Source organism: Salipiger bermudensis, assembly GCF_020171625.1.
Lineage (GTDB): Bacteria > Pseudomonadota > Alphaproteobacteria > Rhodobacterales > Rhodobacteraceae > Salipiger > Salipiger bermudensis_B.
Genome location: NZ_JAIUZY010000011.1, coordinates 57,296 through 113,020, shown reverse-complemented (window position 1 = coordinate 113,020; position 55,725 = coordinate 57,296). Strand labels below are relative to the sequence as shown.

The following is a 55,725-nucleotide window of genomic DNA, read 5'->3' as shown; positions in this document are numbered from 1 at the left end:
GGCAGAAGATCGGCTTCGAGGTGCCCGGCGTGCTGCCGGAATGGCTGCAGCCGGTCGGGGTGAAGGCCAAGAGCGACGGCAGCCGCATCTTCGTGGCGCTTGGGCCGGCGAACCGGGTGGCGGTGATCGACGGCGCATCGCTCGAGGTGGTGGACTACATCATGGTGGGCCAGCGGGTCTGGCAGATGGCCTTCACGCCGGGCGAGGAATACCTCGTGACCACCAACGGCAACTCCAACGACATCACGGTGATCGACGTGGCCGCCGAAAAGGCGATCAAGTCGATCCAGGTGGGGCAGCAGCCTTGGGGCGTGGCGATCACGCCGAACTGACCGGCGGCGTGCTTGGCCCTACGAGGGTCTTTCTCTGACGACAGACTGCAATGGGGGCCGTGGCCCCGAACGGGAGGACGACAATGACCACACTGGGAAAACTCGGCGCCGGGATGCTCGCACTTTGCCTCGCGGGGCCGGCGCTTGCCGACGATCACATGGTCTCTGATGAGGCTAAGGAGAAGATCGCCGAGAAGATGACCGCGATGCGCTGCGAGGTCGATCCCGATGACATCGAGATGACCGACGAGGGCGGCTACGACCTCGACGACGTGATCTGCGAGGGCACCGGCCAGTTTGACGTGGTGCTCGATGCGGAGCTCAACGAGGTCAGCCGGCGCGCGGAATAGCGCCCGGTCGCGGCAGACATCGCCCGGTCCCGTGCGCGGGGCGGGGTTTCAGGGAGGAGCACATGAAGACATTTCTGACCGCGCTGGCGCTGGGATGCGTGACCGCCCTTGGCGCCATGGCGCAGGAGCTGCCGGTGGTGCGGGCGGCGGTGCTCAAGATCGGCACCGTCAACTGGGAGCTGGCGACCATCGCCGAGCAGGGGCTGGACGAAAAGCACGGCTTCCGGCTCGAGGTCGTGCCCTACGCCGACAACGGCGCCACCCGCATCGCCGTCGAGGGCGGCGAGGCCGACATGGCGGTGGCCGACTGGATTTGGGTGGCGCGGCAGCGCGCCGACGGCAAGGATTATGTCGTGGTGCCCTATTCCCGCGCCGTGGGCGGCGTGGTGGTGCCCGAAGGGTCGCAGGCCGAGACGCTGCAGGACCTCGCGGGCGGCAAGATCGGCATCGCGGGCGGGCCGCTCGACAAGAGCTGGCTGATCCTGCGCGCCTATGCCCAGCAGGAATTCGGCATGGACCTGAAGGCCGAGACCGAGCAGGTCTTCGGCGCGCCGCCGCTGATCTTCAAGTCGGGCATCAGTGGCGATTATGCCGGTGCGATCAACTTCTGGCATTTCCTCGCCAAGATGAAGGCCGCCGGGATGCGCGAGCTGATCTCGGTCGAGACCGCGGCCGAGGCGCTGGGGCTCGACCCGGACGTGCCGCTGCTGGGCTACTACTTCAAGGGCGAGTTCCTCGACCAGAACGACGGGCTGGCGCAGGCCTTCTACGAGGCCAGCCGGGAGGCCAAGGCGATGCTGGCCGAGGACCCGGCGGCGTGGGAGGCGATCCGCCCGCAGATGAACGCGTCGAGCGAGGCCGAGTTCGAGCAGCTGCGCAGCGACTGGCTGGCCGGGGTGCCGGCGCGTGGCCCGGTGGACGGCGCGGCGGCGGGCAAGCTGCTGGCGCTGATGGCAGAGCTTGGCGGTACCGAGCTGGTGGGCAAGGCCCAGAGCCTCCCCGAAGGCCTCTTCGCGGAGGTCGAATGACGCCGGGGATGCAGAACGGGAGGGGTCGGCAGGCCCCGCCCGCGCTGTCGGTGCCGACCGACCGGGCGGCGATCCGCGTCGACATCCGCAGCAAGCGCTTCGGCGCCACCGAGGTGCTGCGCGGGGTGCATTTCTCGGTCGCGCGGGGCGAGACCGTGGCGCTGGTCGGGCCATCGGGCATCGGCAAGTCGACGGTCTTGCGCATTGTCGCCGGGCTTGACCGCGCCTTCGACGGCGGGGTGCATCGCCCTGACGACGTCGCGATGGTGTTTCAGGAACCGACGCTGCTGCCGTGGCGCAGCGCGCTGCAGAACCTGACGCTGGTGCATCCTGATCTCAGCGACAACGGCGCACGGGCGATGCTGGCGCGGGTCGGGCTGAAGGGCCGCGAGGAGGCGTTTCCGCGCAGCCTCTCGCTCGGCCAGCAGCGCCGGCTGGCGCTGGCGCGCGCCTTTGCCGGGGCGCCCGAGATGCTGATCATGGACGAGCCCTTCGTGTCTCTCGATGCCGAGCTGGCCGAGGCGATGCTCGGCCTCACCGAAGCGCTGATCGCCGAGCACCGCCCGGCGACCCTATTCGTCACCCACGCCAGAGACGAGGCCGACCGCCTTGCCAGCCGGGTGCTCGAGCTGCGCGGCACCCCCGCCACGCTCACCCCTCATCTGATCTGAAGAAGGAGATCCCCCGATGAAATTCCCGCTGCTTGCCGCCGCGTTCTCGCTGCTGGCGCTGCCCGCGACCGCCCATGATTTTGGTTTTGCCGGGGTGCTGTCGAACACCAACAAGGGCGAGATGCCCGGCATCCTGCTCTCGGTCGGCAAGCCGCTCACCGATGGGCCGATCGCGCTCAAGTCGGGCATGCTCTACGAGCTCGAGATCGAGGCCGACGGCACCGGCGAGCTGGCGCTGGAGGGCTCGGGCTTCTTCCGGGCGATCTGGGTCAACGAGGTGGTGGTGAACGGGCTCGAGATCCGGCCCTTCGGGCTCGAGAGCGTCGAGTTCGACGAGGCCGGCACGATGGAGATCGAGTTTCTCGCCATCAAGCCCGGGCGCTATTTCCTGCGCATCCCCGGCAGCACCGGCGAGAGCCAGCGGGTCGAGATCTCGATCCAGTAGGGCAGGGCTGCCGCTCCGGGCGGCGAAGGTAAGCAGTGAGAAAGGGCCGCGCAGCATCTGCCGCGCGGCCCTTGTTCTTTTCGGGTGAAGACCGCTCAGCTTTCGCCGCCGCTGTCCTTGCCCTCCGTGACGACGTGGAAGGGCTGGGTCGCACCGGATTTCGACTCGCCCAGATAGATGGTCTGGTGCGGGAAGGGGATCTCGATGTTGCGGGCGTCGAACACCTCTTTGAGCACACCGTTATAGGCCCGGCCAACCCCCCACTGGGTGCCCGGCACACACTTGATCCGCGCGCGCACCACCACGGCGCTGTCGCCGAAGGAATTGATGCCGAACCACTCCAGATCGCCCATGATGTTGGCCGCCTGTTCGGGATCGGCGCGCAGCTGCTCGAAGGCGTCGAGCATGGCCTGCTTCACCTCGTCGATGTTCTCGCGGTAGGCGACGCCCATGTCGCAGACGAAGTAGCCGAACTCGCGCATGAAGTTGGTCACCATGTCCACCGACGAGAACGGGATCAGGTGGTAGGCGCCGCTGACGTCGCGCAGGCTGACCGAGCGGATGGTCAGCTTCTCGACCACGCCGGTGGTGCTGCCGGCGGTGACCACGTCGCCCACGTTCATCGCGTTCTCGAACTGGATGAAGATGCCGGTGATGATGTCCTGCACCAGCTTCTGCGCACCGAAGCCGATGGCAAGGCCCAGCACCCCGGCCGAGGCCAGCAGCGGGGCGATGTCGAGACCGATCTCGGAGAGCACGAACATCAACGTGATGATGACCAGCGCGATGGTCGCGGCGTTGCGCAGGAGCGTCAGCAGCGTCTGCTCGCGCGAGGTCGCCACGGTGCCGTATTCCGGGTTCAGGCGGTAATCGACCCACGAGGTCATGCCGACCCAGATCGCGAAGGACACCAGCAGGACCGCCACGACCGAGAACACCGTCGCGGTGAACTCGCGTCCGAACTGGCCGGCCATCCACGCCCGCAGGTCGATGACGCTGATGGCGTTGAGGGCGAAGATCACCACGAGGGCGAAGATCACCAGCCGCAGCACGAAGAGCGCCTTCGGCACGAAGGTGTTCAGCCGCCGCTGCAGCGCCGGTAGGCGGGCGTTGACGGTGTCGGGAAGCTGCACGCCGTTGACCATGGTCCGGGTCATCACCCCCGCGACCGCCACACCGAGGATCGCGACCAGAAGCACCTGACCGGAGTTGATCAGCGACAGGAAGGCGGCGTCGCCGGGCTGGACCAGCACCAGCACCAGCATCACCAGCAGGTAGATCAGGGCCGGGATGTGCCAGTTCCGCGCCAGCACCTGCAGCCCGCCACGCTTCTTCTTGGGCGTTTCGGGCGTGCCCATCGGGAACTCTTCGCTGGCCGGGGTCTCGACCGGTTCGACCGGTTCGCCCTGTTCCTCGAGATGGGATTCGCGCACCATGTCGGCCTTGCTGCGGCCACCGCGCTCGAGCCAGTCGGCCACCGGGCGGCGGTTGCGCAGGACCATCCAGATCGCGAGGCCCACCACGATCACCGCGATCAGCGCCGAGACGGCGCGGCCCGCGGAGGCCGAGATGCTGGCGTTGAGGATCGGCACGATCAGCAACTGACCGTAGCCCACGATGCCGACCATGAAGTTGAGTCGCGACCCGAGGTATTTCGCAGAGCCGTCGGAGATCGGCAGCGGACGCAGGCTGCTCGAGGCCGGCGACACGATCAGGCGCACGCCCACCTTGGCCAGCTCGACCAGCAGGAAGGCGTTGAGGTAGAGCGTCTGGCGAATTCCGATCTCGCCGAAATTGCCAAGGAACAGCGTCGCGATGAGATAGCCGGCAGCCCAGGCGACGATCACGATCAGCGCGTCGATCAGGGCGGAGGCGATGAAGAGCAGCGTCGTGCGCAGGGCGCCGCTGGCCTCGGCCTTGGCGTCCATCCGGGCATAGAGCGATTTGCCCATCCAGCGCAGCGCGAGGAACACCGCCACCGTCACGACGATGATCAGGGCCAGTTGCTTTGCGGCTTCCAGAAGCACGCCGGCCTCGCCCCCGCTCAGGCCCTCGAAGACCATCGGGGCGCGGGTGATCTGGGTCCAGGCGGTCTCGAGACCCGAGGCGATGTCCTCCGCGGCCTCCTGGGTGATGAGCGCGATGCGCCGGCTGAACGACAGCGCCTCGGGCGGCGTGGCGCCATCGCCGGCGAGGGTCTCGACGATCTTGTCGTCGACCGGTTCCTCGGCCTCGCTCTGCGCGGCGCGGAGCTCGTCGATCAGCGCGGCGCGGCTGTCGTCGTTCTCGATCACGTCGAGCAGTAGCTCGAGATTGCTCGGGGCGGGCTCGGAGGCAGTGTCCTCCTGTGCCAGCGTCGGGGTCGGAAGGGCGGCGCTGAAAACAAGCGCCGCGAGGAACAGCATCGCTGCGATCCAGTGTTTGGGAAAGGTCATGTCAGCACGTTTCTTGGCGTTGTCGGTTTCGGACATGGCCCGCCTTCCTGGCGTCGCGGGCACGATGGGGTGCGATCTAGCCGATCCGAAGCTGAAAGCCAGCCCGGATTGTGCCTCGCGATCCCGGTATTGCAGCAATGTGCGGGGCTTTCGGGAGCCGCGTGTGCGCGTCGCGTGTCTTGCGGGAGGTGTGTTCTTCCGTCGCGGAGTCGGTGGTCGATCCGAGTGGACCCTGACACGCGGTTCCAGGCGGCGTCGGGCGTCGTTCTTCTCTACCGGCGCGCCGACAACCCGCTTGCATCGGGCGTGCGGAGAGCTATTGTCGAAACACTGCAAAATTTCCGAAAGGGAGGTAGATTTTGCAAGATATCGGGGAAGCCTTCCATCTGGCACTGACGTTGGTTCTGTCCGGCGACGCCGATCTCTTTGAGATCGTCGGCCTCTCGCTTCAGGTGAGTCTGAGCGCGACCCTGATCGCCTGCGCCATCGGCCTGCCGGTGGGCGCCCTGCTTGCGGTGAGCCGGTTTCGCGGCCGCGGCGCCGTGCTGGTGATGATCAACGCGCTGATGGGGCTGCCGCCGGTCGTCGTAGGTCTGCTGGTCTATCTTTACCTCTCGCGCTCGGGCCCTCTGGGCTTTCTCGGGCTGCTCTACACCCCCGGCGCGATGATCGTGGCGCAGACCATCTTGATCGTGCCGATCGTCGCGGCCCTGTCGCGGCAGGTGCTCGAGGATCTGCACGGCGAATATGCCGAGCAGTTCCGCTCGCTCTGCCTGAGCCGCTGGCAGAGCATCACCACGCTGCTCTGGGACGGGCGCTACGCGCTGATGACCGTGGGGCTCGCGGGGTTCGGTCGCGCCGCCGCCGAGGTCGGCGCGGTGATCATCGTGGGCGGCAATATCGACCATCTGACGCGGGTCATGACCACCGCCATCGCGCTCGAGACCTCGAAGGGCGACCTGCCGCTGGCGCTGGCGCTGGGGATCGTCCTGCTGGTGATCGCGCTCGGCGTGAACGCGGGCGTCCAGATGCTGCGCATGAGCGCTGCGAAACAAGCCAGTTACGGGGCCGCCGCAAATGTCTGACCTGCAGATCACCGATGCCGTCCGCCTCCCGCGCAGGCGCGCCGCCCGTGCGGCAGCCAGGCCGCTGCTGCCACTGAGCGTGTCGGGCCTGCGGCTCGACATCCCGCAGGGCGCGCTGCTGGACGGGCTCGACCTGACCCTGCCGCGCCACGGCTGCACCGTCATCATGGGGCCGAACGGCGCCGGCAAGAGCATCCTGCTGAAGCTGCTGCACGGGCTCCTTGCCCCGACCGCCGGCTCGGTGAGCTGGAACGGCCTGCCCGCGACCGCGGCCACCGCCCGTCAGGCGCTGGTGTTCCAGAAGCCGGTGCTGCTGCGGCGCTCGGTGGCGGCCAATCTCGATTTCGTGCTGAAGGCGCGCGGTGGCAACCGCGACCGCCGCGACGCGCTGCTCGCGGATGTCGGGCTTGCGCACAAGGCGCGCCAGCCCGCCCGGTCGCTCTCGGGCGGCGAGGCGCAGCGGCTGGCGCTGGCCCGCGCGCTTGCCACCGACCCGGAGGTGCTGTTTCTCGACGAACCCACCGCCAGCCTCGATCCGGCCTCGGTGCAGGTGATCGAGCGCATCGTGGGCGAGGCCTGTGCCCGTGGCACGCGCATCGTCTTTGTCACCCACGACATCGGGCAGGCGCGGCGCATCGCCGATGACGTCGTCTTCCTGCACCGTGGTCGCGTCGCCGAGCACAGCGCCGCGGCAGAGTTCTTCCCCGAGCCGCGCACGCTCGTGGCGCGGGACTATCTTGCCGGCCGGATCGTTCTCTGATCCTGCCGGCCCGCTTCCGATCCGTACCCCCAGAAGACAAAAGGGATTTTCCATGACTTTCGCCAGACTGATCGCCTCCACCGCCGCCTCGCTCACCCTCGCGGGGGCCGTGGCCGCGCAGGACACGTCGATCATCGTGCAATCGACCACCTCGACCGCCAACTCCGGCCTCTACGACTATCTGCTTCCGCTTTACACCGACGAAAGCGGCATCACCGTCAACGTGGTGGCCGTGGGCACCGGGCAGGCGATCAAGAACGCCGAGAACTGCGACGGCGACCTGCTGCTCGTGCACGCCAAGCCCTCGGAGGAGAAGTTCGTCGAGGCCGGCTACGGCACCGAGCGCACCGACCTGATGTACAACGACTTCGTCATCGTCGGCCCCGAGAGCGACCCGGCCGGCGTTGCCGGAATGACCGATGTGGAAGAGGCGCTTTCGAAGATCGCCGAGGCGGGGGCGCTGTTTGCCTCGCGCGGCGACGACAGCGGCACCCACAAGAAGGAAGTGGCACTGTGGGAGGCCGCCGGGGTCGATCTGGAGAGCGGCTCGGGCGAGTGGTACCGCGAGACCGGCTCCGGCATGGGCGCGACCCTGAACGCCGGCATCGGCATGGGCGCCTACGTGATGACCGACCGCGCCACCTGGATCAGCTTCCAGAACAAGCAGGATTACAGCGTCGAGGTCGAGGGCGACGAGGCGATGTTCAACCAGTACGGCGTGATCCCGGTGAACCCCGAGCACTGCCCCTCGGTCAAGATCGATGCCGCTCAGGATTTTGCCGACTGGCTGGTTTCCGAGGCAGGTCAGGAGGCGATCGCCGCCTATGAGGTCGACGGGCAGCAGCTGTTCTTTCCCAACGCCTCCGGGAACTGATAGGGTCGCGGGGGCGGCAAGGAGCCGCCCCCGATTGACGAGCCCATGACCGACCTGCAGACCCAGACCCACGAATATCTCACCGTCCGCGAACTGGCCGATCTGCTGCGCCTGAAGGAGCGCAAGGTCTATGACCTTGCCGCATCGGGCGAGGTGCCCTGTTCGCGCGCCACCGGAAAGCTGCTGTTTCCCGCAGCCGAGGTGCGCGCCTGGATCGCCGGCGCCCAGAACGGTGCGGCCTCGACCCCCCGTCCGGGCGTCTTTCTCGGCAGCCACGACCCTTTGCTCGACTGGGCCATCCGCCAGTCGCGCTGCGGGCTCGCCACGTTCTTCGACGGCTCGCTTGATGGTCTTGCCCGCTTTGGTGCGCGCGAAGGCGTGGCGACCGGGCTGCACGTGCGCGACACGGATAGCGCCTGGAACCTGCGCGCCGCGCGCAAGGTGGCCGAGGGGCAGAACGCGGTGCTGATCGCCTTCGCGGGGCGCCGCCGCGGGCTGGTGATGCAGGAGGACGGGCCGCAGGTCCGCGGCCTGGCCGATCTGGCCGGGCTGCGGCTGGCGCCCCGGCAGGAGGGCTCGGGCACCGCCGGGCTGCTGCGGGATCTGGCCTCGGAGGCCGGGCTGGATCTGGGGCGCGTCACGCTCACGGCGATGGAGCGCAGCGAGGACGAGGCGGTGCAGTCGGTGCGCCGGGGCGAGGCCGACGTGACCTTCGGGCTCGAGTCGGTGGCCCGCAGTTACGGCCTGAGCTTCGTGCCGGTCATCGAGGAGCGCTTCGACCTGCTGATCGACCGGCGCGCCTATTTCGAGCCTGCGATGCAGGGGCTGATCGCCTTCTGCCGCTCTGACGCGTTCGGCCAGCGGGCCGAGAGCCTCGGGGGGTACGACCTATCGCGGCTCGGCGAGGTGATCTGGAATGCCTGAGCGCCGTCAGGGCGGCGACAGCTCGTCCTGATCCCATTGCGCGATCTTGCGGTCGACGGTCTTGCGCGACACGCCAAGCCGCCGCGCCGCCTCGGCGCGGTTGCCGTCGCAGAGATCGAGCATGTGCAGGATGTGGCGCTGTACCACGAGGTCGAGATCCTCGATCGCCTGCGTGCCGGTGACCGAGCCTCCACCCGCGAACTCCTCCGGAAACCCGCCAAGGATCACCGAGCGCTCCGCGAGGTTGCGCAGCTCGCGCACGTTGCCGGGCCAGTCGTAGCGGCGCAGTTTCAGCAGGGTCTGCTCGTCCAGTTCGAGCGCGGGCATCCCCAGCGATTGCGAGAACTGCGTGGTGAAGAGCGCCGCCAGCTCGAGGATGTCGTCGGAGCGGTCGCGCAGGGGCGGCATCTCGACGGTGAGCACGTTGATGCGGTGGAAGAGGTCGGCGCGGAACTTGCCCTGCGCCACCAGCGCCTGAAGGTCGGCATTGGTGGCGAAGAGGAAGCGCAGGTTGAGCGGCAGCTCGCGCTCGGCCCCCACGGGGCGGATGCGCTGATCCTCGAGCACCCGCAGCAGCGCCGCCTGCAGCGCCTCGGGCATCTGCGCCACCTCGTCGAGGAACAGCGTGCCGCCGTCGGCGAGCAGCAGCAGGCCGGGGGTGAGGCGCTCGCCGCCCTCGATGCTGCCGAACAGCTCCTGCACCATGCGCTCGGTCGAGATCGCGGCGCAATTGACCGCCACGAAGGGCTTGTCGGCCCGGTCGGAGAGCTGGTGGAGATGCCGCGCCGCCAGTTCCTTGCCGGTGCCGCTGGCGCCGGTGAAGAGCACCGGGGTGGGCAGCGGCGCGAGCTTGGCCAGCATCGCGCGCACCGCCACCATGACCTCGGACTTGCCCAGGAGCTTGCCCTGAAACAGCCCGGTGCGCAGCTCGCGCCGGAGCAGCGTGTTGTCGCGCCGCAGGTTCTTGCGGTCGAGCGTGCGCGCCACGGCCCCGAGGATCTGGTTGGCGCGGAAGGGCTTGAGGACGAAATCGCTGACGCCGGCGCGCAGGGCGGCGATGGCGGTCTCGAGATCGGCATAGGCAGTGATCAGGATCGTGTCGCCGAAGAAGCCGCGGCGCTGCTGCTCGGCCAGCCACTCGAGCCCGGTGGTCTTGGGCATGACGTTGTCGAGGATCACGAGGTCGAAATGTGCGGCGTCGAGCTTCTCGGTCGCCTCGAGCGGGGAGGCGGCCTGCTCGACGCGCTGCACCCGGGGCGACAGCGTCTTGACCAGGAAGTTGCGCATACCGGGTTCGTCGTCGATCACGAGGATCGAGGCGCCGGCCAGCGCGGGGCCGTAATCGTCGCGTGAGAGATCCCTTGGCGTCACCGGACCGCCGCTCAGTCGAGCCGGACGTTCGGGCCGGAATAGACCTCGGCGGACGAGAAGCCGATCTCGTGCAGACCGAAATAGGCGACGATGCCGATGACGATGATGGCAACGAAGCCGGTGAACATGGCTTTCATGTAAGTCACTCTCCTGTGGTGGCCGGCGCGGTGGCGGCCTGTTTGAGATAGTCGATCAGGTCGGCGCGGTCATCCTCGCCGGCAATCACCTGCATGGGCATCTTGGAGCCGGGAATGTAATGGTCCGGGCCCTGATCGAAAAGTGCATCGATGGTGGTTTCGCTCCAGACGATGTCGGAGCCACCCAGCGTGTCGGAATAGCTGTAGCCCGGCACCGTGCCGGCGCGGCGGCCGAAGACGCCGTGCAGGCTCGGCCCCGCCTTGCGGGAGGGCCCGGGGGCGAGGGCGTGGCAGATCGAGCATTTGCGCATGAACTGCCGCTCGCCATTGGGCATGGTCTCGGCCTCGCGCAGGAAGGAGCGTGCGCCGCTGATGCCCGGCTCGAACTGGTCGAGCATGGCGACGGGCCACGCATAGGCCACGTCATCGAGCCCGCCGGCGTGGATCACGGTGCCATCCGGCGAGAAGGCGAGCGCCCAGACCGGCCCCTTGCGGGTGGCGCGGAAATCGCGGGCAATGTGCCAGTCGGTCGTGTCGACGATCATGATGAACCCTTCGCCATCGCCGACGGCAAGCTGGTGGCTCTCCGCATGATGCGCCAGTGCGAGGATCGGGCGGCGGTCGAGCGTCAGGTCGGCGATCTGTTCGCCGGTGGCAAGGTCGAGCACGCGGGTCCCGCCATCGACCGCGCCATAGGCGATCCAGCCATTGCCGAGAGCGAGCCGGTTAATGCCGAAGCCATGTTGCGCCAGCGGCACCGGCGCGCCTCCATCGAGGTCGTAGCGCAGCAGCGCGCCGTTCATGGTGGCGGCATAGAGCGTGTCGTTGTCGCCGAACGCCACCGCGTTGACGCCCGCGCCGGGGGCGGGCAGGGAGCGGCCCTCGCCGCCCGCAAGCGGCCAGAGCATGATCGAGCCGTCCCAGCTGCCGCTGGCCACCGACGCCCCGTCGGGGGCGACGGCAAGCGCCGTCACCTTGCCCTGATGCTGACCGAGCGTGCGGGCCTCGTCACCCCAGAGCCGCACGGCGAAATCGTCGCCGCCGGAGACGAGCTGCCCTTGCGCCCCGAAGGTCAGCGCCGTGACCGCCGCCGCGTGGCCCTCGAGCCAGCGCGGCGTGGTCCCGTTCCAGAGACCGACGGAATTGTCGAAGCTGCCCGTCGCGACCTGACCCGAGGGGGCCACGGCAATCGCCATGACCGGCCCGCCGTGACCCTTGAGGGTGCGGAACTCCGGCTCCGTCCCCTGCGCCGTCTCCTGTGCAAGGACAGGCGCGGCGCAGAGCATCAGCCCCAGAGCCAGGGCCAGCCGGCGCATGGCGCTCACTCCGCCGGGGTGGCCGACGATCTGGCCGCCTCGGCTTCGCGCTCCTTCACCTTGTCGTACCAGATCGAGTGGTGCTGGTGGGCCCAGTTCTCGTCGACCTGGCCGGAGCCCATGGCATCATAGGCGCCCTCCATACCGATCGTGCCGATATAGATGTGGCCGATGATCACCGCCATCATCAGGAAGGCGACGATGGCGTGCCAGAGCTGGGCGAACTGCATCTCTTCCTGCGGGGCGAGGGCCACCGGGAAGCTCTCCTGCCCGAACCAGCCCGGAACGCCCCAGTCGTTGAGGATCGAGAAGGTCTTTCCAAACAGCGGCAGGTCGTAGGGAAAGAGCAGCGACAGGCCCGAGACCGAGACCGAAACGCCGAGCACGATCACCGACCAGAAGATGATCTTCTGACCCGCGTTGAACTTCTTTGCCGGCGGGTGCTTGTCGCCGATGATGCCGCCGGCCTGCGCGAACCACGTTATGTCGGTGCGGTCGGGCAGGTTGTGCCAGACCCACATCACGAAGACCATGACCAGCGCGATCATGAAGGCCCAGCTGACGTTGTTGTGGATGAATTTCGACCCGGTGAGCAGCACCGAGTTGAACTCATGCCCGAAGGCCGGGATCAGGAACTTGCGGCCGAACAGCGTCACCAGCCCGGTCAGGCCCAGAAGGATGAACGAGCCCGCCAGCACCCAGTGGGCGAAGCGCTCGATCCACTTGAAGCGCAGCACGGTGGACCCGGTCTTGCCGCCGTCGATCTTGATGCGACCGCGCAGCAGGAAGAACACCGCCAGGATCGCGATGGTGCCAAGCAGCAGCCAGCCGCCATAGGTGCGCAGGGGGCCTTCGCGGAATTCGAGCCACCACATGCCGCCGTCTTGGATCAGCACCTTGCCGTTGGGGTCGAGCGTGGTGACGGTCGGGTCGACCTCGTTGTAGCGCATGGCGCGCCAGAGGTCGGGGTCGGAGGCCCCGCCGAGCGGGCCGAGTTCCGGCGCCGCGGGCGGCTCACCGCCGATGTTCTCGCGGCGGAACGAGTCATCCACCTCGATCCCGGCCTGCCGCCGCATGATGTCTTCGAGCGTCTGTGCGCCGCCGGTGGCGGAGCGGTCGGGCTCGGGGGGCACAAGGGTCTCCTGTGCCGCCACGCCCATCGGGGCGGCGGTCATCAGGACCAGTGCGATAAGGGCCAACAGATGGCGCAGCATGGTCATCTCCAATGTCGGTCACGGAGGATCCGCGCGGAACGGCGGCCATCGCCGCCCCGCGCGTCTCGTTCAGGCGATGGCGGGCCCGAAGGCCCGCCGGTCGTCCGGCCTCAGTTGGCCTTTTCGTCGTAGGCGGTGCCCCAGCCCCAGGCGCCGGAGCCGAAGCCCCGTGCGACCACGCGTTCGCGGTAGATCGACGACACTTCGTCGCCGTCGCCCGCCAGCAGGGCCTTGGTCGAGCACATCTCGGCGCAGATCGGCAGTTTGCCTTCCGCGATCCGGTTGCGCCCGTACTTCTGGAACTCGGCGGCGGAGTTGTTCTCTTCCGGGCCACCGGCGCAGAAGGTGCACTTGTCCATTTTGCCGCGCGAACCGAAGTTGCCCGCCTGCGGATACTGCGGCGCGCCGAAGGGGCACGCGTAGAAGCAGTAGCCGCAACCGATGCACAGGTCCTTGGAGTGCAGCACCACACCGTCTTCGGTCTGGTAGAAGCAGTCGACAGGACAGACGGCCATGCAGGGCGCGTCCGAGCAGTGCATGCAGGCGACCGAGATCGAGCGTTCGCCCGGCTGGCCGTCCTGAATGGTCACCACCCGTCGGCGGTTGATGCCCCACGGCACCTCGTGCTCGTTCTTGCACGCGGTGACGCAGGCGTTGCACTCGATGCAGCGTTCGGCATCGCAGAGGAATTTAGCTCGTGCCATGTCTCGCTCTCCTTACGCCGGCATGATCTTGCAGAGGGTGGCTTTGGTCTCCTGCATCTGGGTGACGGAGTCGTAGCCATAGGTCTGCGCAGTGTTGGTGGATTCGCCCAGCACGATCGGGTCTGCCCCGTCGGGGTATTTCGATCGCTGGTCGACACCTTCGAAGTGGCCGCCGAAGTGGAACGGCATGAAGGCAACGCCCTCGCCCACCCGCGGGGTGACCATGGCCATGACCTTGACCTTGCCGCCCTCGGGGCCTTCGACCCAGACATCCGCCCCGTCGCGCACGCCGATGTTGTTGGCGTCACGCGGGTTGATCTCGACGAACATGTTCTGCTGAAGCTCGGCGAGCCACGGGTTCGACCGGGTCTCGTCGCCGCCACCCTCGTATTCGACCAGACGGCCGGAGGTGAGGATGATCGGGTAGTCCTTCGAGAAGTCGTTCTTCTGGATCGACGCGTACATGGTCGGCACCCGCCAGAAGGTTTTGTCTTCGTAGGTCGGGTAGTCCTCCACGAGATCGCGGCGGTTGGTGTAGAGCGGCTCGCGGTGCACCGGGACCGGGTCCGGGAAGGTCCAGACCACGCAGCGGGCCTTGGCGTTGCCGTAGGGGGCGCAGCCATGCTTGATCGCCACGCGCTGGATGCCGCCGGAAAGGTCGGTCTTCCAGTTCACGCCACCGATCGCCTCGGTGAAGTCCGAGGGGTACGGGCCGGTCTGCGATTGCTCGCCGAGGTCCGTGTCGGTCTCGGGACGGGCGTCGATGTAGCCGGCAACCCATTCAATCATGCGCCGCTCGTAGGCCGTGAGATCGCCGTCCCAGCCCAGATCGATGAGCATCTGCATGGTGAACTCGGGATAGCCGTCCTCGATCTCGGAACCGACGGTGTAGGAGCCCTCGGCGAGAAGGTTCTCGCCATTGCGCTCGACGCCGTAGCGGGCCCGGAACGGCAGGCCGCCCTGCGCCACCGGAAGCGAGATGTCATAGAGGTTGGCAGAGCCCGGGTGCTTCATGTCTGCGGTGCCCCAGCAGGGCCACGGCATCCCGTAGAAGTCCCCGTCCGCCGGCCCACCGTTGGCGCGCAGCGTGGTGCGGTCGAAGGTGTGCTGGTTCTCCATGTGCATCTTGAGCCGTTCCGGCGACTGGCCGGTATAGCCGACGGTCCACATGCCCTTGTTGAACTCGCGGGTCAGATCCTCGATCAGCGGCTCCTCGCCATTCACCTCGATGTTGCGGAACAGGCGATCCGCAAAGCCGAACTTGGTGGCGAACTTGTGCATGATGATGTGATCGGGAAGCGACTCGAAGAGCGGCTCGACCACCTTCTCGCGCCACTGCAGCGACCGGTTCGACGCCGTCACCGAGCCGTAGGTCTCGAACTGGGTCGAGGCCGGCAGAAGGTAGGTGTTGTCGGTCCGGTCGTGCAGGATCGCCGAGACGGTGGGGTAGGGGTCGACCACGACCAGCAGGTCGAGCTTCTCCATCGCCGTTTTCATTTCCTTCAGGCGGGTCTGCGAGTTCGGGGCGTGGCCCCAGAACACCATCGCGCGGGTGTTGTCGGGCTGTTCGAGGTTGTCCTTGGCCTCGAGCACGCCGTCGATCCAGCGCGACACGGGGATGCCGGTCAGACCCATCATCTCCTTGTCCTTGCCGTCCTTGCCTTTCAGCATGGCAAAGCGGGACTTGAGCCAGTCGAGGTCTTCACCCCAGACGCGCGCCCAGTGTGCCCATGCACCCGCGGTCAGGCCGTAATAGCCCGGCAGCGTGTCGGCGAGCACGCCGAGGTCGGTCGCGCCCTGCACGTTGTCATGGCCGCGGAAGATGTTGGTGCCGCCGCCGGCGGTGCCCATGTTGCCAAGCGCAAGCTGCAGGATGCAGTAGGCGCGGGTGTTGTTGTTGCCGTTGGTGTGCTGGGTGCCGCCCATGCACCAGATCACGGTGCCCGGACGGTTGTTGGCCAGCGTCCGCGCCACGCGCTCGAGCTGGCTGCCCGGCACGCCGGTGACGCGCTCGACCTCGTCGGGCGTCCAGTTGGCGATCTCGGTGCGGATCTCGTCCATGCCCCAGACGCGGCTGCGGATGAAGTCGCGATCTTCCCAGCCGTTTTCGAAGATGTGCCACAGCAGGCCCCAGACCAGCGCCACGTCCGAGCCCGGACGGAAGCGGACGTACTCGTCCGCGTGGGCGGCGGTGCGGGTGAAGCGCGGATCGCAAACGATCAGCGGCGCGTTGTTCTGCTCCTTGGCCTTCAGCACGTGCTGCAGCGACACCGGGTGCGCCTCGGCGGGGTTGCCGCCGATGATGAAGATCGCACGGCTGTTGTGGATGTCGTTGTAGGAGTTGGTCATGGCGCCGTAGCCCCATGTGTTGGCAACCCCGGCCACGGTGGTCGAGTGGCAGATCCGGGCCTGGTGATCCACGTTGTTCGTGCCCCAGTAGGCGGCGAACTTGCGGAACAGGTAGGCCTGCTCATTCGAGTGCTTGGCCGAGCCCAGCCAGTACACCGAGTCCGGGCCCGAGCTGTCGCGGATCGACAGCATCTGGTCGCCGATCTCGTTGATGGCCTGTTCCCACGAGATGCGCTGCCATTCGCCGCCCACCTTCTTCATGGGGTACTTCAGGCGGCGCTCGCCATGCGCGTGCTCGCGCACCGAGGCGCCCTTGGCGCAGTGTGCGCCGAGGTTGAACGGGCTGTCCCAGCCGGGCTCCTGCCCGATCCAGACGCCGCCCTGAACCTCTGCCTCGACGGTACAGCCGACCGAGCAGTGGGTGCAGACGGATTTGACCCGCTTCACGTCGCCGGTGGCCGCGGTCGCGGCAGTGGCCTGGGTCACGGTACCGCCGGTCGCGGCCACAGCCGCAAGCCCGCCGATCGCCAGACCCGAGCCGCGCAGGAAGGCGCGGCGGTCAACCGAGGCGTTGGACACCTCGGAAAGGATACTTGTCCGCTGGGGGCGTCGCGCAACCCCGTTGGTCTTTTTCCTCAACATGTTTCTCACTCCCCTTGCGTGCTCGGCCCCCGCATGGTGCCTCGCTTGCTTGGCGTTAAATGTGCCTTGGACAGTCGGGCGTCACGCAACCAGTCGTCCTTGGCGGGAAAGCCGGCGTCCGGTCAGAACCGGGCGGCGGCGTAGTAGGCGCGGGTATGCGCGGTGTCCTGGATCTTGGACGATGCCAGGTCGGGCTCGGCGGCCTCGGCCTCGGTGCCGCCGGTGGTGGCGACGGCAACCGCCGCAAGCGGCGCACCGGTCGAGGCCAGTTTCAGGAAGTCGCGGCGGCTCTTGGCCGCATCGTCTTTCCGCGTCATTGAGAGACCTCCTCTCTCTTGGTTGTGGCGGTCGCCCGCCGGGGTGCGGATCACTCCGCGCTCATCCGGAACGCCTCGGACTCGATCTCCATGAAGGCCCGGCCGAGACGTCCGACCGGGGCATAGAAGACCGAGTTCTTGGCGCCCTCGAGATCCGAAAAGAAATGCGCGGCCCAAGGGCCGATATGCTTGTTGAAGAACGTCTTCTGCTGGCCCAGCGTCGCGGGCACCCCGAAGCGGCCGACGATCATCGCGCCCATCATCTCCATCAGGGAGGCGATGTTGTCCTCGGGTTCGAACACGTTCTCGGCACGGGCGAGGCCGCGCGCCGTCATGTCCTGACGCAGCTGCGCCAGCGGCTTCTCGTTGAGAAAGCCGGTCAGGTAGTAGGACGCGTAGGGCAGCAGCTCGCCCCGGCCGAGGCCGATGAACAGGCGGTTGTACTCGCTCTCGACCGCGGCGGGCTTGGAGATCTTCGCCACCTTGGCGAGCGTGGTCACCGCCTCGCCCACCGGGCTGGCGTCGCCGCTGAGGCCGGCGCACTGGTCGATCAGGCCCTGATCGGCGGGCCGCGACAGGATCAGGCCGAGGAAGTTGTAGAGATCGGCACGCAGCCGATCCTCTTCGGCGATCCTGTGGGCCGGTTTCGCATCTGTGGTCAGGTCGGGGGCTGCACTCATGGTGGTCGGGTCCGTCATCAGCTGGCCTCGAAGTGGAAGCGCATGCGGCGGGCGGTGGCCGGGAGCACGCTATCTTCCTCTTCGGGAGGGGTGTCGATTTGGGCGATCTCGGGCGCCGCGGTCTCGGCGGCAGGCACCTCGAGCGGCGGGATCTCGGGCTGCGCCTCGCGGGTGGGGCCCAGCGTTTCGGGCGCGCGCAGCGAGGTGGTCTCGGCGGCAAGCACCGCGGCTTCTTCGGGCGAGGGCTCTGCCGCCTCGTCCGCGGCTGCCCCCTTGGCGACGTACTCGAGATGCGCCAGCAGGCCCTTGCCGACCTGATAGGTCGTCTTGAAGTCCGCCGCCGGGGTGACGAAGGTGAAGTCGGTGTCGTAATCGTTCAGACCGTCGAGGCAGGCCAGCACCGGGTTCGAGCGCCACAGCGTCCGCAGGGCGCGGTTCTTCAGCCGCCGGGGCAGTTGCGACCTGAGGAACTTCTGCACCATCTCGCCGTCGGTGACGTCTTCGGGCAGTGGCAGGCCGGCCTCGGCGAGCAGCTCCTCGTCGCTGCGCTCGGCGAGCTGGGCTTCCTGCTCGGCGCGCTGCGTCTCGAGCCGGGCATCGGCCTCGGCCTTCTGCTCGGCCTCGACGGCGGCCTTCCTGCGGGACCAAAAATCTCTCATTGCAGCCGCCCCCGTTTCAGCGAGGGCGAGGCGTAGATGTCGGCCGGCTTGACGATGCGCGGATCGCCGATCCCGTCCTGCGCGCCGTCGACCTTGGCGTTCTTGCGGCGGCGCTTGACGAATTCCTCGTCCTCGTGGTGACGCTCGACGAAATCGCCGACCCAGGCCAGAAGGCCTTGCGGCATCGGCACCTTCTCGACCACGTCCTCACCGCTGTCGCAGTAATCCTGCGCCTCGTAGGGTGACGCGGTGACGAGGACGATCTCGAACGGGTGCTCTCCGATGATCTTGCGCATCACGACATAGATGCTGGGCTCGCGGGCGGTGATGCCGTGCAGGTAGGCCTCGGTCTCGGCGCGGTAGAGCTCCAGCGAAAGGGTCGCGGCGTGGTACTCGACCGCCTCGCCTTCGCGGCGCAGCTCGCGCCAGTTGGCCTCGCCGGCGCCCGGCAGCACGGCGACCGCCCGCCAAGCGTACTTCGCCCAGCGAGTGACCCCGGGCGTGCGGCGCAGCACGACACCCACGGGCATGTATTGGTCATTACTCGGGTACGCAGTCACGATGAACCTTCTTCTCCTCCGTCCTGATTGAAGCACGTGGCGTGCCTCGCGAAAGGGGCAATCGGTGCACGGCGGTATTCTTTGTTCGTTCCGGGACAATTTGGGCAGGTGGGGCAGGGGTGGTCGGCGTGCAGGGACAGACTGTCCAATCCGAGTGTTTTTCTTGGGAAAGGTGCCGCGGCGCAGCATCCGAATCACCCTTGCGAGGCAGCCGCCCGGCCGCGCAGCGTTGGCGGAATTCCGCGCGGGGATTTGAGTTGAGCCGCGCGGCGAATCGAGGGTAGCTAACGGGCGAACCGCGCGATGAGGGGCCGGAAAACGCCGCGCCCATCAGGAAGGACATGATGACCAAGACCTTGATAACATGCGATTGCTTGGGCTCCCAGTCGATCGACGCCAAGGCGTTGTCCGAGGCCACGGGATTCGAGGTGACCCCCCCTTGCAAGGCGCTCTGCACCACCCAGATCGAGCTTGCGGCAAAGGGGTTGACGCAAGGTAATGTCGTGCTCTGCTGCACCCAGGAGTCCCGCACCTTCGAGGCGCTTGCCGCGGAACTCGAGCTCGAGCCCGCGCCGCTCCTCGACCTGCGCGACCGGGCCGGGTGGAGCGCAGACGAGGCGTCCAAACTACCCAAAATGTCCGCATTGGCGGCGGAGGCGATGCTACCCGCGGCGCCGGAGAAATCGCTCGACGTGATCTCGGAGGGTCTGTGCCTGATCCTCGGCGCGCCGGGTGTGGCGCTCGAGGCGGCGGCGCAGCTCGCGCCGCATCTGGGCGTCACGGTGCTGCTAGAAAGCGTCGACGACCTGCCCGATACCCGCGCCTATGACGTGGTGACGGGGCGGCTGCGCAAAGCGCAGGGCGCGCTCGGCCAGTTCCGCGTGACCATCGACGCGCTGCGCATGATCGAGCCGGGCGGGCGCGGCAGCTTTACCCTGACCGAGCCGCGCGACGGCGGCCTCTCGGAGTGCGACGTGATCCTCGATCTGCGCCGCGACGCGCCGCTGTTCCCGGCCCATGAGAAGCGCGAAGGCTACCTGCGCGCCGATCCGGGCCGCCCGCAGGCGGTGGCCGCGGCGGTGATGGCGGCCTCGCATCTCGTGGGCACCTTTGAAAAGCCGCTCTACGTGCGCACCGAGCCGCTGCTCTGCGCCCATAGCCGGGCCGGGCAGGTCGGCTGCACCGCCTGCCTCGATCTCTGCCCGACCGGCGCGATCTCGCCCGATGGCGAGCACGTGAGCGTCGATCCGATGATCTGCGCCGGGTGTGGCGCCTGTTCCTCGGCCTGTCCCTCGGGCGCGATCAGCTACGACGCGCCGCCGGTGGACCTGACCTTCCGCCGGGTGCAGACGCTGGCCAAGACCTATCTCGAGGCCGGAGGGACCGCGCCGCGCCTTCTGGTGCACGACGCCCACGGGGCCGAGATGGTCCGGCTGTCGGCCCGCCACGGCGACGGGCTGCCGGCGGACGTGATCCCGTTCGAGATCCGCGCCATCGGCGCCTTCGGCCATGCCGAGACGGTCGCGGCGCTTGCCGCGGGCTTCGCCTCGGTGACGCTGCTGCCCGGACCGGGCGCCGATCTGCCGGCGCTCGAGACGCAGGTGGCGCTCTCGAACGCGATCAGCGGCGGGGGCAAGGTCAGGCTGCTCGACACGCCCGACCCCGACGCCATGTCGGCGGCGCTTTACGGCGAAGAGACCCCCGCGCCGGTCGCCACGCCGGTGCGCCCGCTGGGCACAAGGCGCCAGATCACCCGGCAGGCGGCGCGCGCCCTGCATCCCGAGGCCGAAAGCCTCGCGCTGCCCGAAGGCGCGCCCTACGGTGCGGTGCTGGTGGATCAGGACGCCTGCACGCTGTGCCTGTCCTGCGTCTCGCTCTGCCCCTCGGGCGCGCTTGGCGACAACCCGGATCTGCCGCAGCTGCGCTTCCAGGAGGATGCCTGCCTGCAATGCGGGCTCTGCGCCAATGTCTGCCCCGAGGACGCCATCGCCTACGAGCCGCGGCTGCTGCTCACCGACGAGGCCTTCGACCAGAAGGTGCTCAACGAGGAAGAGCCCTTCGCCTGCGTCGAGTGCGGCACGCTCTTCGGGGTGAAATCGACCATTGACCGGATCACCGAAAAGCTTCAGGCCCATCCGATGTTCGACGGCGACAAGCTGCGGATGATCCAGATGTGTGACGACTGTCGCGTCAACGCGCAGTATCATTCCCACAACAACCCCTTCGCGGTGGGCGAGCCGCGGCGTCCGCGCACCACGGACGATTATCTCAGCAAGCGGCGCGACCACTGAGTGCGCCACAACGGGAGGCCGATATGAGCGACGATTTCAACATGTCCATGCGCAAGTTCCTCAAGCAGGTGGGCGTCACCTCGCAGCAGGCCATCGAAGAGGCCATGCGCGAGCAGGACACTGCCGGCAAGACCTTCAAGGTGAAGGCGGTGGTGACCATCGAAGAGCTTGGTCTGACCCACGAGGTCGACGGCGAGATCAAGGGACAGGAGTAAACCTTGCCAGCCAGCAGAGAGACGGTTCAGACCGTCCTGAAGAACATCGCCGACCCGGTCGCGGGCGGCGATATCCTGTCGAGCGGCGTGGTCCGCGCGCTGAACGTCGACGAGGCCGGCGCCGTGCGCTTCGTCATGGAGATCCCGCCGAGCGCCAGCACCGCCTACACCAAGATCAAGGACGAGGCCGAGGCCGCGCTGAAGGCCACCGAGGGTGTCACCGGCGTGTCGATCGTGATGACCGGCCACACCGAGAAGGCGCCGCCGGAGCTGCGCACCCGCAAGGCCGAGCCGCAGGGGCCGCAGAAGATCCCCGGCGTCAACCACATCATCGCCATTGCCAGCGGCAAGGGCGGGGTCGGCAAGTCGACCGTGTCGTCGAACCTCGCCTGTGCGCTGGCGCAGCAGGGCCGCCGCGTGGGTCTGCTCGATGCCGATGTCTACGGGCCGAGCCAGCCGCGGATGCTCGGCGTCTCGGGCCGCCCGGCGAGCCCCGACGGCAAGACCATCCTGCCGCTGCGCAATCACGGCGTCACGATGATGTCGATCGGCCTGATGACCAATGACGATCAGGCGGTGGTCTGGCGCGGACCGATGCTGATGGGCGCGCTGCAGCAGATGATGATGCAGGTGCAGTGGGGCGCGCTCGACGTGCTTCTGGTCGACCTGCCGCCCGGCACCGGCGACGTGCAGATGACGCTGAGCCAGAAGGCGCAGGTCGACGGGGCCATCGTGGTCTCGACGCCGCAGGACGTGGCGCTTCTGGATGCGCGCAAGGGCATCGACATGTTCAAGCAGCTCAACGTGCCTCTGCTCGGCATGATCGAGAACATGTCGACGCATATCTGCTCGGCCTGCGGCCACGAGGAGCATGTCTTCGGCCATGGCGGCGTCGCCTCCGAGGCGGCCAAGCTCGGCGTGCCGCTTCTCGCCGAGATCCCGCTCGACCTGCAGATCCGCCTCGCCTCCGACGGCGGCGCGCCGATCGTGGTGAGCCAGCCCGACAGCGGGCAGGCCAAGGCGTTTCACGATGTCGCCGCCGCGCTGGTGGCGAAGGGGGTGGCATGAGCGAGGCCGAGGCACTGGCCTTTCCGCCGCTGCTCTGGGGCGAGGCGGTGTCGACCGATGCCTTCGACCACGCCTGCCAGCGGGCGCTGCTGGGCTGCGACGCGGGCCTCGTAGCCCATCGCGTCAGCGCCAGCGTGGCGCAGGCGGCGCTGGTCTTCGCCCCCGAGGTGCCGCTGGCGCAGGCCATGGCGATGCTGCCGCTCTGCGGTGTGGGGTTCCAGAACGCGCTTGGCGTGCTGGCCCCGCCCGAGGTCGCGGTGCATCTCGACTGGGATGGCGGCATCCGCGTCAACGGTGCCGCCTGCGGACGCTTCCGGGCGATGGCGTCCACCACCGACCCGGCCCAAGTGCCCGACTGGCTGGTCATCGGCTTCACCCTGCCGCTGATCCCCGCCAGCGACCGCCCCGGCGATACGCCCGACCAGACCTCGCTCTATGCCGAGGGCTGCGCCGAGGTTGCGCCGCACGCCCTGATCGAGGCCTGGGCACGGCACAGCCTCAACTGGATCAACCGCTGGGATGACGAGGGCAGCCGCGCGCTGCATTCCGAGTGGCGCGGTCTGGCGCAGGACATGGGCGAAGAGATTACCCGCGACGGCCGCACCGGCACCTTCCTCGGCGTCGACGAGGATTTCGGCATGTTGCTGCGTGACGGCGAGACCACCCATCTCATTCCGCTGACGACCGTTCTGGAGCCCGCCCCATGAAGCTTGCCCGCGCCATCCATTTCGACGAGAGCGACACGCGCGTCTATGCCTCGCCCGCCCGCACCGGCGAGTGGTGCATCTCGGGCGGGTTCGAGTTCTCCAACTGGACCGAGGGCGACCTGACCGGCAAGCCGCGGCAGGCCTTTGCCAATGGCTGGCTCGGGCTCGAGACCTTTGGCCGCGCGACTTTCGTGGCCGTCACCGCACTGGAGCCGGCCGAGCGCGAGGCGCTGACCGACCTACTGGCAGAGCACTTCGTCACCTATTACGGCGCCCCCTCCGCCGAGGCCGCCCGACCCGTGGCGCAGGAGGAGATCGGCCAGATGATCGAGCTTTGCGAGGATCACGCGCCCAACACCCTGCTGACCGTGGCGCGCGAGCTCACCGGGTCCGGCGTGCGCGAGGCCTACCGGGTGATTGAATCGAGCGACGCCGGGCTTGAGCAGTTCGCCATCCACGGCTCGCTCGACGATGAGCCGCATCATCACTGATCCGCGCTGACCGCGCGACGGGGCCGTGCTAGGCTCGGCCCCGATGAGCTTCAGGACCCGCCCGAGGATCGCTGCCCGATGACCACCGTTCGCCTGCGCCTGCTGATCCTCGCGCTGGCGCCGCTGGTGCTGCTGATGCCGCTGCTGCTTCTGCTCGGCATGACGCGCTGGACCGGCGATTACGACAAGGTTCTTGCCGCGAACGTGCAAAGCGACCTGCGCATCGCCGAACAGTACCTGTCGCAGTTGATGACCCGCACCGGCGAGGAACTGACCGGCGTGGCCGAGTCGCTGGCCTTCGATGCAGCGCTTGAGGGCGACGGGCCGGATGCGCGGTTTCTCGATGCCAAGCGCCGCGAGCTCGGGCTCGACTTCCTCTATTTCCTGCCGTCCGGCAACGACGACACCGCAGGCGCGCGCTGGCCGGTGATCGAGGCCGCCCGGCAGGGCCGTGCCCGGACCGCCATCGACATCTTCCCCTCCGAGATGCTGGCGGCGCTGCCGGGGGATCTCGAGACCCGCGCCCGCATCGACCTGATCGAGACAACCGCCGCGGTGCCCACCGACCGGCAGGTCGAGGATCGCGGCATGGTGGTGCACGCCGCCAGCCCGGTGCGGCTTCCGGGGCACGAGGGCGTGCTGGTCGGGGGCATCCTGCTCAACGGCAATCTCGGCTTCATCGACGCCATCAACGCGCTGGTCTATCTCAACCCGGTCACCGGCGGCACGCGGCAGGGCACCGCGACGTTGTTTCTCGACGACGTGCGGATCTCGACCAACGTGCGGCTGTTCGAGGACGTGCGGGCGCTCGGCACGCGGGTCTCCGCCTCGGTGCGGAAGGTGGTGCTCGACGAGGGGCAGACCTGGCTCGACCGGGCGTTTGTCGTCAACGACTGGTATATCTCGGGCTACCTGCCCCTGACCGACAGCTTCGGCGAGCGGGTGGGGATGCTTTACGTGGGGATGCTGGAGGCGCCCTTCACGCAGGCCAAGCGGGATGCCTACCTCTGGATGATGGCGGCCTTCGCGGCGGTCCTGCTGCTCTCGGCGCCGGTCTTCCTGTGGCTGGCCAAGGGCATCTTCGCGCCGCTCGAGCGCATGACCCAGACCATGCGCCGCGTCGGGCGCGGCAACCTCGCGGCGCGCATCGGTCCGGTCGGCGCGCGCGACGAGATCGGGCAGGTGGCGGGGCATCTCGACGATCTGCTCGACCAGGTACAGGACCGCGACCTCAAGCTGCGCGCCTGGGCCGAAGAGCTGGAGGACCGGGTCGACACACGCACCGCCGAACTGCGCGAGGCCAATGCCAAGCTCGAACAGACTTTCCGGCAGCTGGTGATGAGCGAGAAGCTCGCCGCCATCGGCGAGATCACCGCCGGGGTCGCGCATGAGATCAACAACCCGATGGCGGTCATCCAGGGCAATGTCGACGTGATCCGCATGGAGCTGGGCGCCGAGGCGGCCCGGGTCGAGACCGAGCTCACGCTGATCGACCGGCAGGTGATGCGGATGGAAGCGATCGTCGGCAAGCTGCTGAAATTCGCGCAGCCCTCCGACTATTCCGACTGCGCCGAGACGGTGGCTCTGGCGCCGGTGGTGGAGGACTCGCTGATGCTGGTCGACCACGCGCTGAGCAAGGGCGCCATCGAGGTGCTCACCGATCTGCCGGAGCTGCCGCCCGTGGCGATCGATGCCGGCGAGATGCAGCAGGTGGCGATCAACCTGATCCTCAACGCCGCGCAGGCGATGAGCGGGCGCGGACGTCTCTGGCTGAGCCTTGGCGAAGAGACCCGCGAGGGCGTCGCGGGGGTCGTGCTGACGGTGCGCGACAGCGGGCCGGGGATCGCCGAAGAGGCTCTCGGATCGCTCTTCGATCCGTTCTTCACGACGCGCCGCGGCGAGGGCACCGGGCTCGGCCTGTCGATCTCACAAAGCATCGTGCAGGGCGCGGGCGGGATCATCACCGCGGGCAACGCGCCGGAGGGAGGGGCGGTGTTCACCGTCTGGCTGCCGGTCGCCTAGGGGCGCTATGGACAGCGGCGCGGGGGGCGCCTATCTGATGGTCATGGACTGGGATCACGAACTCGACGCCCGCGGGCTGCTTTGCCCGCTTCCCGTGCTGAAGGCGCGCAAACGCCTGCAGGGCATGCAGAGCGGACAGGTGCTGCGCCTCGTCGCCACCGACCCGGCGGCGGTGATCGACGTGCCGCATTTCTGCACCGAGAGCGGCCACGCCTTCCTCGGCGCCTCGGAGGCCGAGGGCGCGCAGGTCTACCTGATCCGCAAGGCCTGAGCGCCGCCTCAGATCAGCCCGAAGGACGCGTAGGGGATGTAGCGCACCGGCGTGCCGGGAGTGACCTCTACCGCCGCGTCGGGCAGTTCCACCAGACCGTCGGCCCATGACAGCCCGCTGATCCGGCCCGAGCCTTCCGAGGCGAAGACCTCTGCCGCGCCGTCTGCGGTGAGCCGCGCGCGCAGGTATTCGCGGCGGCCCGGCTTCTTGCGCTTGGAAAACGCCGCCGGAACGGTGAAGCCCTGCGGCGCGGTCCAGCCGGCGCCCGCCATCAGCGACAGCGCCGGGCGGGCAAAGATCAGCGCGCAGACCAGTGCGGCCACCGGGTTGCCCGGCAGGCCGAAGACCGGCGTGCCGTCCCACATCGCCAGCGCCAGAGGGCGCCCCGGCTTCAGCGCGATGCGCCAGCTCGAGAGCGTGCCGCGCTGGCGCAACAGGGCCGAGACGTGGTCCTCGTCGCCCGCCGAAGCGCCGCCCGAGGTCAGGATCACGTCGGCCTTGCGCGCGCCCTCGCCGAGCCGTGCGGCGATCTGCTCGGGATCGTCCGGCACGTGGCCGAGATCCACCGCCTCGCAGTGCCAGCCCGAGGCCAGCGCCAGCAGCATCGGGCGGTTGGCGTCCCAGATCTGGTGCGGTGCGGCGGGGCGGTCGGGGGCGGAGACGATCTCGTCGCCGGTCGAGACGACGCCCACCCGCAGCGGGCGGTGCACCGGCAGCTCGCCGATGCCGAGCGCCGAGGCCAGCGCCAGATCGGGCGCGCGCAGGCGACGGCCCTTGGGCAGGGCGGGGGCGCCTGCGGCGACGTCCTCGCCATCCTTGCGGGTGTTGGCGCGGGGCTTGACGGGGCCGTCGAAGACCACGGTGGTGGCGTCGGTATTGGTGTCTTCCTCGAGCACCACGGTGTCGACGCCCTCGGGCAGGATCGCGCCGGTCAGGATGCGGATGGCATGGCCCGGCGGCACCGCGTGCGGGTAGGGCTGGCCCGCGGCGGCGCGCCCCGCCACCAGCGGCAGGCGCTGCACGCCCGCGCCCGTGGTCCCGTGGGCAAACCCGTAGCCGTCCACTGCCGAGTTGGGCATCGGCGGGTTCGAGCGTTTCGCCACCACATCCGCCGCCAGCACCCGGCCCGCGGCGCGGGCGGTGGGCAGGGTCTCGAGACCGGTCACCGGGTGCAGGGCATCGCGCAGCTTGTCGAGCGCGTCACCCACCGGCACCCAGCTCACCCCCTGCGGCATGGCAAAGCAGTCGTCGCGGAGGCGGGGCGGCATCAGGTCGGTCTTGGGCATGTCTTCCAACAGGTCGGGCGTGGCGAGCGCGGCACGGGCGGCGCTTTCGAGCAGGGTTTCGTGGCCGAGGCCAAGGATCCAGCCCTCTTCGGCGTCGCCCTCTCGGGTCATGGCGTCAAGCTGGCGCGGCTCGAGCTGCGCCAGGGCTGCGGCAGGGATGCGGACCTGCGCGCGATCCTTGATTTCGTTCTCTTCCGCCAGCGCCTCCACGGTCGGGGCGATGAGCGAGGGGAAAAGCTCGACAAGGGTGATGGGCGCATCGTGACGCTCGAACGGGCGCACGGCGAGATCGGCACCGAAGCGGTCGCGTAGGGATTGCAGCCGGGCGATGCCAAGCAGCGCCTGCGAGCCGACGGAGCCGGTGGTGAAGAGCTTCCAGACCGGCTGCGCGCCCTTGGTCCGGTCGCATGCGCGGCGCTCGGACATGCCGTGGCCGTGGCGCACGGTGCCCTTGCTGGGCAGGCGCGGGTCGCCAAGGCTGTCGGGGCAGCCCCAGAAGGGGCCGATGCCGGGGAACAGGTCATTGAGATCGGCGGCGACCTCGAAGCGGTTGTTGGCATTGTCCGCCGCATCCCCGATGAGGTCGCTGATGACTCGCCAGAGCGCCATAGGGTCGGCCTGGCCGCTGACCGCTTCGGCGAAGCCGCGCGGATAGCCGAAGGGGAAGTCGAACCCCGCCAGCACCCGGCGCCCTTCGGCGCGCTCCGCCTCGAACAGCGTGGCGAGCGTCTCGGTCGCGTCGTGGCGGGTGCGGTGGTAGCTGGTGGCGACCTCTGCCGCGCCGCGGCGGGCGACGCCGATCCAGATGGCGTCCTTCGAGGGTTTCGCGGGCGAGGGCGACGAGGCCCCGGACCAGTCCACCACCACGATGGTGTCGAAACTCACAGCCCCACCTCGCGCAGGATGAAATCGGCGATGCCGCGTGTGTCGTCGAGATCGAAGCGCGGCAGGGCGGACTCGACCGCGCTGTCGGCGGCAAGCGCGCGGATGCTGGGATTGTCGGGCGAGAGCAGCGGCTTGCCGGTCTCGGCGCGGTGTGCCTCGATCTTCGGATGCGGGTCGCGCTTGTAGCCCTCGATCAGGATCAGATCGACCGGCGCGAGCTTGGCCAGCAGCTCCGACAGCGGCGGCTCGGGCGCGCCGCGCAGTTCGTGCATCAGCGCCCAGCGGTTGGGCGAGGCGAGCAGCACCTCGCCGGCGCCGGCCTCGCGGTGGCGGAAGCTGTCGCGCCCCGGCTGGTCGACATCGGTGCTGTGATGGGCGTGCTTGACGGTCGAGACCGTCAGGCCGCGCGCGCAGATCTCGGCCACGAGCCGCTCCATCAGCCCGGTCTTGCCGCAGTTCTTGCTGCCGGTGACGCCGTAGATCCTCATGAGGCGAGCTCGCGGGCGCGGGCCAGATCCTCGGGCGTGTTGACGTTGAAGAACGGATCGAACGGCTCGGCGGGGAACAGCGCCTCGCCGGCGCCGTGCCGGTCGGTCCAGAGCACCACCTTGCGCAGGCCCTCGCCGAGTGCTGCGCGCAGGTCGTCGGCGAGCGCCACCGGCCAGAGGCCGAAGGTGGGGTGGCGGTTGAGACGTTTGCCGCCGCCGGATTTCAGCGCCTCCTCGCCAGAGCGCGGCGTGCAGGCCAGCGCCAGCGGATGCGGCGCGTCCTCGGCGGCGAGCAGCAGGTGCGGCACCAGATCGCAGGGGAAGAACGGCGTGTCGGCGGCCACCGTCACGATGCTGTCGGCGCCCTGTTCCGCCGCCCAGTCGAGCCCCGCCAGCACGCCTGCCAGCGGCCCCGGGAAGCCCGCGATGCTGTCGGGCAGCACCGGCAGGCCGTAGCCCGCGAAGCGGTTCGCATCGCCGTTGGCGTTGAGCGCCACCCCGGCCACCTGCGGCTCCAGCCGGTCGATCACCCGCTGCAGGAGCGGTGCGCCGCCGATCTCGAGCAGGCCCTTGTCGCCGCCACCCATGCGCGTGGCGAGGCCACCGGCGAGGATCACGCCGAGGGGCTGTTGCAGCGCGCGGCTCATTCGGCGGCCTTCCGGCGCGACTTGCGGTCTTCGTCGGGCACACTTGCGGGATCGACATCGCGCAGCAGCCGCGCCTCGCCGGACAGGCAGACGAAGCGTTGGCCGCGCATCCGTCCGATCAGGGTGAGCCCGACCTGCCGGGCGATCTCGACCCCCCAGGCGGTGAAGCCCGAGCGCGAGGCCAGCACCGGGATGCCCATGAGCGCCGTCTTGATCACCATTTCCGAGGTCAGCCGCCCGGTGGTGTAGAGGATCTTGTCCTGCGCCGCGACATCATGGCGGAACATGAACCCCGAGATCTTGTCGACGGCGTTATGGCGCCCGACATCCTCCATGTAGACCAGCGGCCGGTCGCCTTGGCACAGCACCGTGCCATGGATCGCGCCGGCCTCGAGATAGAGCGACGGCGTGGTGTTGATCTCCTTCGCCAGCGCATAGAGCCACGAGCTGCGCACCTGCGCGTCGGGCAGGGTCAGCCCCTCGAGCCCCTCCATCATGTCGCCGAACACGGTGCCCACGGCGCATCCCGATGTGCGGGTCTTCTTCTGCACCTTCTCCTCGTACGAGGTCTCGCGCTCGGTGCGGACCACCACGGTCTCGATCTCGTCGTCGTAATCCACGCCGGTCACCACGTCGTCGGGGCGCAACATGCCCTGATTGCGAAGGAACCCCAGCGCGAGGTACTCGGGATGGTCGCCGATGGTCATCGCGGTGACGATTTCCTGACGGTTGAGATAGATCGTCAGCGGGCGTTCTTCGACCACCGCGATCTCGGTCGGTGCGCCGGTCTGGTCGGTGCCCGAGATGCGCCTGGTGAGGCGCGGGTCGGCGGGATCGGGAAGCAGCGGCAAGTCTGGCATCGGTTGGATTGTCTTGCCTCCTCTGGCCTGTGCGCCGGGCATCTTGTAACGTGCTCCGACCAGTTGCAAGGGGATGGGGATGCTTGGATACGTGACGGGCCTCGGCCGTGGCGAGGTCGACAGCGTGATGCGCGAGGTGGCGCAGCGCCTGCGCGCCGACGGGCTGCCGCTTGCAGGCGCGGTGCAGCACAACATCGAGACCGGGCCGACCACCAAGTGCCACATGGATCTCGAGGTGCTGAGCGGCACCGACGTGGTCCGCATCAGCCAGGATCTGGGGGCGCTGTCGCGCGGCTGCCGGCTCGATCCGCAGGGGCTCGAGCGGGTGGTCGGGCTGGTCAGCGCCGGGCTCGACAAGGGCGCGGCGCTGCTGCTGGTCAACAAGTTCGGCAAGCAGGAGCTCGACGGGCGCGGCTTCCGCCCGGTGATCGCCGAGGCGCTTGGCGCCGGCGTGCCGGTGCTGGTCGCGGTCAATCAGGCCAATCTCGAGGGCTTCCTTGCCTTCGCCGAGGAGCTGGCCGAGCCTCTGCCGACCGATGTCGAGGCGGTCACCGACTGGTGCCGCGCCCGCATCGGCGAGGCCGCCGCGGCCTGAGCGCGCAAGGCCTCAGGCCGGGGGCCACATGCGGCTGAACACGCCGTCGCGCTTGATCAGGCCGTGCATCGCAGCGGCGCCGATATGGGCCACGACCAGCGCGATGATGAGGTAATGGGCATAGTGGTGCACCGCCTTGGCGCTGTCGGCCAAGGGTTCGCTCTTGGCCACCATGCCGCCGATGAGCGGGTCCCAGAATTCCATCGGAAAGCCGCCGGCCTGAACCCGGAGGATGCCGGACACCACCATCACGATGAGGGTCAGGTAGAGCAGCCCGTGCACCGCCTCGGCCGCGACCGCCTGCAGGCGCGGGAGGCTTGCGGGCAGGGGCGGGGCCGGCCTCAGAAAGCGGACCACGAGGCGCAGCACCACGAGGATCAGGATCACCGGGCCGATGTTCTTGTGATAGAGGAACAGGCTGTCCTGCAGTGCACGCGACAGCCCCTCCTGCACCATGATCAGCCCGGCGGGAATGGTGCTGAGCACCAGCACCGCCGTCAGCCAGTGCAGCAGCCGGGACAGGCGCGGATAGCGCGCGGGTGGGACCTCGGACAGGGGCGCCAATGCTCTCTCCTCCCTGAGCGGTTCTATACAGGATTACATCAACCGCACCGACCGGTAAACAGCGCTCATCTTGACAGCAGGTTCGTCCGGGACACTTCATTTCAAATGCACATGAGCCACGCCCCCAGTCCTCCAAACGACGCCGGCCCCGCCGGGAGAGCGCCCGTGGCAGCGCTTCTCGTGCTGACCGGGGCGTTCGCCGCCGCGCTGCTGTTCGGGGCCGCGCTTCTGGCGGGCGTGCCGATGCTGACGCCGGTGCTGGGCTTCGGTCTCGGCGCGGGCGTGGTGGCGCTTTGTCTGCAGCGCCACTGGCGGGCGCCGCAACTGGGATACGCCAACGCCCTGACCCTGGGCCGGATGGCGCTGGCGGCGCTGATGCTGGTGCCGCTGCTGCGCCCCGAGCTCACCGAGGGCGCGACGGGTTGGGCGATCTTCGGCCTCGCGCTCGCGACGCTGGCGCTCGACGGGCTGGACGGGCCGCTGGCGCGCCGCGCCGGGCTGGCGGGGCCATGGGGCGCACGCTTCGACATGGAGGTCGACGCGGTCTTTGCGCTGCTGCTCTCCGCCGTGGTCTGGCAGAGCGGCGCGGCGGGGCCGTGGGTGCTGCTGCTTGGCGGGATGCGCTATCTCTTCGTTCTGGCGTCGTACCCGCTGCCTTGGCTGGCGGCGCCGCTGCCGCAGCGCTTTCGGCGCAAGCTGGTCTGCGTGATCCAGATCGGCGCGCTGGTGGTGCTGCTCGCGCCGGTTGTGGTGCCCCCGGTGAGCATCGTCATCGCGCTCGTCGCGCTGGCACTGCTGACTTGGTCCTTCGCCGCAGATGTGCTCTGGCTGGCGAGGCCGCGTTGAGCGGCGGCGCGCGGCTGGCCCTCGGGCTCTTCGCCTCCGCGCTGCTGATCGATCTGGTGCTGATCCAGCCCAACCATCCGGCCGCCCTCGGCTGGGGCGCGCTGCGGCTGGTGCCGCTCGAACTTCCGGTGCTGCTCTTGGGGCTGCTGGCGCTGGGGCGACGGGCGACGGGGCTGGCGCTGGTGGCAGCGCTGGCGCTGCTGGTCATGGTGCTGGTGAAGCTCGCGGATTTCGGGGTCTATACGGCCTTCGCGCGCAGCTACGATCCGGTTGCCGACCTGCACCTGCTGCCCGCCGGGCTGCATCTGCTGTCCGGGAGCATCGGTGTTCTCGGCACAGCACTTCTGGGAGCGTTGCTGGTGCTCGCGCTCGCCGCCGTCGCCTGGCTGCTCTTCCTGGCGCTCGCACTTTGGGCGCGCACGGGCAGCCGCCTTTCGCGGCCCGCGCGCCTCGCGGCGGGGATCGTCGCGTTGGTCTTCGCCGGCCTCTCGGCGGCAGAGATCCGCACAGCGCTCAATGGCTGGCAGGGCTGGAACCCGCCGGGCGCCGCCTTCACCTCGCGGCTTGCCGCGGAACACCTGCGCGATTTCCGCCGCGCGCGCACCGCGCTGACCGCCTTCCGGCTCGCCTCCCGAACAGACCCGTGGGACGGGCAGGGCGGGCTGCTGGCGCAGCTTGGCGGGCGCGACGTGGTGATCGTCTTCGTCGAAAGCTATGGCCGTGCCGCCTATGACAATCCGCTTTATGCCGCCCGCCACGCCGAGACTTTGGCGTCGGGCGAGGCGGCGCTGAGGCAGGCAGGGCTCGAGGCGCGCTCGGGCTGGCTGCGCTCGCCGGTGATGGGCGGGCAGAGCTGGCTGGCGCACGCCTCGCTGGTCTCCGGCCTCGACGTCAGCGACCAGACACGCTACCGCGCGCTGCTCACGAGCGACCGCAAGACCCTGTTCACGCTGGCGCGGCAGGCGGGCTATCAGAGCGTGGCGGTGGCGCCGGCCATCGTGATGCCGTGGCCCGAAGGGCCGCAGCTTGGCTTCGAGACGGTGCTGGCGGCGGCAGATCTGGGCTATGCGGGCCTCCCCTACAACTGGGTGACCATGCCCGACCAGTACACGCTTTCGGCCTATGACCGGCTGGCGCCGCCGGGCGCGCCGCGGCTCACCGAGATCGCGCTGATCTCGAGCCATGCACCGTGGACGCCGGTGGCCGAGATGGTGCCGTGGGACGCGGTGGGCGACGGCAGCGTCTTCGACGCGCAGGCGGTGGCGGGGCCTAGCCCGGGCGAGGTCTGGGCCGACCGCGACAGCATCCGCGACCAGTACGGGCGGGCGCTCGACTATTCCATCGAGACGGTCCTGAGCTGGGCCGCGCTGCCGCGCGAACGCCAGCCGCTGCTGATCGTGCTGGGCGACCATCAGGCGGCGGGTTTCGTGTCGCAGCACGGCGGCATGGACGTGCCGGTGCACCTGATCGGGCCGCCCGAGGCGGTCGCGCTGTTCGAGGGCTGGGGCTGGAGCTCTGGCCTGACGCCCGATCCTGCGCTGCAAAGCTGGCCGATGAGCGCCTTCCGCGACCGCTTTCTCGAGGCCACGAGCCGAGAGACGGAGGGCGGCTCGTGAGGGTGCTGCGGCTGCTCGTGCCGCTGGCGCTGATCGCGCTGTGCCTGTGGCTGGCCGACGGGCGCGCGGTGCTGGAGCGGCTCTCGGGCCTGTCGGTCGGCTGGTTCATCGGCGCGGTCGTGCTGCTCAACGCGGTGACGCTGCTGTCGGCGCTGCGCTGGAAGCTCACGGCGACGGCCCTGAGCCTGCCCCTGGGCGCGGGCGAGGCGGTGCGGGAGTATTACCTCGCGCAGTTCGTCAACCAGACCCTGCCGGGCGGCGTGCTGGGCGATGCCGCGCGGGCGATGCGCAGTCGCAAGGGCGGGCCGATGCGCCGCGCCGCGCAGGCGGTGGTGCTCGAGCGCGCGTCGGGGCAGGCGGGGATGGCGCTGGTGTCGGTGCTGGGCCTGCTGCTGCTCGTCGCGGCGCCACACCGGGTGCTTCCCGCCGCCAGCGCGCTGCCGGTCGTCGCGTGGCTGCCAATGGCGTTCCTCGTGGCGTTGCTGCTCGGGGCGGTGCCGCTGGCGCTTGGCCGCGCGGGAGGGCGCGAGGATGGCTGGCGCTTGGCCATACGCGAAGCTTTGCTGAGGCGCTGGCCGGTGCAGGGCGCGCTGTCGGTGCTGGTGGCGCTGCTCACCGTGGCGGGCTTCGCCCTTGCCGCCCGCGCCACCGGCAGCGCGCTGGCCCCCGCCACGGCGCTGCTGATCGTGCCGCTGATCCTGACCGCCATGCTTTTGCCGGCCTCGGTCGCCGGATGGGGCTGGCGCGAGGGCGCGGCGGCGAGCCTCTTTGCCATGGCGGGGCCGGGGGCCGAGGCAGGGATCGCCGCCAGCATCGCCTTCGGCATCGCCATGCTGCTCTCTGCCCTGCCCGGGGCATTCTTCCTGCAACGCACCGGCCACGCGGAGGGGCGGAACAGCGGAAAGATTGCTTCGCCGTCGGAATAACCTAATCTTCTGAAAAACCGGGAGGACCTTCGCCATGACGTTTCGCACCCCCACACGCCGCCTGTTCCTTGGCGGCGCGCTCACCACCGCCACCGCGGGCCTAATCCTGCCGCGCAGCGCCCGGGCGCAGGAGGCGGTGAACTTCCAGCTCTCGTGGCTGCATTCGGTGCAGTTCGGCGGCAGCTACATCGCGCAGGACAAGGGCTACTGGAGCGACAACGGGCTTGAGGTCTCGCTGCTGCCGGGCGGGCCCAACGCGCCGGTCGAGCCGCCGGTGGTCGCGGGCACCGCGCTCGTGGGCATCTCGGCGGCCGACTATACCGCCGCGGCGGTCAATCAGGGCGCGCCGTTCAAGATCATCGGCGTGGCGATGCAGAAGAACCCCTTCGCCATCGCCTCGCTGGCCGAGAACCCGGTGAACAGCCCCGCCGATCTGGTCGGCAAGAAGATCGGCATGGCGCTGGCCAACATGCCGGTGCTCGAGGCGCTGTGCGCGATCAACGATGTCGACATCGACGCCATCGAGGTGGTGCCGACGCAGTACGACCCGGCGCCGCTGGTGCAGGGGCAGGTCGACTGCCTGCTGTGCTGGGCCACCGACCTGCCGGTGGCGATGGAGATCCAGGGCATCGACAACGTCACCATGCTGCTCGCCGATCACGGCTACGCGGTGCATTCGCAGACCTATATCGCCACCGAGGACAGCCTCGCCAACCGCCGCGATGAACTGGTGGCGCTGATGAAGGGCGAGGTCATGGGCTGGCAGGACTACAAGGCCGACCCCGCCGCCGCCGCCGCGCTGACGGTCGAGATGTTCCCCGATGCCGGGCTCGATCCCGAGACGCAGAGGCTGCAGGCCGAGCGGCAGGTGCCGCTTATGTTCTCCGACCTGACGGAGGCCGAGGGCTTCGGCTGGTTCACCGACGAGACCGTAGCGGCCAATATCGAGACGCTGGAGCTGCTGGGCAAGCCGGTGAGCGCCGATCTCTGGGACCGCTCGATCCTGGAAGAGGTGCATGGCTGAGGGACGCATCAATGCCTGACGCGCGCCGCCCCGACATCCGGCTGACCGGGGTCTCGAAGAGCTTCGGCGCGCCGGGCGGCGAGATCCCGGCGGTGGCACCGCTCGACCTTCAGCTCGCGGGCGGCAGCATGACCGCGCTGGTCGGTCCGTCGGGCTGTGGCAAGTCCACGCTGCTGCGTCTGATCGCGGGGCTCGAGCGGCCCTCCTCTGGCGAAATCCGCATCGGCGACGAAACCCCGGACGACCTTCGCAAGCGCGCCGCGCTGTCGGTCGCGTTTCAGGACGCGGCACTCCTGCCGTGGCGCACGGTGGCCGGAAACGTGGCGCTTGGCCGCTCGCTGGCGCGCCGCCCGCGGGATGCCGGTGCGGTGTCTGACCTGATCAATCTGGTCGGGCTGAAGGGCTTCGAGGCGCGGCGTCCGGCGGAGCTATCGGGCGGGATGCGTCAGCGCGCGGCGATTGCCCGGGCGATGGCCAGCGCGCCGGAGTTGCTGTTGCTCGACGAGCCGTTCGGCGCGCTCGACGAACTGACCCGCGACCGGCTCAACGCCGAGCTGCCCGCGCTCTGGGAGGCGCACGGGGCGACCTCGGTGCTGGTGACCCACTCGGTGGCCGAGGCGGTGCGGCTGGCCGACCGCATCCTCGTGCTGAGCCCGCGCCCGGCGCGCATCGCCGCCGACATCCCCGTCGACCTGCCGCGCCCGCGCGATGGCGTGGTGCTGGCCTCCGAGGCGTTCCGCGAGATCTGTGGGCAGGTCTCGGCGGCGCTGCGCGACGGGCAGGAGCCGAGCCGGCTCGCGGCGCAATGAGTGGTGCTCTGGCACAGCGGGGCCGACTTGCCGCCCGCCTGCCGGGCGGTGCGTTGATCGCGCTGCTGCTGGCCCTCATCGCGTGGGAAGCCATCGCGCGGCTGACGGCGCAGAGCTTCTTCATCGCCGCGCCGAGCGCCATCGTCGCGCACATGACCGACCATGCCGGGTTGCTCTGGCGCGCCTTCGCGGTCACGCTCTGGGCGGCGGTCCGCGGCTTCGTCTGGGGCAACCTCGCGGGCGTGCTGATGGCGCTGCTGGTGGTGCTGTTGCCGCGGGCCGAGCGGCTGGTCGCTACGCTGGCGCTGCTGGTGTTCTGCCTGCCGCTGGTGGCGACCGGGCCGATCCTGCGGGTGCTCTTTGGCCCGGGCGAAGGGCCGCAGGTCACGCTGGCGGCGCTGGCGGTCTATTACACCACCTTCCTGCCGGTTCTGGTCGGGCTGCGCGCCGCGCCGCAGGGCTGGTTCGACCTCGTGCGCAGCTATGGGCGCGGGCGCATGGTGGCGCTGCGCGAGGTGCGGCTGCCGGCGGCGCTGCCCTATCTCGTGGCGGGCTTGCAGATCGCCGCACCGGCGGCCTTTCTCGGGGCCATGGTGGGCGAGTTCACCGGCGCCGAGCGCGGCCTCGGCGTGCTAACCGTGCGGGCGCTGCGGGCGCTCGACCTGCCGGCCACGTGGTCGATCGCGGTCATCGCCTCGGCGGTCTCGGTGCTGGCCTTCGCCGCGGTGGGCTGGGCCGGGCGCAGGCTGGATCTCGCCCCGCCGCAGGTGCTCCTGGCGTCGCCGGTGGAGGCAAGGCAGAGCCGCTGGCGGGGGCCGGGGGAGGCGCTGCTGGCGCTGGTGGTGACGCTGGCGCTCTGGAAGGGCGCGATGGAGCTTTTCGCGCTGCCGCGGTTCTTTGCCAAGCGGCCGGAGGATGTCTGGGCCTACATGGTCAGCGGGCCGGGGGCAGAGGCGCATCGCGCCAAGTTGCTGGGCGCGATGGCCGAGACGCTGAGCTTCACCGCGCCGGGATACGTGGCCGGGCTGGCGTTCGGGGCGGGGCTGGCGGTTGTGCTGACGCTGGCGCCGCGCGCCGCGTCGCTCACCATGCCGGTGGCAATCGCGCTGCGCTCGATCCCCATCGTCGCCACCGCGCCGCTGATCGTCTGGGCGCTGGGGCGCGGCGCGGCAGGCACCATCGCGGTGGTGGCGGTGATGATCTTCTTCCCCACCCTGGTGGCCTGCCTGCACGGGCTGGCGCGTACGCCCCGCGCGGTGCTCGACCTGTTCGAGGTCTATGCCGCGGAGCGCTGGCGGCGGATGCTCGGGGCGCAGCTTCCCGCCATGCTGCCGGCGTTCTTCGCCTCGGCCCGCATGGCGATCCCGGCGGCGATCCTCGCGGTGACCACAGCCGAGTGGCTGGCCACCGGGCGCGGCGTCGGCGCGCTGATGGCGACGGTGGCGTCGACCTCGGACTACGGCATGTTGTGGAGCGCCATCGCGCTGATCGGGCTGGTGGCGGTGATCGTGCACGGGCTGGTGGGGGCGCTCGAGCGCTGGGTGCTGTCGCGCACCAATGCCGAGCAGCTGGCGCGATGAGAGCCTGCGCCTTCGCGATCCCCGGCGACCATCACCAGAAGACCGGCGGCTTCATCTACCAGCGGCGCCTGCTGGAGGAGCTTCGGGCGTCCGGACGCTCGGTGACGCATGTGCGCCTGCCGGCCGAGGCGGCAAGCGCCGAACAAGATGCGGCGCTGCGGGCGGAGGTGGCCGAAGTTCTCGGGGCGCTGCCCGCGGACCAACCGCTGATCCTCGACGGGCTGGTCTTCGCGGCGATGCAGACCGCGGATCTGGCGCGGCTGCGCTGTCCGGTGGTGGCGATGCTGCACCACCCGATGGGTATGGAGCAGGGCCTCGCCCCCGAGCTGTCGCGCCACCTGCTGGCGCAGGAGATCGCTAATATCCGCCATGCCGAGGCGGTCGTCGTGACCAGTCCGCACACCAAGCGCACCTATGCCGCGCTTGGCGCCGATCCGGACAGGATCACCGTGGCGCTGCCGGGCTATGACGGGCCGCGCGACCTTCCCAGCGTCGAGGCCGGGCCGCGGATCCTGTCCGTCGGGCTGCTGGCGCGGCGCAAGGGGCATGACGTGCTGATCCGGGCGCTGTCCTGGGTAGCCGATCTCGACTGGAGCGCGCAGATCGTCGGCAAGAGCTTCGACCCGGAGGTCGAGGCAGAGCTGCACGCGCTGATCGCGGACACTGGCCTTTCGGGCCGCGTCTCGCTGGCCGGAGAGCTGCCCGACGCGGAGCTGGCGGCGGCCTATCGCGAGGCGTGGATCTTTGCGCTGGCCACCCGCTACGAGGGCTATGGCATGGCGCTGGCCGAGGCGCTCTGCCACGGGTTGCCCATCGTCACCTGCTCGGGCGGCGCGGTGCCCGACACGGTGGGGCAGGGGGCGCTGCTCGCACCGCCGGACGATCCCGAGACCTTCGCGCGCCACCTGCGCCACCTGCTGAGCGATGACGCGGCGCGCGCGGAGCTGGCCCGGAAGGCGCGCGCGCAAGGCCGCGCGCTGCCGCGCTGGCCGGAGACTGCGGCGATCATGGGCCGGGTCCTCGACGCGCTTTGAGCGTTTAGCGATCGCGCACCGGCAAGGGTCGGGTCAGCACGTAGGTGGCGGCCCCGCCCATGGCGAGGCCCTGGAACAGCAGCGCCTGCCAGGGCAGGCGCATCCACAGGCTGACGACGAAGACCAGCAGCATCATGCTCGCCGCGGTGATCTTGGCGCGGCGCGAGATCGCGCCCTCGGCCTGCCAGTCGGCGATCATCGGGCCGAACATCCGGCTTTCCACCAGCATCCGGTGCATCCGCTCCGAGCCGCGCGCATAGGAGAATGCCGCCAGCAGCACGAAGGGCGTGGTCGGCAGCACCGGCAGCACCACGCCGAGCAGCCCGAGCCCGAGCGCCAGCGTTCCAAGCGTGATCCAGACAAAGCGCATACGGTCTCCGGCCTTTGCGATGGGGGCAGTCTAGGTCGGGCGGCGGGTGAGCGCCATGCGACCCGTGCGCAACATGGCAAAACCCGCCGCCCGGCGATCCGTTCCCGGACCCGGTTTAAGTCCCGCCTCCGAAGCCGCGAAGGCCGGAAAAAGCGCCGCAATATAGGCTCTGCGCTTGCGACGTGGGGTCCGTCGGACTATGTGGCCCCCACACAGCCCCGCCCGATGCATCACGCCTCCCTCGTAACCAAGGTCCTGACGCGCATGCAGACGCCTTACTACCTCATCGACAAGTCCCGCCTTCTGCCGAACCTGGAGAAGATCGCCCATCTGCGCGAGCAGTCGGGTGCCAAGGCGCTTCTGGCGCTGAAATGCTTCGCCACGTGGTCGGTCTTTGACATGATGTCGGAATACATGGACGGCACCACCTCGTCCTCGCTGTTCGAGGTCAAGCTCGGGCGCGAGAAGTTCCCCGGCGAGACCCACGCCTATTCCGTGGCCTGGGCGCCGGACGAGATCGACGAGGTGCTGGCCTCCTCGGACAAGGTGATCTTCAACACCGCGCAGCAGCTGCAGCGCTTCGAGGAGAAGAGCCGCGATCATACGCGCGGACTGCGGGTGAACCCCGGCGTTTCGACCTCGGGCTTCGACCTTGCCGATCCGGCGCGGCCGTTCTCGCGGCTTGGCGAACATGCGCCCGAGGATATCGAGCCGGTGGCCGAGCTGATCTCGGGCTTCATGTTCCACAACAATTGCGAGAATGCGAGCTTCGAGCGCTTCGACGAGATGCTGGGCCAGATCGAGGCCCGCTTCGGCGCGCTCATCCGGCGGATGAACTGGATCTCGCTCGGGGGCGGCATCCACTTCACCGGCGCGGACTACCCGCTCGACAAACTCGCCGAACGCCTCAAGCGCTTTGCTGGCGAGAACGAGGTGCAGGTCTATCTCGAGCCGGGAGAGGCGGCGATCACCAAATCGACCACGCTCGAGGTGACGGTGCTCGACACGCTCTACAACGGCAAGAACCTCGCCATCGTCGACAGCTCGATCGAGGCGCACATGCTGGATCTGCTGATCTACCGCGAGAGCGCCAAGATGCAGGAAAGCGGCGATCAGGACTGGATGATCTGCGGCAAGTCCTGCCTCGCCGGCGATATCTTCGGCGAGTTCCGCTTCCCCAAGGCGCTGCAGGCCGGTGACCGGCTCAGCATTCAGGATGCCGCCGGTTACACGATGGTCAAGAAGAACTGGTTCAACGGCGTGCAGATGCCGTCGATTGCCATCCGTGAGCTCGACGGCACCGAACGGCTGGTGCGCAGCTTCGGATACGAGGATTTCGCGGCGGCCCTGTCGTGACATGACCGCGCCTCGCGGCGCACCCACTTAACGTGCAAGGAGGGTAAAGTCTTGAAGAAGACCGTTCTCATCATCGGCGCCGGCGGCGTCGCCCAGGTGGTGGCGCACAAATGCGCCCAGAACAACGACGTGCTGGGGGACCTGCATATCGCCAGCCGGACCAAGGCCAAATGCGACGCGATCATCGAGAGCGTGCAGGCCAAGGGCGCGATGAAGGTCGACGGTGCCTTCGAGGCGCATGCGGTCGACGCGACCCAATCCGCCGAGGTGGCGGAGCTGATCCGCAAGACCGGGGCCGAGATCGTCATCAACGTGGGCACCGCCTTCGTCAACATGCACGTGCTCGACGCCTGCATCGAGACCGGCGCCGCCTATATCGACACCGCGATCCACGAAGAGCCCGACAAGATCTGCGAAACCCCGCCGTGGTACGCAAACTACGAATGGAAGCGCCGCGATGCGTGTGCCGAGAGGGGCGTGACCGCGATCCTCGGCGCTGGGTTCGATCCGGGCGTGGTCAACGCCTATGCCCGCTTCGCCATCGACCAGATGGACGAGGTCAAGAGCATCGACATCGTCGACATCAATGCCGGCTCGCACGGCAAGTACTTCGCCACCAACTTCGACCCCGAGATCAACTTCCGCGAATTCACCGGCGTGGTCTACTACTGGGAAGACAAGCAGTGGAAAGAGACCACCATGTTCGCTTCCGGGCGCGAGTGGGATCTGCCGGTGGTGGGGCCGTCCAAGGCCTACCAGTCGGGCCATGACGAGGTGCACAGCCTCGCGACCAACTACCCGGATGCCGACGTGCGCTTCTGGATGGGCTTCGGCGATCATTACATCAACGTCTTCACCGTGCTGAAGAACATCGGCCTGCTCTCCGAGCAGCCGGTGACGCTGGCCGATGGGGGCGAAGTGGTGCCGCTGAAGGTCGTGAAGGCCTGCCTGCCCGATCCCGCCTCGCTGGCGCCGGAGTATACCGGCAAGACCTGCATCGGGGATCTGGTGACCGGCGTGAAGGATGGCGAAGCGGTCGAGTATTTCGTCTACAACGTCGCCGATCACAAGGAAGCCTACGAAGAGGTCGGCTCGCAGGGGATTTCCTACACCGCCGGCGTGCCGCCGGTCGCCGCCGCGATGCTGATCGCCACCGGCGAGTGGGACGCCAAGGCGATGAAGAACGTGGAGGAAATGGATTCGAAGCCGTTCTTTACCATCCTCGACCGCATCGGCCTGCCGACCCGCGTTCAGAAGGGCGGCCTTGGCGGAGAAGACATGGCCTGGACCGAGCTCAACGGCTGAGTGCGCCCCGCGCTCTGATACAGGCGCGTCGATACAAGGAAAGGCCGTCCCGAAAAGGGGCGGCCTTTTTGCGTACGCTCGTGCGCTTTACTCCGCCGCCTGCCGCAGGCTGGCGATCAGGTGGTGGAACTTCTCGCCCTGCACCGCGACATGGCTCTTGAGCGCCGCCGCCGCGCCCTTGGCGTCGCCCGCCTCGAGCGCATCGACGATGGCCTCGTGCTCGGCCATCGATTGCGCCAGCCGCCCGCGCACCCGCAGTTGCAGCCGGCGGAACGGCTGAAGCCGGCGGTGCAGGCGGCGGCTTTCCTGCTCGAGAAAGCCATTGCCGGACTGGCGGTAGAGGATGCCGTGAAAACACTCGTTCTCGCGGTAATATGCATCGGTGTCGCGCGCCTCGACCGCCTGCTGGCAGCGCGTGTTGGCGGCGCGCAACTCGTCCAGTGCCGCGTCGGTGATGCGAGCGGCGGCCAGCTCGCCGCAGAGCGCCTCGAGTGCCGCCATCACCTCGAACATCTCGATCAGTTCCACCGGGCCGGGTTGGCGCACGAAGACGCCCCGGCGCGGGATCTGCTCGGCCAGCCCCGACAGCGCCAGCCGCTGGAACGCTTCGCGCAGCGGCGTGCGCGAAACCTTGAAGCGCTCGGCCAGCTGGGATTCGTCAAGCCGCGCGCCATCGGAGAAGGAGCCGTCGAGGATCAGGCTCTCGAGCTCGTCAGCGATGATGTCCGAACGCTTTCTTTCCATTGAAATACCTTACTCATCCCGGATCTGACCGACAAGATTGGAATTCTTGTATACGAAAACCTTGACTGGAAAAACAATCATTGCAAGGTTGGTCGGCGACCGGGGGCATAATCCGGTCAACTCTGGGAGGAGAAACCATGAAGTTCACCAAGACCCTCGCGGCCGCCGCCGCGACCGTTCTGCTTGGCACGTCCGCCATGCATGCCGCCGAGCTGCGCCTGTCGCACCAGTTTTCCGAGAGCGACCTGCGCCACAAGGTGGCGCAGATGGTGGCCGACGAGGTCGCCGCCGCCGATGTCGATCTCGACATCAAGATTTTCCCGACGCAATCGCTGTTCAAGGCGCGCGAGCAGTACAAGCCGCTGTCGCGCGGGCAGGTCGACATGATCGTCTTCCCGCTGGCCTACGCGGGCGGGCTGCGCAACCCCTACAACCTCACCCTGATGCCGGGGCTGGTGAAGAACCACGACCACGCCGCGCGGCTCAACGATTCCGAGTTCATGGAAGAGATCGAGGCGATCCTGAACGAGGACGACGTGATGACGCTGGTGCACGGCTACCTCGCCGGCGGCTTTGCCGGCACCGAGGAGTGCATCACCGCGCCCGAGGACGTGCAGGGCAAGCAGACCCGTGCCGCGGGCAAGGCCTTCGAGCAGATGCTGGCCGGTGCCGGGGCCTCGATCGCGTCGATGTCCTCGGCCGAGATCTACAACGCCATGCAGACCGGCGTTCTGGATGCGGCGAACACCTCGTCCTCGTCCTTCGTGTCGTACCGGATCTACGAGCAGGTCGCCTGCTACACCCCGGCGGGCGAATATGCGCTGTGGTTCATGTACCAGCCGATGCTGATCAACAAGTCGACCTTCGAGGGGCTCACCGAAGAGCAGCAGCAGGCGCTGCTCGACGCCTCGGCCAAGGCCGAAGCCTACTATCTCGAAGAGGCCAAGGCGCAGGACACCAACGCCCGCGACGTCTTTGCCGAGAACGGCGTCGAGATTGCCGAGATGACCGAGGAGGAGTTCAAGGCTTGGCAGGAGATCTCGAAGGAGACCGCCTACAAGGCCTTCCTCGAAGGCTCGCCGGACGGCCAGCGGCTTCTCGATCTCGCGCTGAGCGTCGAGTGAGCTGACCCCGGGCGGGCCACGCGCGGCCCGCCCACCCCCTGACCGAGAGAGCGACAGCGCCGCGCGCCCGAGCCCGAGGGCCGCGCCCCGGTCGCGCTTTTCCTGACGCCTGACAAGAAAGCCCCGACATGTCCGGTTCCCTACACGCCATTCCCTCGGCCCGGCACGGCGGCAACCCCGTGCTGCGCCTGATCGGGTTGCTCAGCCGCATCTGCGGCATCGTGGCCGCCCTGATGATCGTCGCGGCGGTGGTGATCACCTGCCAGATGATCTTTGTCCGCTTCGTGCTCAACGGCTCCACCGTCTGGCAGACCGAGGGCGTGACGTACATCGTCATCGCCGCCACCATGCTGGGCCTGCCATACGTGCAGTATCTGCGCGGCCACGTGAACGTCGACCTGCTGCCGCTGATGCTGCCGCTCGGGCTGCGCCGCGGGCTCGCCGTCGTGGTGATGCTCGCCACGCTCGCGGTCTCGGGCGGAATGCTCTGGTACGGCTACGAGTTCTGGCACGAGGCCTGGGACTGGGGCGAGACCTCGAACTCGCCGTGGAACCCCAAGCTCTGGGTGCCCTATCTCGCGCTGCCGGTGGGCTTTGGCCTCTACACCCTGCAGGTGGCCGCCGATTTCTACGCCATGCTGAGGGGGATCGAAACGCCGTTCGGGCTGAGCGAAGACGCCACCCTCACCGAAACACATGCCGCCGACGCGGCCAGCGAAAGGGCCGATTGATGGATCCGCTCACCCTTGGCGCGCTCGTCGCCGTCCTGACCATCGCCGTGCTGTTCTCGGGGATCTCCGTCGCTGCCGGGCTTCTGGTGGTCTCGGCCGGTTTCCTGATCGTCTTCGACGGCATGTCCTCGCTGTCGCTGATCCCGGAGATCTTCTTCGGCAAGCTCGACAATTTCGCACTGCTGTCGATCCCGATGTTCATCATCATGGGCGCGGCCATCGCCTCGACCCGCGCCGGCGCTGACCTGTATGAAGCGCTCGAGCGCTGGCTCACCCGCATTCCCGGCGGGCTGGTGGTGTCGAACCTCGGCGCCTGCGCGCTTTTTGCCGCGATGTCGGGCTCGAGCCCCGCGACCTGTGCCGCCATCGGCAAGATGGGCATCCCCGAGATGCGCAAGCGCGGCTATCCCGATGGCGTGGCCGCGGGCTCGATCGCCGCAGGCGGCACGCTCGGCATCCTCATTCCGCCCTCGGTGACGATGATCGTCTACGGCATCGCCACCGAAACCTCGATCGGCCGGCTGTTCCTGGCCGGCGTGGTGCCGGGGCTGATGCTGGTGGGACTGTTCATGCTCTGGTCGCTGTGGTCGACCTGGCGCTCGGGGCAGGCCTCGGTGCTGTCGGCGGGGAGCTACAGCTGGCGCGAGCGGATGGAGATCCTGCCCCGCGTGCTGCCCTTCGTGGCGATCATCATCGGCGTGCTCTATGCCATGTATGGCGGCATCGCGACGCCCTCCGAGACCGCCGCCGTCGGCGCGCTGCTCTGCCTGGTGATCGCGGTGGTGATCTACAAGCTGTGGGACCCGCGGGCGATCTGGGTGATCCTGCGCGACAGCACAAAGGAGTCGGTGATGATCCTGTTCATCATCGCCGCCGCGGGGGTGTTCTCCTACATGCTGTCGTCGCTCTTCATCACGCAGGCCATCGCGGAGTGGATCGGCACGCTCGACGTGAACCGCTGGGTGCTGATGGGCACGATCAACGTCTTCCTCATCATCGCCGGCTTCTTCCTGCCGCCGGTGGCGGTGATCCTGATGGCGGCGCCGATCCTGCTGCCGATCATCACCACCGCCGGGTTCGATCCGATCTGGTTTGCCGTGGTGCTGACCATCAACATGGAGATCGGGCTGATCTCGCCGCCGGTTGGTCTGAACCTCTACGTCATCAACGGCATCGCGCCCGATATCTCGCTGCGCACCATCCTCGTGGGCTCGCTGCCCTTCGTGGCTTGCATGGTGGTGGCGATCGTGCTGCTGTGCCTGTTCCCCGGGCTGGCCACCTGGCTGCCCGATCTCGTGATGGGGGTTGCCCTATGACCATTCTCGCCGATCTTCTCTCCACCGTGTTCGAGCGCCGCTACCGCATCGGCGGCAGCTCGAAGCCCGACAACCGCCCGCTCGAGGCGCTGACCGCCGACCTGATCGGCGCCTCGGGCGAGGTCTCGGGCCAGACCGTGGCGCGCAGCATCCTCGGGCGCTACGCGGGCATGGACGACGAGGCCAAGCTCGCCTTCTTCCGTCACCTCGCGCAGGACATGACCATCGACGCCGAGGCCGTGCGCAGCGCGCTCGACGCCTATGAGCAGGGCCAGAGCAAGTCGAGCTACCGTGCCTTCATGGAGGCGGCCGAGCCGCCCCGGCAGGAGCTGATCCGTCGCCTCAACCAGGTGCCGGGGGCGACGCAGGCGCTGGTGCACATGCGCGCCGACCTGCTGCGGCTAAGCCGAGGAGACGACTCGCTGCAGGCGCTCGATCTCGATTTCCGCCACCTGTTCGCCAGTTGGTTCAACCGGGGTTTCCTCGTGCTGCGACCGATGAACTGGGACAGCCCGGCGCAGATCCTCGAGAAGATCATTGCCTACGAGGCGGTTCACGCCATCGACAGCTGGGACGACCTGCGCCGCAGGCTCGAGCCCGAGGATCGGCGCTGCTTTGCCTTTTTCCACCCGGCGATGCCCGACGAGCCGCTGATCTTCGTCGAGGTCGCGCTGACCAAGGGCGTGCCCGGTTCGATCCAGACCCTGCTGGCCGAGGAGCGCGACAAGATCGCCCCGCAGGAGGCCGACACCGCGGTGTTCTACTCGATCTCGAACTGCCAGTCGGGGCTGGCCAGCATCTCGTTCGGCAATTCGCTGATCAAGCAGGTGGCCGCCGATCTCGCGCTCGAGCTGCCGCAGCTGAGTACCTTCGTGACCCTCTCGCCGATCCCGGGCTTCGCCCGCTGGCTCGAGGCCGAAGGCCATGCCCATGACGTCACCGATGACGGGCGGATGACGCAGCTGGCCGCCTACTACCTGACCAAGGCGCGGCGCCCCAACGGCGCGCCGCAGGACCCGGTCGCCCGCTTCCACCTCGGCAACGGCGCGCTGGTCCACAAGGTCCACGCACGGGCCGACACCTCCGACAAGGGCATGGCCCAGTCGGGCGGCGTGATGGTGAACTACCTTTACGATCTGGCCCGCGTGTCGCAGAACCACGAACACTTTGCAGCCGACTACCAGATCGCGGCCTCGTCCGAGATCCGGTCGCAGGCGGCAAGCGCAGAAAAATCCTTCGGATAGGAGCAAGATCCATGCCGAACCCGCTGTATGACCGCCTCTTCGGAGCCCATGCCGGACAGTCCACCCCGTTCCTGATGCTCGCCGACGGCCGCGTGCTGAGCCATGCGGATTTCCTCGCGATGGCGGCGCGCTTCGCCCATGTCATCGCCGATCTCGGCGTCGCGCCGGGCGACCGGCTGGCGGCGCAGGTCGACAAGTCGCCCGAGGCGCTGGCACTCTATGCCGCCTGCGTTCAGGCCGGGGTCGTCTTCCTGCCGCTCAACACCGGCTACACCGTCGAGGAGCTGACCTATTTCATCGAGAACAGCGGCGCGGCGCTGGTGGTCTGCGGCCCCAAGCGCGAAGCCGGGCTGCGCCCGGTCGCCGAAGGGCTCGGCGCGCAGCTTCTGACGCTCGACGCCGATGGGACCGGCAGCCTGAGCGACGCCGCCGCCGGCAAGTCCGACAGCTTCGAGACCGTCGCGCGCGACGGCGAGGATCTTGCCGCGTTCCTCTACACCTCGGGCACCACCGGGCGCTCCAAGGGCGCCATGCTGACGCAGAACAACCTGCTGTCGAACGCCGAAACGCTGGCCGAGCACTGGCGCTTCACCAAGGACGACGTTCTGCTGCACGCGCTGCCGATCTTCCACACGCACGGGCTTTTCGTGGCATCGAACATCATGCTGCTGGCAGGGGGCGCGATGGTCTTCCTGCCCAAGCTCGACATCGACCAGTTGATCGAGTGGATGCCGAAGGCCACCTCGATGATGGGCGTGCCGACCTTCTACACCCGCCTGCTCGACGATCCGCGCTTCACCCGCGATCTGGCGCAGCACATGCGGCTCTTCGTGTCTGGCTCGGCGCCGCTGTTGTCGGACACGCACGAGAAGTTCGAGGCCCGCACCGGGCACCGCATCCTCGAGCGCTACGGCATGACCGAAACCAACATGAACACGTCGAACCCCTATGATGGCGAGCGCCGCGCCGGCACCGTTGGCTTCCCGCTGCCCGGGGTGGAGCTCAAGATCACCGATCCCGAGACCGGAGACGAGGTGGCGCAGGGCGAGGTCGGCCAAATCGAGGTGCGCGGCCCGAACGTCTTCAAGGGGTACTGGAAGATGCCCGAGAAAACTGCCGAGGAGCTGCGCTCGGACGGGTTCTTCATCACCGGCGATCTCGGCCAGCTGGATAAGGACGGCTACGTGCAGATCGTCGGGCGCAACAAGGACCTGATCATCTCGGGCGGTTACAACATCTATCCCAAGGAAATCGAGATGGTCATCGACGACCAACCCGGTGTGCTCGAATCCGCCGTGATCGGCGTGCCGCACGCGGATTTCGGAGAGACGCCGCTGGCGCTGGTCGTGGCCGAACCCGGCGCGACCCCCGATCTCGACGCTGTTGCGGAAAGCGTGAAGGGCGCTCTGGCGCGGTTCAAGCACCCGCAGCGCTACGAGATGATCGACGCCCTGCCGCGCAACACCATGGGCAAGGTACAAAAGAACCAGCTGCGCGAAAGCTACAGCTGACGAGACGTCGCGTCTTCCGCTTCTTCCGTGTGGGGACAGGGGAGGAGGGGGAGGCGCGGCGACCCCCAGGGAGGAGGAGAGAGGGTCGCCGCTGATTCCCAGGCTCAGGGAGGAGGAGAGAGCCTCAGGAAACTTGATGAACATTCGTAAATGTTCGTTGGGGTTCATTTGGAGGATCGCGGCGGGTCTTTCAATGCATGAGGATGCAGACCCGCTCTGCGTCCGGTGCATGGCGCAAGTCGGGCTGTTACGGCGGGGGCGGCGTGACCGCGCCACGCAGAGAGTTTTCCACCATTTCAAACGCTTCCGGATTGCTTGAAATCGCTTCAGGCTGACCATGCGTCAGGCCGTCGATGGTCTGGCGTGGCCGAGGAACTGGCGCTTCGGCCACACGTTTCCTGATTGAGCGCCGTTCACTGCGGGCGGTCCGAGAGTCGCCGGGCGCGATAGGTTTGACTCTCCGTGCAGAGAGTCCCGGGTCGCGCTGTTCTACGGCAGGGCCAGATCCGCTCCGGTCGCCCGACTGCCCACTTCGGGCAGGGCGCGCTCCACATCAGCGCACAGTCAGTGTGCATTATTGATTCACTCGGTCGCATTTTGCGACCGAACGGTCAGAAAGATGCGACCGCTCGGACCTTTATAATAAGGCAGCAAGGCATCTTTTCGTTCGTTCTCACGGTATACTACGGCACTCGGAAGCGTCGAGTGCCCGGACCCCGCAAACCCATCGGACCGCTTGCGCGGCATCCTGCCGCGGCATAGGTCGGAATTGGTGCATAGTTAGCGCACATACGTTCCACCCATACCGGCAGGACATTCTACATGACCGATCTTCCCGGATACCCGAGCCGACGCAACTTCCTCAAAGCGTCCGCGGCAGGTGTCGCACTCTCCGGTCTGGCCGCCCAAGCGAAAGCGCAGGAGACCACGCCCCCCGTTCCCCTCGAAGATTACGACCGCGCCTATCTGAACGCGGACGAGTGGGCCTTCGTGATGGCCGCGACCGCGCGGCTGATCCCCTCCGAAGGCGATGGCCCCGGCGCCATCGAGACCCGCGTGCCCGTCTTCATCGACCTCCAGCTTGCCGGCGATTACGGCAGCGCTGACGACTGGTACATGGAAGGCCCGCACGTTCCCGACGCCGAGCCTGCCCGCGGCTGGCAGACCCCGCTTAACCCGGCCGAAATCTACCGAAAGGCGATCCCGGTCTTCAACGCATGGTGCGAGCAGACCCACGGCGCGGCCTTCGCCGAGCTCGAGGCCGAGACGCAGGATGCGGCGCTGACCGCGCTGCAGGACGGCGATGTCGCGCTCGATCCCGAGATCCGCGACTTCTTCTCGATCCTGCTGGCCAACACCAAGGAAGGCTACTTCGCGGACCCGCAATACGGCGGCAACCACGAGATGCAGTCCTGGGTCTATATCGGCTTCCCGGGCGCCCGCGCGGCCTATCGCGCATGGCCGGAGCGGCACAACGAAAAATACCCGCTCGGTCCGGTCTCGATCAGCGGCGAAAGGGCATAACCATGGCACGTCAGGAAAAGAAAAAGGACGTGGTCATTGTCGGCCTCGGCTGGACCGGCTCGATTGCCGGCATCGAGCTGGCGCAGGAAGGGCTCGACATCGTTGCGCTGGAGCGCGGCCACGACCAGAACACCGTCCCGAACTTCGAATACCCGCAGCAGATCGATGAGCTGAAATACGGCGTGCGTCTGAAGATGATGCAGAAGCCGTCGCAGCAGACCGTGACCGTGCGCCGCAACGGCGGCGAGACGGCGCTGCCCTATCGCCAGCTCGGCTCCTTCCTGCCGGGCAACGGCGTCGGCGGGGCTGGCACGCACTGGAACGGCCTCAACTGGCGTCCGCAGGAGGTTGAACTCCGGCTGCGCTCCTATGTCGAGGAAACCTTCGGCGCCGACATCATCCCCGAGGGCATGAACCTTGGCGACTACCCGGTGAGCTATGACGAGCTCGAGCCGTTCTTCACCCAGTTCGAGAAGGTCGCGGGCATCTCCGGCTACGCCGGCAATCTCAACGGCGAGATCCGCGAAGGCGGCAACCCGTTCGAGGGCTGGCGCTCGGAAGACTTCCCGATGCCGCCGATGCCCACCACCTATGACAGCTCCAAGTTCCGCGACGCGGCTGCCGCGATGGGCTACCACCCGTTCCCGGCCTCGGCGGGGATCGCCTCGACCTCCTATGTGAACCCCTACGGGATGCAGATGGGGCCCTGCAATTTCTGCGGCTTCTGCGAGCGGTTCGGCTGCTACCAGTATTCCAAATCCTCGCCGCAGACCACGATCCTCGGCGCGCTCAAGCGCTACCCGAATTTCGAGTACCGCACCCAGTCCGAGGTGCTGCGCGTGGAGCTGGCCGAGGACGGCCAGACCGCGACCGGCGTCACCTACTGGGACGAGGCGGCGCAGGAAGAGGTCTTCCAGCCGGCCGACATCGTCATCCTGTCGAGCTACCAGCTCAACAACGTGCACCTGATGCTGCTTTCGGGTCTGGGCGAGGTTTATGACCCGCTGACCGGCGAGGGCACGCTGGGCAAGAACTATGCCTACCAGATGAACGGCGGCATCTCGATGTTCTTCAAGGACGAAGAGTTCAACCCCTTCGTCGGCCACGGCGCCAACGGCATCTGCATCGACGATTTCTCGATCTCGCAGAACGATTTCGGCGCCGAGGGCTTCATCGGCGGGTCGTACTGGCGGTCGGGCACGTTCAACGGTCAGCCGATCCGCAACATGCCGCTGCCGGCGGGCACGCCGGCGTGGGGCGCTGGCTGGAAGCAGGCGATCGGCGAGACCTACGGTCACGCCATGTCGATCGGCTCGCACGGCTCGCACATGGCCTATGCCAACAACCACCTCGACCTCGATCCGACATACACCGACCGGCATGGCCGGCCGCTGATGCGGATGACGTTCAACTGGCAGGACAACGACCTGCGGATGAACCAGTTCATGAAGTCGAAGATGGAGCCGCTGGCGGCCTCGATGAACCCGGATTCGATGCGCGCGGGCTTCAAGGGGCCGGGCGCGGAATACGACGTTCGCCCCTACCAGACGACGCACAACACCGGCGGCCACATCATGTCCGAGAACGCACGCGAGGGCGCGGTCAACCGCTACTGCCAGAGCTGGAAGGCGCACAACGTCTTCGCCATGGGCGCGGGCAACTTCGTGCAGAACACCCAGTACAACCCGACCGGCCTCGTCGGCGGTCTGGCCTATCACACGGTGAATGCCATCCGCACCCAGTACCTGTCCAACCCGCGTCCGCTGGTCTGAGGAGCACGTAGATGAAAACCTTTCTCCGTATCCTTGCGGGCCTCGTCATCATCGGCGTGGTCGCGCTTCTGGCCTTCATCTTCGTGCCGGTGCAGCGCACCGAGCCGGCGCAGGCGCTTGCCGCCGACTGGGAGCCCGCAGAGGGGCAGGGCGAATACGTCCTGGACGCCGCGGACTGCGTGGCCTGCCACACCTCGGATGACGGCGAGCGCCTCGCCGGGGGCCGGGCCATCGCCAGCCCCATGGGCACGATCTGGTCGACCAACATCACCCCCGATCCCGAAACCGGGATCGGCGAGTGGTCCTATGCGGATTTCCGCGCCGCGATGGTCGACGGACTCGAGCCCGACGGCACCCATCTATATCCGGCGATGCCCTACGAGAACTACCGCCTGATGAGCGAAGAGGACATCCGTGCCCTCTACGACTACCTGATGACCGAGGTCGAGCCGGTCTCGAACGAGGTGCAGGAGACCGAGCTCAGCTTCCCGTTCAACCTCCGCTTCGGCATCCGGGCGTGGAACTGGCTGGCGCTGACCCACGGTCCGGGCTTCACCCCGGCGGACGTGCCCGAGCTTCAGCAGCGCGGTCAGTACCTCGTCGAGGGTCCGGGCCACTGCGCGGCCTGTCACAGCCCGCGCAGCAAGTTCATGTCGCAGGACGGCGTCACCGCCGACGAGGAAAACTTCCTCGCGGGCGGCGTGATCGACGGCTGGAACGCCCCGGCGCTGCGCGGCGAGGGCTCCGACCTTGCCAAATGGTCGGTCGGTGAGGTGGCGGCCTACCTCGCCACCGGTCGCAACGCCCACTCCACCGCCAACGGCGAGATGGGTCTCGTGGTCGAGCACTCGCTGCAGAAGCTGACCGACGAGGACGTCCTCGCCATGGCCGCCTTCCTCAAGGGGGTCGACGGCGATGCGGTGGACCTGCCGGAGAGCTTCGCGGCCGCCGGCCCCACCTCGCTCGAGGCGGCGGAGGCCGACGAGACCGGCTCGGCCACGGCCGAGATGCTGGCCTCGGCCGATCCTGACATGCCGCTTGGTGCGCGTCTTTACATGGACAACTGCATCGGCTGTCACTTCGCCACCGGCAAGGGCGCGCCCGAGATGTTCCCCGAGCTTCAGGGCAACTCGATGGTGGTGGGATCGGAAACCATGCCGCTGATCTCGGTGATCCTGAACGGCGTCGAGGTGCCCTCGACCGCGAAGCGCCCCATGAGCCTGCGGATGCAGGGCTACGGCGAGCGTCTGTCCGACGACGAAGTGGCCGAGCTTGTCACGTGGCTGCGCGGCGCGTGGGGCAACGACGCGCCTGCGGTTTCGCCTGCGGACGTCGCGAAGGTGCGCGAGGCCGGCGAGGCGCATTGAGCCTGCCTGCCGAACGAAAAGACAGGGCCGTGGCGGAGACGCTGCGGTCCTTTTTGCTTTGACCTCTCGGGCCCTCAAGCGTGCAACGCTTCCGGGCCGATGCCTTGGCAGGCTCTAAGCCGAAGGCCGCGGCATTCTCCTACCGGAGGCGTGGCGTGAACCCGGACCGGCGGTTGGTTGTCTCTGCGCAGAAACGACAGGTCCGTTGGATTTCGCTGCGATACATCGCGAAGGCCATTGGATCGCCTCACCAACCCGCGCGCCTGCGAGGACGCGGCTTGCGCTGAGGTGGGCGCCGCTGCCGGTGCACAACCCTCCCCCAAAAGAAAAGGACCGCACCCGAAGGCGCGGCCCAATCCTTATTAGGCGACCGGCGCACGAATGCGCCGGCCTATCTCTGCCTTACTGCCAGGACTTCAGCAGCTCGTCATAGGAGATGGTCTTCGGCTCTTCGTCCTCGTTCTCGAGCTTCGCCTTGGGCGAGCCTTCCTGGCTGAGCCAGTACTCCGGATCCTGCTCCTCGTTGAGCACCGGGCCGATATCGCCCTGGATGCCGGCGCGCTCGAGGCGCTCCATCACGCGCTCCTGATCCGCGCAGAGCGCATCGAGCGCTTCCTGCGGGGTCTTGGCGCCCGACATGGCATCGCCGATGTTCTGCCACCACAGCTGCGCGAGCTTGGGGTAGTCCGGCACGTTGGTGCCGGTCGGCGACCACGCGGTGCGCGCGGGCGAGCGGTAGAACTCGACCAGGCCACCAAGCATCGGCGCGCGCTCGGTGAAGCTCTCGTGCTGGATCGTCGACTCGCGGATGAAGGTCAGGCCGACATGGGCCTTCTTCACGTCCACGGTCTTGGAGGTGACGAACTGGGCATAGAGCCAGGCCGCTTTGGCGCGATCCACCGGGGTCGACTTCATCAGCGTCCACGAGCCCACGTCCTGGTAGCCGATCTTGGTGCCTTCTTCCCAGTAGACGCCATGCGGGGAGGGGGCCATGCGCCACTTGGGCGTGCCGTCCTCGTTCAGCACCGCGTCGGCCCCGTCACCGACCATGTCGGCGGTGAAGGCGGTGTACCAGAACATCTGCTGCGCGATGTTGCCCTGCGCTGGAACCGGGCCGGCCTCGGAGAAGGTCATGCCCGCGGCTGCCGGCGGGGTGTATTTCTCGAGCCACTCGATCGCCTTGGTGATGGCATAGACCGCGGCCGGGCCATTGGTGGCGCCGCCACGGGCAACGCAGGAGCCCACGGGCTGCGAGTTCTCGTTGACGCGGATGCCCCATTCGTCGACCGGCAGGCCGTTCGGCTCGCCCTTCGATCCGGCCCCGGCCATCGACAGCCACGCATCGGTGTAGCGCCAGCCGAGCGAGGGGTCCTTCTTGCCGTAATCCATGTTGCCATAGATCTCGTCCTCGACGCCCATGTGCGACAGGTCGCGGCCGGTGAAGAACTCGGCGATGTCCTCGTAGGCCGACCAGTTCACCGGCACGCCGAGATCGTAGCCATAGGCCTCCTTGAAGTCGGCCTGGTTCTTCTCGTCGTTGAACCAGTCGTAGCGGAACCAGTAGAGGTTCGCGAACTGCTGATCGGGCAGCTGGTACAGCTCGCCATCGGGGGCGGTGGTGAACTGGGTGCCGATGTAATCGTCGAGATCCAGCGTCGGCGAGGTCACGTCGGCGCCCTCGTTGGCCATCCAGTCGGTCAGGCTGCGGGCCTGCTGGTAGCGCCAGTGGGTGCCGATCAGGTCGCTGTCGTTGACATAGGCGTCATAGATGTTCTCGCCCGACTGCATCTGCGTCTGCAGCTTCTCGACCACGTCGCCTTCGCCGATCAGGTCGTGGGTGAGGTTGATGCCGGTGATCTCGCTGAACGCCTTGGCCAGAACCTGGCTTTCGTATTCATGCGTGGTGATGGTCTCGGAGACCACCTTGATGTCCATGCCCTCGAACTGCTTGGCGGCATCGATGTACCACTGCATCTCGGCTTCCTGCTCTTCGCGGGTCAGCACCGACATGTCGCCGATTTCGGCATCGAGGAAGGCGCGGGCTTCGTCCATCCCCGCAAAGGCGCCCCCTCCGGTGAGGCTGAGCGCGAGCGCCAGCGCGGTGGTGGATTTCAGGGTCAAGTTCATGTGGTCCTCCCTAGTTTGAACTTGTCACGTCTTGTTCCGGGGCGGGCGGTCTCCTGCCGTCTGCCCCGGCCGTCTCGTGCGGCCTAGACCCAGCGGAACACCGCTGCGGCATAGGCCAGGCAGACCGCCAGCGCCCAGGGCTGGGTGTCGGCTCCG

General features: G+C 68.2%; 54 protein-coding genes (2 of these 54 only partly in view). 34 read left to right on the top strand and 20 right to left on the bottom strand.

Annotated features, from left to right (window positions below):
• The 5 genes from LCM15_RS17330 to LCM15_RS17310 all read left to right on the top strand — a co-directional run.
• Window positions 1-332, top strand: the 3' end of a protein-coding gene (locus tag LCM15_RS17330; protein WP_224858609.1) for a YVTN family beta-propeller repeat protein. The gene continues 640 nt to the left of window position 1, outside the view; 332 of the gene's 972 nt are visible here — the last part of the coding sequence; its start codon lies off the left edge, out of view; it ends in the stop codon at window positions 330-332.
• Window positions 333-415: 83 nt separating this feature from the next.
• Entirely contained in the window at window positions 416-682 is a 267-nt protein-coding gene (locus tag LCM15_RS17325) for a PepSY domain-containing protein (RefSeq protein WP_224858608.1), read from the top strand.
• Window positions 683-744: 62 nt separating this feature from the next.
• Window positions 745-1,710: an ABC transporter substrate-binding protein gene (locus LCM15_RS17320; RefSeq protein WP_224858607.1), complete on the top strand. Its 966-nt coding sequence runs from the start codon at window positions 745-747 to the stop codon at window positions 1,708-1,710.
• 8 nt (window positions 1,711-1,718) lie between these two features.
• Window positions 1,719-2,381: an ABC transporter ATP-binding protein gene (locus LCM15_RS17315; protein WP_224858606.1), complete on the top strand. Its 663-nt coding sequence runs from the start codon at window positions 1,719-1,721 to the stop codon at window positions 2,379-2,381.
• 16 nt (window positions 2,382-2,397) lie between these two features.
• Window positions 2,398-2,826 carry a hypothetical protein gene (locus LCM15_RS17310; protein WP_224858605.1) on the top strand — a complete coding sequence of 143 codons (429 nt, stop codon included), beginning with the start codon at window positions 2,398-2,400 and terminating at the stop codon, window positions 2,824-2,826.
• A gap of 95 nt (window positions 2,827-2,921) precedes the next feature.
• On the opposite strand, the gene LCM15_RS17305 is transcribed toward LCM15_RS17310, so the two are convergent.
• Window positions 2,922-5,297 carry a mechanosensitive ion channel domain-containing protein gene (locus LCM15_RS17305; protein ID WP_224858604.1) on the bottom strand — a complete coding sequence of 792 codons (2,376 nt, stop codon included), beginning with the start codon at window positions 5,295-5,297 and terminating at the stop codon, window positions 2,922-2,924.
• 323 nt (window positions 5,298-5,620) lie between these two features.
• Between LCM15_RS17305 and LCM15_RS17300 the strand changes: the two genes are divergently transcribed.
• From LCM15_RS17300 to LCM15_RS17285, 4 genes are read left to right on the top strand one after another with little or no spacing between them, the layout of a single operon-like run.
• Complete coding sequence (locus LCM15_RS17300) at window positions 5,621-6,346, top strand: ABC transporter permease (RefSeq protein WP_224858603.1); 726 nt, start codon at window positions 5,621-5,623, stop codon at window positions 6,344-6,346.
• The gene (locus LCM15_RS17295) at window positions 6,339-7,106 is read left to right on the top strand and encodes an ATP-binding cassette domain-containing protein (RefSeq protein WP_224858601.1); all 768 of its coding nucleotides are present in this window, start codon (window positions 6,339-6,341) and stop codon (window positions 7,104-7,106) included. Before LCM15_RS17300 ends, LCM15_RS17295 begins: the two co-directional genes overlap by 8 nt.
• 52 nt (window positions 7,107-7,158) lie before the next feature.
• Window positions 7,159-7,980 (top strand): substrate-binding domain-containing protein, encoded by an 822-nt coding sequence (locus tag LCM15_RS17290; protein ID WP_224858599.1) that lies wholly within the window; start codon window positions 7,159-7,161, stop codon window positions 7,978-7,980.
• A 45-nt stretch (window positions 7,981-8,025) separates the two neighbouring features.
• The gene (locus LCM15_RS17285; protein WP_224858597.1) at window positions 8,026-8,904 is read left to right on the top strand and encodes a helix-turn-helix transcriptional regulator; all 879 of its coding nucleotides are present in this window, start codon (window positions 8,026-8,028) and stop codon (window positions 8,902-8,904) included.
• 6 nt (window positions 8,905-8,910) lie between these two features.
• Here the strand turns inward: LCM15_RS17285 and LCM15_RS17280 are convergent, their stop codons facing one another.
• The 10 genes from LCM15_RS17280 to LCM15_RS17240 all read right to left on the bottom strand — a co-directional run bounded on the left by LCM15_RS17280 (window position 8,911) and on the right by LCM15_RS17240 (window position 18,823).
• Window positions 8,911-10,275, bottom strand: a complete 1,365-nt coding sequence (locus tag LCM15_RS17280) for a sigma-54-dependent transcriptional regulator (RefSeq protein WP_224858595.1) — start codon at window positions 10,273-10,275, stop codon at window positions 8,911-8,913.
• Window positions 10,276-10,286: 11 nt separating this feature from the next.
• Window positions 10,287-10,412: a hypothetical protein gene (locus tag LCM15_RS22795; protein ID WP_263619685.1), complete on the bottom strand. Its 126-nt coding sequence runs from the start codon at window positions 10,410-10,412 to the stop codon at window positions 10,287-10,289.
• A 5-nt stretch (window positions 10,413-10,417) separates the two neighbouring features.
• Window positions 10,418-11,728: a c-type cytochrome gene (locus tag LCM15_RS17275; protein WP_224858593.1), complete on the bottom strand. Its 1,311-nt coding sequence runs from the start codon at window positions 11,726-11,728 to the stop codon at window positions 10,418-10,420.
• 5 nt (window positions 11,729-11,733) lie between these two features.
• A complete protein-coding gene (locus LCM15_RS17270) occupies window positions 11,734-12,942 on the bottom strand; it encodes a formate dehydrogenase subunit gamma (RefSeq protein WP_224858591.1) in 1,209 nt (402 codons plus the stop codon).
• Window positions 12,943-13,052: 110 nt separating this feature from the next.
• Complete coding sequence (gene fdh3B / locus LCM15_RS17265; RefSeq protein ID WP_224858589.1) at window positions 13,053-13,646, bottom strand: formate dehydrogenase FDH3 subunit beta; 594 nt, start codon at window positions 13,644-13,646, stop codon at window positions 13,053-13,055.
• A gap of 12 nt (window positions 13,647-13,658) precedes the next feature.
• Window positions 13,659-16,637 (bottom strand): formate dehydrogenase subunit alpha, encoded by a 2,979-nt coding sequence (locus LCM15_RS17260; RefSeq protein WP_224858586.1) that lies wholly within the window; start codon window positions 16,635-16,637, stop codon window positions 13,659-13,661.
• Between the two features lie 122 nt (window positions 16,638-16,759).
• Window positions 16,760-16,954, bottom strand: a complete 195-nt coding sequence (locus LCM15_RS17255; protein ID WP_224858585.1) for a twin-arginine translocation pathway signal protein — start codon at window positions 16,952-16,954, stop codon at window positions 16,760-16,762.
• A 50-nt stretch (window positions 16,955-17,004) separates the two neighbouring features.
• Entirely contained in the window at window positions 17,005-17,634 is a 630-nt protein-coding gene (locus tag LCM15_RS17250) for a molecular chaperone (protein ID WP_224858584.1), read from the bottom strand.
• A 17-nt stretch (window positions 17,635-17,651) separates the two neighbouring features.
• A complete protein-coding gene (locus tag LCM15_RS17245; protein WP_224858583.1) occupies window positions 17,652-18,293 on the bottom strand; it encodes a DUF3306 domain-containing protein in 642 nt (213 codons plus the stop codon).
• Entirely contained in the window at window positions 18,290-18,823 is a 534-nt protein-coding gene (locus LCM15_RS17240) for a DUF3305 domain-containing protein (RefSeq protein ID WP_224858582.1), read from the bottom strand. Before LCM15_RS17240 ends, LCM15_RS17245 begins: the two co-directional genes overlap by 4 nt.
• Before the next feature lie 374 nt (window positions 18,824-19,197).
• Between LCM15_RS17240 and LCM15_RS17235 the strand changes: the two genes are divergently transcribed.
• The 7 genes from LCM15_RS17235 (at window position 19,198) to LCM15_RS17205 (ending at window position 25,918) form a co-directional block, all read left to right on the top strand.
• Window positions 19,198-21,144, top strand: a complete 1,947-nt coding sequence (locus LCM15_RS17235; protein ID WP_224858581.1) for a 4Fe-4S binding protein — start codon at window positions 19,198-19,200, stop codon at window positions 21,142-21,144.
• Between the two features lie 23 nt (window positions 21,145-21,167).
• Window positions 21,168-21,359 (top strand): DUF6494 family protein, encoded by a 192-nt coding sequence (locus LCM15_RS17230; RefSeq protein WP_007802728.1) that lies wholly within the window; start codon window positions 21,168-21,170, stop codon window positions 21,357-21,359.
• A gap of 3 nt (window positions 21,360-21,362) precedes the next feature.
• Entirely contained in the window at window positions 21,363-22,427 is a 1,065-nt protein-coding gene (locus LCM15_RS17225) for an Mrp/NBP35 family ATP-binding protein (RefSeq protein ID WP_224858580.1), read from the top strand.
• Window positions 22,424-23,134: a DUF4444 domain-containing protein gene (locus LCM15_RS17220; protein ID WP_224858578.1), complete on the top strand. Its 711-nt coding sequence runs from the start codon at window positions 22,424-22,426 to the stop codon at window positions 23,132-23,134. The genes LCM15_RS17225 and LCM15_RS17220 overlap by 4 nt, the downstream gene beginning before the upstream one ends.
• Window positions 23,131-23,625: a DUF6505 family protein gene (locus tag LCM15_RS17215; protein ID WP_224858576.1), complete on the top strand. Its 495-nt coding sequence runs from the start codon at window positions 23,131-23,133 to the stop codon at window positions 23,623-23,625. The genes LCM15_RS17220 and LCM15_RS17215 overlap by 4 nt, the downstream gene beginning before the upstream one ends.
• Before the next feature lie 78 nt (window positions 23,626-23,703).
• Window positions 23,704-25,647, top strand: a complete 1,944-nt coding sequence (locus LCM15_RS17210; RefSeq protein WP_224858574.1) for a cache domain-containing protein — start codon at window positions 23,704-23,706, stop codon at window positions 25,645-25,647.
• Window positions 25,648-25,654: 7 nt separating this feature from the next.
• Window positions 25,655-25,918: a sulfurtransferase TusA family protein gene (locus LCM15_RS17205; protein ID WP_224858572.1), complete on the top strand. Its 264-nt coding sequence runs from the start codon at window positions 25,655-25,657 to the stop codon at window positions 25,916-25,918.
• 8 nt (window positions 25,919-25,926) lie between these two features.
• Here LCM15_RS17205 and glp read toward each other — a convergent pair whose 3' ends face one another.
• From glp to LCM15_RS17185, 4 genes are read right to left on the bottom strand one after another with little or no spacing between them, the layout of a single operon-like run.
• On the bottom strand, window positions 25,927-28,089 hold the full coding sequence (gene glp / locus LCM15_RS17200) for a gephyrin-like molybdotransferase Glp (protein ID WP_224858571.1): 2,163 nt from the start codon (window positions 28,087-28,089) through the stop codon (window positions 25,927-25,929).
• Window positions 28,086-28,577: a molybdopterin-guanine dinucleotide biosynthesis protein B gene (mobB, locus tag LCM15_RS17195; protein WP_224858570.1), complete on the bottom strand. Its 492-nt coding sequence runs from the start codon at window positions 28,575-28,577 to the stop codon at window positions 28,086-28,088. Before mobB ends, glp begins: the two co-directional genes overlap by 4 nt.
• Window positions 28,574-29,224, bottom strand: coding sequence for a molybdenum cofactor guanylyltransferase MobA (mobA, locus tag LCM15_RS17190; protein WP_224858569.1), 651 nt, complete (start codon window positions 29,222-29,224; stop codon window positions 28,574-28,576). Before mobA ends, mobB begins: the two co-directional genes overlap by 4 nt.
• The gene (locus LCM15_RS17185) at window positions 29,221-30,084 is read right to left on the bottom strand and encodes a formate dehydrogenase accessory sulfurtransferase FdhD (protein WP_224858568.1); all 864 of its coding nucleotides are present in this window, start codon (window positions 30,082-30,084) and stop codon (window positions 29,221-29,223) included. Before LCM15_RS17185 ends, mobA begins: the two co-directional genes overlap by 4 nt.
• 79 nt (window positions 30,085-30,163) lie before the next feature.
• Between LCM15_RS17185 and LCM15_RS17180 the strand changes: the two genes are divergently transcribed.
• The gene (locus LCM15_RS17180; protein WP_224858567.1) at window positions 30,164-30,679 is read left to right on the top strand and encodes a DUF2478 domain-containing protein; all 516 of its coding nucleotides are present in this window, start codon (window positions 30,164-30,166) and stop codon (window positions 30,677-30,679) included.
• Between the two features lie 12 nt (window positions 30,680-30,691).
• Here LCM15_RS17180 and LCM15_RS17175 read toward each other — a convergent pair whose 3' ends face one another.
• Complete coding sequence (locus LCM15_RS17175; protein WP_224858566.1) at window positions 30,692-31,243, bottom strand: cytochrome b; 552 nt, start codon at window positions 31,241-31,243, stop codon at window positions 30,692-30,694.
• Between the two features lie 165 nt (window positions 31,244-31,408).
• Between LCM15_RS17175 and LCM15_RS17170 the strand changes: the two genes are divergently transcribed.
• From LCM15_RS17170 to LCM15_RS17140, 7 genes are read left to right on the top strand one after another with little or no spacing between them, the layout of a single operon-like run.
• The gene (locus tag LCM15_RS17170; RefSeq protein ID WP_224858565.1) at window positions 31,409-32,089 is read left to right on the top strand and encodes a CDP-alcohol phosphatidyltransferase family protein; all 681 of its coding nucleotides are present in this window, start codon (window positions 31,409-31,411) and stop codon (window positions 32,087-32,089) included.
• A complete protein-coding gene (locus LCM15_RS17165; protein ID WP_224858564.1) occupies window positions 32,086-33,705 on the top strand; it encodes a sulfatase-like hydrolase/transferase in 1,620 nt (539 codons plus the stop codon). The genes LCM15_RS17170 and LCM15_RS17165 overlap by 4 nt, the downstream gene beginning before the upstream one ends.
• Window positions 33,702-34,631 (top strand): lysylphosphatidylglycerol synthase transmembrane domain-containing protein, encoded by a 930-nt coding sequence (locus tag LCM15_RS17160; RefSeq protein WP_224858562.1) that lies wholly within the window; start codon window positions 33,702-33,704, stop codon window positions 34,629-34,631. Before LCM15_RS17165 ends, LCM15_RS17160 begins: the two co-directional genes overlap by 4 nt.
• A 34-nt stretch (window positions 34,632-34,665) precedes the next feature.
• Window positions 34,666-35,655: an ABC transporter substrate-binding protein gene (locus tag LCM15_RS17155; RefSeq protein ID WP_224858560.1), complete on the top strand. Its 990-nt coding sequence runs from the start codon at window positions 34,666-34,668 to the stop codon at window positions 35,653-35,655.
• 11 nt (window positions 35,656-35,666) lie between these two features.
• Entirely contained in the window at window positions 35,667-36,464 is a 798-nt protein-coding gene (locus tag LCM15_RS17150) for an ABC transporter ATP-binding protein (RefSeq protein WP_224858558.1), read from the top strand.
• Complete coding sequence (locus LCM15_RS17145; protein ID WP_224858556.1) at window positions 36,461-38,044, top strand: ABC transporter permease; 1,584 nt, start codon at window positions 36,461-36,463, stop codon at window positions 38,042-38,044. The genes LCM15_RS17150 and LCM15_RS17145 overlap by 4 nt, the downstream gene beginning before the upstream one ends.
• The gene (locus LCM15_RS17140; protein ID WP_224858554.1) at window positions 38,041-39,078 is read left to right on the top strand and encodes a glycosyltransferase family 4 protein; all 1,038 of its coding nucleotides are present in this window, start codon (window positions 38,041-38,043) and stop codon (window positions 39,076-39,078) included. Before LCM15_RS17145 ends, LCM15_RS17140 begins: the two co-directional genes overlap by 4 nt.
• A 4-nt stretch (window positions 39,079-39,082) precedes the next feature.
• Here the strand turns inward: LCM15_RS17140 and LCM15_RS17135 are convergent, their stop codons facing one another.
• The gene (locus LCM15_RS17135; protein WP_224858551.1) at window positions 39,083-39,448 is read right to left on the bottom strand and encodes a YbaN family protein; all 366 of its coding nucleotides are present in this window, start codon (window positions 39,446-39,448) and stop codon (window positions 39,083-39,085) included.
• A 264-nt stretch (window positions 39,449-39,712) separates the two neighbouring features.
• On the opposite strand from LCM15_RS17135, the gene LCM15_RS17130 reads away from it, so the two are divergent.
• Window positions 39,713-40,804 (top strand): carboxynorspermidine decarboxylase, encoded by a 1,092-nt coding sequence (locus tag LCM15_RS17130; protein WP_224858549.1) that lies wholly within the window; start codon window positions 39,713-39,715, stop codon window positions 40,802-40,804.
• 51 nt (window positions 40,805-40,855) lie between these two features.
• Window positions 40,856-42,109, top strand: a complete 1,254-nt coding sequence (locus LCM15_RS17125; RefSeq protein ID WP_224858547.1) for a saccharopine dehydrogenase family protein — start codon at window positions 40,856-40,858, stop codon at window positions 42,107-42,109.
• 87 nt (window positions 42,110-42,196) lie between these two features.
• Here LCM15_RS17125 and LCM15_RS17120 read toward each other — a convergent pair whose 3' ends face one another.
• Window positions 42,197-42,853, bottom strand: coding sequence for a GntR family transcriptional regulator (locus LCM15_RS17120; RefSeq protein WP_224858545.1), 657 nt, complete (start codon window positions 42,851-42,853; stop codon window positions 42,197-42,199).
• A 137-nt stretch (window positions 42,854-42,990) separates the two neighbouring features.
• Between LCM15_RS17120 and dctP the strand changes: the two genes are divergently transcribed.
• From dctP to LCM15_RS17080, 8 genes are all read left to right on the top strand, one after another.
• Complete coding sequence (gene dctP, locus LCM15_RS17115) at window positions 42,991-43,977, top strand: TRAP transporter substrate-binding protein DctP (RefSeq protein WP_224858543.1); 987 nt, start codon at window positions 42,991-42,993, stop codon at window positions 43,975-43,977.
• A 128-nt stretch (window positions 43,978-44,105) separates the two neighbouring features.
• On the top strand, window positions 44,106-44,708 hold the full coding sequence (locus LCM15_RS17110) for a TRAP transporter small permease (RefSeq protein WP_224858541.1): 603 nt from the start codon (window positions 44,106-44,108) through the stop codon (window positions 44,706-44,708).
• On the top strand, window positions 44,708-46,024 hold the full coding sequence (locus tag LCM15_RS17105; protein WP_224858539.1) for a TRAP transporter large permease: 1,317 nt from the start codon (window positions 44,708-44,710) through the stop codon (window positions 46,022-46,024). The genes LCM15_RS17110 and LCM15_RS17105 overlap by 1 nt, the downstream gene beginning before the upstream one ends.
• Complete coding sequence (locus LCM15_RS17100) at window positions 46,021-47,268, top strand: malonyl-CoA decarboxylase (protein ID WP_224858537.1); 1,248 nt, start codon at window positions 46,021-46,023, stop codon at window positions 47,266-47,268. The genes LCM15_RS17105 and LCM15_RS17100 overlap by 4 nt, the downstream gene beginning before the upstream one ends.
• Window positions 47,269-47,279: 11 nt before the next feature.
• Window positions 47,280-48,779 carry a malonate--CoA ligase gene (locus tag LCM15_RS17095; protein WP_224858534.1) on the top strand — a complete coding sequence of 500 codons (1,500 nt, stop codon included), beginning with the start codon at window positions 47,280-47,282 and terminating at the stop codon, window positions 48,777-48,779.
• 822 nt (window positions 48,780-49,601) lie between these two features.
• Entirely contained in the window at window positions 49,602-50,303 is a 702-nt protein-coding gene (locus LCM15_RS17090) for a gluconate 2-dehydrogenase subunit 3 family protein (protein ID WP_224858532.1), read from the top strand.
• Between the two features lie 2 nt (window positions 50,304-50,305).
• Window positions 50,306-52,075 carry a GMC family oxidoreductase gene (locus LCM15_RS17085; RefSeq protein ID WP_224858530.1) on the top strand — a complete coding sequence of 590 codons (1,770 nt, stop codon included), beginning with the start codon at window positions 50,306-50,308 and terminating at the stop codon, window positions 52,073-52,075.
• An 11-nt stretch (window positions 52,076-52,086) separates the two neighbouring features.
• Window positions 52,087-53,442 carry a cytochrome c gene (locus LCM15_RS17080; protein ID WP_224858528.1) on the top strand — a complete coding sequence of 452 codons (1,356 nt, stop codon included), beginning with the start codon at window positions 52,087-52,089 and terminating at the stop codon, window positions 53,440-53,442.
• A 402-nt stretch (window positions 53,443-53,844) separates the two neighbouring features.
• Here the strand turns inward: LCM15_RS17080 and LCM15_RS17075 are convergent, their stop codons facing one another.
• Both LCM15_RS17075 and LCM15_RS17070 read right to left on the bottom strand, forming a co-directional pair.
• The gene (locus LCM15_RS17075) at window positions 53,845-55,569 is read right to left on the bottom strand and encodes an ABC transporter substrate-binding protein (RefSeq protein ID WP_224858526.1); all 1,725 of its coding nucleotides are present in this window, start codon (window positions 55,567-55,569) and stop codon (window positions 53,845-53,847) included.
• Window positions 55,570-55,652: 83 nt separating this feature from the next.
• A protein-coding gene (locus LCM15_RS17070) for a DUF2160 domain-containing protein (RefSeq protein WP_007802785.1) crosses the window boundary here: on the bottom strand, window positions 55,653-55,725 show its end. Its footprint extends 203 nt past the window's final position; only the last 73 of its 276 coding nucleotides appear in the window; its start codon lies beyond the right edge, outside the window — the gene reads right to left on this strand; its stop codon occupies window positions 55,653-55,655.

What these genes read in the sequence shown, in the direction of transcription:
- LCM15_RS17325 (WP_224858608.1), top strand. Translation starts at nt 416, where the DNA reads ATGACCACACTGGGAAAACTCGGCGCCGGGATGCTCGCACTTTGCCTC.
- LCM15_RS17320 (WP_224858607.1), top strand. Translation starts at nt 745, where the DNA reads ATGAAGACATTTCTGACCGCGCTGGCGCTGGGATGCGTGACCGCCCTT.
- LCM15_RS17315 (WP_224858606.1), top strand. Translation starts at nt 1,719, where the DNA reads ATGCAGAACGGGAGGGGTCGGCAGGCCCCGCCCGCGCTGTCGGTGCCG.
- LCM15_RS17310 (WP_224858605.1), top strand. Translation starts at nt 2,398, where the DNA reads ATGAAATTCCCGCTGCTTGCCGCCGCGTTCTCGCTGCTGGCGCTGCCC.
- LCM15_RS17305 (WP_224858604.1), bottom strand. Translation starts at nt 5,297, where the DNA reads ATGTCCGAAACCGACAACGCCAAGAAACGTGCTGACATGACCTTTCCC.
- LCM15_RS17295 (WP_224858601.1), top strand. Translation starts at nt 6,339, where the DNA reads ATGTCTGACCTGCAGATCACCGATGCCGTCCGCCTCCCGCGCAGGCGC.
- LCM15_RS17290 (WP_224858599.1), top strand. Translation starts at nt 7,159, where the DNA reads ATGACTTTCGCCAGACTGATCGCCTCCACCGCCGCCTCGCTCACCCTC.
- LCM15_RS17285 (WP_224858597.1), top strand. Translation starts at nt 8,026, where the DNA reads ATGACCGACCTGCAGACCCAGACCCACGAATATCTCACCGTCCGCGAA.
- LCM15_RS22795 (WP_263619685.1), bottom strand. Translation starts at nt 10,412, where the DNA reads ATGAAAGCCATGTTCACCGGCTTCGTTGCCATCATCGTCATCGGCATC.
- LCM15_RS17275 (WP_224858593.1), bottom strand. Translation starts at nt 11,728, where the DNA reads ATGCGCCGGCTGGCCCTGGCTCTGGGGCTGATGCTCTGCGCCGCGCCT.
- LCM15_RS17270 (WP_224858591.1), bottom strand. Translation starts at nt 12,942, where the DNA reads ATGCTGCGCCATCTGTTGGCCCTTATCGCACTGGTCCTGATGACCGCC.
- fdh3B (WP_224858589.1), bottom strand. Translation starts at nt 13,646, where the DNA reads ATGGCACGAGCTAAATTCCTCTGCGATGCCGAACGCTGCATCGAGTGC.
- LCM15_RS17260 (WP_224858586.1), bottom strand. Translation starts at nt 16,637, where the DNA reads ATGTTGAGGAAAAAGACCAACGGGGTTGCGCGACGCCCCCAGCGGACA.
- LCM15_RS17255 (WP_224858585.1), bottom strand. Translation starts at nt 16,954, where the DNA reads ATGACGCGGAAAGACGATGCGGCCAAGAGCCGCCGCGACTTCCTGAAA.
- LCM15_RS17250 (WP_224858584.1), bottom strand. Translation starts at nt 17,634, where the DNA reads ATGAGTGCAGCCCCCGACCTGACCACAGATGCGAAACCGGCCCACAGG.
- LCM15_RS17245 (WP_224858583.1), bottom strand. Translation starts at nt 18,293, where the DNA reads ATGAGAGATTTTTGGTCCCGCAGGAAGGCCGCCGTCGAGGCCGAGCAG.
- LCM15_RS17240 (WP_224858582.1), bottom strand. Translation starts at nt 18,823, where the DNA reads ATGCCCGTGGGTGTCGTGCTGCGCCGCACGCCCGGGGTCACTCGCTGG.
- LCM15_RS17235 (WP_224858581.1), top strand. Translation starts at nt 19,198, where the DNA reads ATGACCAAGACCTTGATAACATGCGATTGCTTGGGCTCCCAGTCGATC.
- LCM15_RS17230 (WP_007802728.1), top strand. Translation starts at nt 21,168, where the DNA reads ATGAGCGACGATTTCAACATGTCCATGCGCAAGTTCCTCAAGCAGGTG.
- LCM15_RS17220 (WP_224858578.1), top strand. Translation starts at nt 22,424, where the DNA reads ATGAGCGAGGCCGAGGCACTGGCCTTTCCGCCGCTGCTCTGGGGCGAG.
- LCM15_RS17215 (WP_224858576.1), top strand. Translation starts at nt 23,131, where the DNA reads ATGAAGCTTGCCCGCGCCATCCATTTCGACGAGAGCGACACGCGCGTC.
- LCM15_RS17210 (WP_224858574.1), top strand. Translation starts at nt 23,704, where the DNA reads ATGACCACCGTTCGCCTGCGCCTGCTGATCCTCGCGCTGGCGCCGCTG.
- LCM15_RS17205 (WP_224858572.1), top strand. Translation starts at nt 25,655, where the DNA reads ATGGACAGCGGCGCGGGGGGCGCCTATCTGATGGTCATGGACTGGGAT.
- mobB (WP_224858570.1), bottom strand. Translation starts at nt 28,577, where the DNA reads ATGAGGATCTACGGCGTCACCGGCAGCAAGAACTGCGGCAAGACCGGG.
- mobA (WP_224858569.1), bottom strand. Translation starts at nt 29,224, where the DNA reads ATGAGCCGCGCGCTGCAACAGCCCCTCGGCGTGATCCTCGCCGGTGGC.
- LCM15_RS17185 (WP_224858568.1), bottom strand. Translation starts at nt 30,084, where the DNA reads ATGCCAGACTTGCCGCTGCTTCCCGATCCCGCCGACCCGCGCCTCACC.
- LCM15_RS17180 (WP_224858567.1), top strand. Translation starts at nt 30,164, where the DNA reads ATGCTTGGATACGTGACGGGCCTCGGCCGTGGCGAGGTCGACAGCGTG.
- LCM15_RS17155 (WP_224858560.1), top strand. Translation starts at nt 34,666, where the DNA reads ATGACGTTTCGCACCCCCACACGCCGCCTGTTCCTTGGCGGCGCGCTC.
- LCM15_RS17150 (WP_224858558.1), top strand. Translation starts at nt 35,667, where the DNA reads ATGCCTGACGCGCGCCGCCCCGACATCCGGCTGACCGGGGTCTCGAAG.
- LCM15_RS17145 (WP_224858556.1), top strand. Translation starts at nt 36,461, where the DNA reads ATGAGTGGTGCTCTGGCACAGCGGGGCCGACTTGCCGCCCGCCTGCCG.
- LCM15_RS17140 (WP_224858554.1), top strand. Translation starts at nt 38,041, where the DNA reads ATGAGAGCCTGCGCCTTCGCGATCCCCGGCGACCATCACCAGAAGACC.
- LCM15_RS17135 (WP_224858551.1), bottom strand. Translation starts at nt 39,448, where the DNA reads ATGCGCTTTGTCTGGATCACGCTTGGAACGCTGGCGCTCGGGCTCGGG.
- LCM15_RS17130 (WP_224858549.1), top strand. Translation starts at nt 39,713, where the DNA reads ATGCAGACGCCTTACTACCTCATCGACAAGTCCCGCCTTCTGCCGAAC.
- LCM15_RS17120 (WP_224858545.1), bottom strand. Translation starts at nt 42,853, where the DNA reads ATGGAAAGAAAGCGTTCGGACATCATCGCTGACGAGCTCGAGAGCCTG.
- dctP (WP_224858543.1), top strand. Translation starts at nt 42,991, where the DNA reads ATGAAGTTCACCAAGACCCTCGCGGCCGCCGCCGCGACCGTTCTGCTT.
- LCM15_RS17110 (WP_224858541.1), top strand. Translation starts at nt 44,106, where the DNA reads ATGTCCGGTTCCCTACACGCCATTCCCTCGGCCCGGCACGGCGGCAAC.
- LCM15_RS17105 (WP_224858539.1), top strand. Translation starts at nt 44,708, where the DNA reads ATGGATCCGCTCACCCTTGGCGCGCTCGTCGCCGTCCTGACCATCGCC.
- LCM15_RS17100 (WP_224858537.1), top strand. Translation starts at nt 46,021, where the DNA reads ATGACCATTCTCGCCGATCTTCTCTCCACCGTGTTCGAGCGCCGCTAC.
- LCM15_RS17095 (WP_224858534.1), top strand. Translation starts at nt 47,280, where the DNA reads ATGCCGAACCCGCTGTATGACCGCCTCTTCGGAGCCCATGCCGGACAG.
- LCM15_RS17090 (WP_224858532.1), top strand. Translation starts at nt 49,602, where the DNA reads ATGACCGATCTTCCCGGATACCCGAGCCGACGCAACTTCCTCAAAGCG.
- LCM15_RS17085 (WP_224858530.1), top strand. Translation starts at nt 50,306, where the DNA reads ATGGCACGTCAGGAAAAGAAAAAGGACGTGGTCATTGTCGGCCTCGGC.
- LCM15_RS17080 (WP_224858528.1), top strand. Translation starts at nt 52,087, where the DNA reads ATGAAAACCTTTCTCCGTATCCTTGCGGGCCTCGTCATCATCGGCGTG.
- LCM15_RS17075 (WP_224858526.1), bottom strand. Translation starts at nt 55,569, where the DNA reads ATGAACTTGACCCTGAAATCCACCACCGCGCTGGCGCTCGCGCTCAGC.